Annotated in this window: 39 protein-coding genes and 2 pseudogenes (1 of these 41 running past the window's edge); 36 read left to right on the forward strand and 5 right to left on the reverse strand. The window is 48.1% G+C overall.

The window, feature by feature from the left end; translation table 11 throughout:
* Positions 1-110: 110 nt before the first annotated feature.
* The 7 genes and pseudogenes from L3C95_RS32885 to L3C95_RS32915 form a co-directional block, all read left to right on the forward strand.
* A pseudogene (locus L3C95_RS32885) lies at positions 111-1,034 on the forward strand (RHS repeat-associated core domain-containing protein); the annotation flags it as partial.
* 13 nt (positions 1,035-1,047) lie between these two features.
* Complete coding sequence (locus L3C95_RS32890; RefSeq protein ID WP_236394906.1) at positions 1,048-1,488, forward strand: hypothetical protein; 441 nt, start codon at positions 1,048-1,050, stop codon at positions 1,486-1,488.
* A gap of 506 nt (positions 1,489-1,994) precedes the next feature.
* The gene (locus tag L3C95_RS32895) at positions 1,995-2,243 is read left to right on the forward strand and encodes a hypothetical protein (RefSeq protein ID WP_236394908.1); all 249 of its coding nucleotides are present in this window, start codon (positions 1,995-1,997) and stop codon (positions 2,241-2,243) included.
* A gap of 33 nt (positions 2,244-2,276) precedes the next feature.
* Positions 2,277-2,690, forward strand: coding sequence for a hypothetical protein (locus L3C95_RS32900; RefSeq protein WP_236394909.1), 414 nt, complete (start codon positions 2,277-2,279; stop codon positions 2,688-2,690).
* A 718-nt stretch (positions 2,691-3,408) separates the two neighbouring features.
* A pseudogene (locus tag L3C95_RS32905) lies at positions 3,409-3,954 on the forward strand (RHS repeat-associated core domain-containing protein); the annotation flags it as partial.
* 6 nt (positions 3,955-3,960) lie between these two features.
* Positions 3,961-4,380, forward strand: a complete 420-nt coding sequence (locus tag L3C95_RS32910) for a hypothetical protein (protein ID WP_236394911.1) — start codon at positions 3,961-3,963, stop codon at positions 4,378-4,380.
* A 2-nt stretch (positions 4,381-4,382) separates the two neighbouring features.
* The gene (locus L3C95_RS32915; RefSeq protein ID WP_236394912.1) at positions 4,383-4,856 is read left to right on the forward strand and encodes a hypothetical protein; all 474 of its coding nucleotides are present in this window, start codon (positions 4,383-4,385) and stop codon (positions 4,854-4,856) included.
* Between the two features lie 610 nt (positions 4,857-5,466).
* Here L3C95_RS32915 and L3C95_RS32920 read toward each other — a convergent pair.
* Together L3C95_RS32920 and L3C95_RS32925 are read right to left on the reverse strand one after the other, a co-directional pair.
* Positions 5,467-6,006: a hypothetical protein gene (locus L3C95_RS32920; RefSeq protein ID WP_236394913.1), complete on the reverse strand. Its 540-nt coding sequence runs from the start codon at positions 6,004-6,006 to the stop codon at positions 5,467-5,469.
* A 321-nt stretch (positions 6,007-6,327) separates the two neighbouring features.
* Positions 6,328-7,251 (reverse strand): alpha/beta fold hydrolase, encoded by a 924-nt coding sequence (locus tag L3C95_RS32925; protein ID WP_236394914.1) that lies wholly within the window; start codon positions 7,249-7,251, stop codon positions 6,328-6,330.
* Positions 7,252-7,933: 682 nt separating this feature from the next.
* Between L3C95_RS32925 and L3C95_RS32930 the strand changes: the two genes are divergently transcribed.
* From L3C95_RS32930 to L3C95_RS33070, 29 genes are all read left to right on the forward strand, one after another.
* Positions 7,934-11,050 carry a SusC/RagA family TonB-linked outer membrane protein gene (locus L3C95_RS32930; RefSeq protein WP_236394915.1) on the forward strand — a complete coding sequence of 1,039 codons (3,117 nt, stop codon included), beginning with the start codon at positions 7,934-7,936 and terminating at the stop codon, positions 11,048-11,050.
* A 39-nt stretch (positions 11,051-11,089) separates the two neighbouring features.
* Positions 11,090-12,550, forward strand: coding sequence for a RagB/SusD family nutrient uptake outer membrane protein (locus tag L3C95_RS32935; RefSeq protein ID WP_236394916.1), 1,461 nt, complete (start codon positions 11,090-11,092; stop codon positions 12,548-12,550).
* 30 nt (positions 12,551-12,580) lie between these two features.
* Positions 12,581-14,419 (forward strand): sulfatase-like hydrolase/transferase, encoded by a 1,839-nt coding sequence (locus L3C95_RS32940; protein WP_236394917.1) that lies wholly within the window; start codon positions 12,581-12,583, stop codon positions 14,417-14,419.
* 135 nt (positions 14,420-14,554) lie between these two features.
* Entirely contained in the window at positions 14,555-14,725 is a 171-nt protein-coding gene (locus L3C95_RS32945; protein ID WP_236394918.1) for a hypothetical protein, read from the forward strand.
* Positions 14,726-14,754: 29 nt separating this feature from the next.
* Positions 14,755-15,654 (forward strand): sterol desaturase family protein, encoded by a 900-nt coding sequence (locus L3C95_RS32950; protein WP_236394919.1) that lies wholly within the window; start codon positions 14,755-14,757, stop codon positions 15,652-15,654.
* Between the two features lie 125 nt (positions 15,655-15,779).
* Positions 15,780-19,715, forward strand: a complete 3,936-nt coding sequence (locus tag L3C95_RS32955; RefSeq protein ID WP_236394920.1) for a two-component regulator propeller domain-containing protein — start codon at positions 15,780-15,782, stop codon at positions 19,713-19,715.
* Between the two features lie 133 nt (positions 19,716-19,848).
* Positions 19,849-22,953 (forward strand): SusC/RagA family TonB-linked outer membrane protein, encoded by a 3,105-nt coding sequence (locus L3C95_RS32960; RefSeq protein WP_236394921.1) that lies wholly within the window; start codon positions 19,849-19,851, stop codon positions 22,951-22,953.
* A gap of 17 nt (positions 22,954-22,970) precedes the next feature.
* Complete coding sequence (locus tag L3C95_RS32965) at positions 22,971-24,641, forward strand: RagB/SusD family nutrient uptake outer membrane protein (RefSeq protein ID WP_236394922.1); 1,671 nt, start codon at positions 22,971-22,973, stop codon at positions 24,639-24,641.
* 1 nt (position 24,642) lies between these two features.
* On the forward strand, positions 24,643-26,124 hold the full coding sequence (locus tag L3C95_RS32970) for a glycoside hydrolase family 30 protein (protein WP_236394923.1): 1,482 nt from the start codon (positions 24,643-24,645) through the stop codon (positions 26,122-26,124).
* 13 nt (positions 26,125-26,137) lie between these two features.
* Positions 26,138-27,964 (forward strand): glycoside hydrolase family 35 protein, encoded by a 1,827-nt coding sequence (locus L3C95_RS32975; RefSeq protein ID WP_236394924.1) that lies wholly within the window; start codon positions 26,138-26,140, stop codon positions 27,962-27,964.
* Positions 27,965-28,397: 433 nt separating this feature from the next.
* Entirely contained in the window at positions 28,398-30,707 is a 2,310-nt protein-coding gene (locus tag L3C95_RS32980) for a phage tail sheath subtilisin-like domain-containing protein (RefSeq protein WP_236394925.1), read from the forward strand.
* Positions 30,708-30,719: 12 nt separating this feature from the next.
* The gene (locus tag L3C95_RS32985) at positions 30,720-31,226 is read left to right on the forward strand and encodes a phage tail protein (RefSeq protein ID WP_236394926.1); all 507 of its coding nucleotides are present in this window, start codon (positions 30,720-30,722) and stop codon (positions 31,224-31,226) included.
* 23 nt (positions 31,227-31,249) lie between these two features.
* The gene (locus L3C95_RS32990; RefSeq protein ID WP_236394927.1) at positions 31,250-32,032 is read left to right on the forward strand and encodes a hypothetical protein; all 783 of its coding nucleotides are present in this window, start codon (positions 31,250-31,252) and stop codon (positions 32,030-32,032) included.
* Positions 32,029-32,847: a hypothetical protein gene (locus L3C95_RS32995; protein WP_236394928.1), complete on the forward strand. Its 819-nt coding sequence runs from the start codon at positions 32,029-32,031 to the stop codon at positions 32,845-32,847. Before L3C95_RS32990 ends, L3C95_RS32995 begins: the two co-directional genes overlap by 4 nt.
* A 2-nt stretch (positions 32,848-32,849) precedes the next feature.
* Positions 32,850-34,091 carry a DUF4255 domain-containing protein gene (locus tag L3C95_RS33000; protein WP_236394929.1) on the forward strand — a complete coding sequence of 414 codons (1,242 nt, stop codon included), beginning with the start codon at positions 32,850-32,852 and terminating at the stop codon, positions 34,089-34,091.
* 27 nt (positions 34,092-34,118) lie between these two features.
* The gene (locus L3C95_RS33005) at positions 34,119-36,218 is read left to right on the forward strand and encodes an ATP-binding protein (protein WP_236394930.1); all 2,100 of its coding nucleotides are present in this window, start codon (positions 34,119-34,121) and stop codon (positions 36,216-36,218) included.
* 4 nt (positions 36,219-36,222) lie between these two features.
* Positions 36,223-36,459 (forward strand): hypothetical protein, encoded by a 237-nt coding sequence (locus tag L3C95_RS33010; RefSeq protein ID WP_236394931.1) that lies wholly within the window; start codon positions 36,223-36,225, stop codon positions 36,457-36,459.
* Between the two features lie 17 nt (positions 36,460-36,476).
* Positions 36,477-40,283 carry a DUF4157 domain-containing protein gene (locus L3C95_RS33015; RefSeq protein ID WP_236394932.1) on the forward strand — a complete coding sequence of 1,269 codons (3,807 nt, stop codon included), beginning with the start codon at positions 36,477-36,479 and terminating at the stop codon, positions 40,281-40,283.
* A gap of 67 nt (positions 40,284-40,350) precedes the next feature.
* A complete protein-coding gene (locus L3C95_RS33020) occupies positions 40,351-41,112 on the forward strand; it encodes a hypothetical protein (protein ID WP_236394933.1) in 762 nt (253 codons plus the stop codon).
* A gap of 23 nt (positions 41,113-41,135) precedes the next feature.
* Entirely contained in the window at positions 41,136-41,411 is a 276-nt protein-coding gene (locus tag L3C95_RS33025) for a hypothetical protein (protein ID WP_236394934.1), read from the forward strand.
* Complete coding sequence (locus tag L3C95_RS33030; protein WP_236394935.1) at positions 41,412-42,503, forward strand: phage late control D family protein; 1,092 nt, start codon at positions 41,412-41,414, stop codon at positions 42,501-42,503. It abuts the gene before it with no gap.
* Positions 42,504-42,520: 17 nt separating this feature from the next.
* Positions 42,521-43,225, forward strand: coding sequence for a phage baseplate assembly protein V (locus L3C95_RS33035; protein ID WP_236394936.1), 705 nt, complete (start codon positions 42,521-42,523; stop codon positions 43,223-43,225).
* A gap of 12 nt (positions 43,226-43,237) precedes the next feature.
* Positions 43,238-43,510, forward strand: coding sequence for a hypothetical protein (locus L3C95_RS33040; protein ID WP_236394937.1), 273 nt, complete (start codon positions 43,238-43,240; stop codon positions 43,508-43,510).
* A 14-nt stretch (positions 43,511-43,524) separates the two neighbouring features.
* A complete protein-coding gene (locus L3C95_RS33045) occupies positions 43,525-43,902 on the forward strand; it encodes a GPW/gp25 family protein (RefSeq protein ID WP_236394938.1) in 378 nt (125 codons plus the stop codon).
* Positions 43,899-46,409 (forward strand): hypothetical protein, encoded by a 2,511-nt coding sequence (locus tag L3C95_RS33050; protein WP_236394939.1) that lies wholly within the window; start codon positions 43,899-43,901, stop codon positions 46,407-46,409. Before L3C95_RS33045 ends, L3C95_RS33050 begins: the two co-directional genes overlap by 4 nt.
* Positions 46,406-48,913 (forward strand): hypothetical protein, encoded by a 2,508-nt coding sequence (locus L3C95_RS33055; RefSeq protein WP_236394940.1) that lies wholly within the window; start codon positions 46,406-46,408, stop codon positions 48,911-48,913. Before L3C95_RS33050 ends, L3C95_RS33055 begins: the two co-directional genes overlap by 4 nt.
* On the forward strand, positions 48,910-51,174 hold the full coding sequence (locus L3C95_RS33060) for a hypothetical protein (protein ID WP_236394941.1): 2,265 nt from the start codon (positions 48,910-48,912) through the stop codon (positions 51,172-51,174). The genes L3C95_RS33055 and L3C95_RS33060 overlap by 4 nt, the downstream gene beginning before the upstream one ends.
* Positions 51,175-51,182: 8 nt before the next feature.
* Positions 51,183-54,638: a DUF6519 domain-containing protein gene (locus L3C95_RS33065; RefSeq protein ID WP_236394942.1), complete on the forward strand. Its 3,456-nt coding sequence runs from the start codon at positions 51,183-51,185 to the stop codon at positions 54,636-54,638.
* A 28-nt stretch (positions 54,639-54,666) separates the two neighbouring features.
* Complete coding sequence (locus L3C95_RS33070; protein ID WP_236394943.1) at positions 54,667-55,296, forward strand: carboxypeptidase-like regulatory domain-containing protein; 630 nt, start codon at positions 54,667-54,669, stop codon at positions 55,294-55,296.
* Between the two features lie 71 nt (positions 55,297-55,367).
* Here L3C95_RS33070 and L3C95_RS33075 read toward each other — a convergent pair whose 3' ends face one another.
* From L3C95_RS33075 to L3C95_RS33085, 3 genes are all read right to left on the reverse strand, one after another.
* A complete protein-coding gene (locus tag L3C95_RS33075; protein WP_236394944.1) occupies positions 55,368-55,934 on the reverse strand; it encodes a dihydrofolate reductase family protein in 567 nt (188 codons plus the stop codon).
* Positions 55,935-56,087: 153 nt separating this feature from the next.
* Complete coding sequence (locus L3C95_RS33080) at positions 56,088-56,828, reverse strand: alpha/beta fold hydrolase (RefSeq protein ID WP_236394945.1); 741 nt, start codon at positions 56,826-56,828, stop codon at positions 56,088-56,090.
* 635 nt (positions 56,829-57,463) lie between these two features.
* Positions 57,464-57,671: the 3' end of a 3-oxoacyl-ACP reductase family protein gene (locus L3C95_RS33085; RefSeq protein ID WP_236394946.1), read on the reverse strand. The gene runs 539 nt beyond the window's last position; 208 of the gene's 747 nt are visible here — the last part of the coding sequence; the start codon falls outside the window, past its right edge; its stop codon occupies positions 57,464-57,466.

A 57,671-nucleotide genomic window follows, 5' to 3' on the forward strand; every position in this document is an offset into this window, starting at 1 on the left:
ACAGATGAAAGAAAAAACTATATCTTAGGGCCAGTTCTTTGAGTAAAAAAGCGTGCAGGGCGGGTTGGCTGTCGGAGTGAAAGTGCGCAGGGGACTATCGTTATGGGTTTAATGGGAAGGAGAATGACAATGAAATCAAAGGAGAGGGTAATCAGCAGGATTATGGGATGCGGGTGTATGATCCGAGAGTTGGGAGGTTTTTGAGCGTGGATCCGATTTCTGCAAAATATCCGGATTTAAGCAGTTACACTTTTGCTGCTAATTCGGTTGTCTGGTTAATAGATAAAAATGGTCAAGAGCCCGATAGAAATCAGGCAGGTACGGTCGAAGAAGCTACTAAGCAATGGGCCGCACTTAAAAATCAGACCGTTGCAGGAATCCTGGATTATATTCAACACAAAGAAAATGCTGTCAGATACATATATACAAAAGATAAAGGCTGGATAGATTTGCAGCACTATTTTGCTACTTTAAAGTATGGTAAAGCTAGTATGGATGCATTGGAACCGGCAAGTGGGAGTAAGTTTTTGCAGGGTAATGTTTTCGGGGATGGAGCTGACGCAAGCTATTTCTCTTACGAAGACCTGCCCACTAATCAGTTTGCATCTGAAGCCGAAAATCTAACACTCTACCAAATCCACGGAGAGGGAATACCATATTCGCCTCCAAGATTTAAGTCAGGCTCTGATTTGATTGAATCCGTTGCGAAAAATTTAGAAAATGCTGAGGCTACGGCGCCTGAAGATGCTCCTAACTGGAAGCAAATTCCATTCAAAGATCATGCGGAAAGAAAAAGGATACCGGAGACAAAAGACGAATACATAAAAGTAATGGCGATAATGCCTCGTACGGGAATTGTCACATATTCTAAGATTCCCGTGCGGTATTCGGAAAAGGAGAAGGAAATATTGTTGAAAACGGGAAACTATATCCCGCAAAATCATACATCAAAGCCTTACAATTTAAATAATTTTCCTGCTGCGCCTTCAAGTTTAGAAAGAGGGGATACACGTAAAGGAGCAACAATGCATTAACCTTAATGAAGAAATGAAGAAAATATTTATTATTAGTTATTTTTCTCTGTTTTTTTTCTCTTGTAGATCAAAGCACGATTTTAGGTATACGGAAGATAAAAATGCCTATTCCCAGGTAAGAGATTGCTTATTGACTAATTATTCATTATTCTTTTCCTCTACAAATCGAGAGCAATATATAACTTTTGGTGCCGATGACTTGGAGCGAAAAGTACTTTGCAAAGGTGCTGCGAAATTGTTCAATGACCACTCTATCGAATATGTAGCTTTTGAAAGAGATAGCACTGTTATCTTTTTTTCTCAAGTAGAACAAGGGATAGCTTCGAAACAGTTTTTTTTAATGTTTGTAAGAGATGATAAATTGAGAAAGAAATTGACTTCGGATGTGGAAATAGTTGCAAAAAGGGATGTAGGATGTTATGAATTGGTGAGGATAATAAGTCTAGCAAATTGAGTATTTGTTTCGTGAGAAGTCGGAATACTTAAATGAGATGGTTCAGATTTAGTCTTTGTGCAAAACAGCTTAGGCTTAGACGTGACGTCTATTTAAATCAAATCGTTGAATTGAGAAGCCATTATCTATTGCTATTTGAATTGTCAATGATTGGCATACTAATTATACCTCATGAACGAGTCTATGCTATGATTTAGACCAATGCGAAAAGCTTTTGATGGTGATGTTAACCAGGGCTCATTCTAAGCATATTAATATCCCAAGTAGCTTAAAATGCGGGTGGTTATCGCTATGGGTTTAATGGACAAGAGAAGTCGACAGAAGTAGGCGAAAGCAATTACACGGCTCAGTTCTGGGAGTATGACTCTAGGATAGGTAGGAGATGGAATACAGATATGCGGCCCAAAGTTTGGGAAAGCAGGTATGCAACTTTCGCTAATATTCCGTTATCAGTTATTGATCCGCTGGGAGACACTACATATAGATTTGATCGTAATGGTTTATTTGTGCAAAAATTGGATTTGGATAGAAAAGGCTCAATTGGTGCTATCGGAGCATTTGAGAAAGATGCCAAGAGAAAAGACAATCGGTGGGTTACAGATCGTGAATTTTCTTTTAATGATTTATCAATAGATAAAGGACAGCTTGATAATCTTAAGCCAGGAGATGAAGGAATAACATTTGTTCATGATGAAAATTTGGCCTGGATAATGAGGCGATCCTCAGTTCATGAGATGTCTTGGTGGAGCAGATAGAATTTTGCTCGATCAGAATCAAATAGCGGTAGAATGGATTTTAATTGGAATTATACATTGCGGCTCAAAGGTTTAGGAGGGTTTGGAGATGGAGACGTAATTCAATTTGATCAACGTGGCGGTTTCTTTTTATTTGATGACGTTTCAATTGGTTATAATGTAAATGATGCGGGCCAATTTATCTGGGGATATGGAATGCGAACATTAGGGTTTTCACTAGAATCGTCTCTTAGTGCGGCCCATGCCCATTCGATAATATTCGGAGATGGATTAGATCCTAAAGCTGATCAACAAGCAATAATTAGAGGATTTCTTCATACTCCTACAACTGATTTTCGATTTGGGCAACCTTGGGGCAAAGGGTTGCCTGCTTTAAAAGTGACAAAGAATCTTGTGCCTGATCCTGGCGCTTTTGCTCCTCTGGGAGAGCGTTTCGGAAACAACTAATTTAATTTATTATACTGATGTTATATGGTTAAGAATTACTTGAATAAGGCAATGGTATTCACTTTTATAGTGATGTCTACAGGCATACTTGTGCTCGTGTTACTTGTAGTATTGATGCGGTATACCAAAAGATATGTCAATCTTTTCTTTCTTTTACCTAATATAATTGTACATATATGTGCAGTTAATGTTGGATATTATCTTCTTCTTGTTTTTTCTGAAAGAATTAAAAAGCAATTATCAATCAATTATGATTTGGAAAAGGTATATCTATTAATTTGCGTCGCAATCAATGTCTTGCTTGGCGTAGGGTTGATTTTTGAGCATTCCTTATTAGGAAAAAAAATTTGAATAAAGTGAGCGTGGTTAATATAATTGCTATGATTGACCATTTGGTGTTTCACTAGTTCGTTAGTTTAATTGCTGGGGATATTGTCGTCACTGGCTACGAAGTTCGTACAACCGTTTGCATAACCGTTAGAAAAAGACCGGACGGTGACTTGTGGAAGAGATGGCCTACTAATAATAGGTCTATCTTGAAAGAGTACTAGAAATTCAATAATCCAGGCTAATAGAGGTCTGGATTATTTTTTTTTCAGCTGAAAGAAGAACAGATAAAAAAATAGATTTTAGGACTAGTTCTATGAATAAAATAGTGTGCAGAGTAGTGTGCCTGTCGGAGTGAAAGTGCGCAGGAGGTTATCGACATGGGTTTAACGGGAAGGAGAATGACAATGAGGTAAAGGGTGAGGGGAATCAGCAAGATTATGGGATGAAAATCTATGATCCAAGAGTAGGGAAATTTTTGTCAGTAGATCCGTTGACGTCTAAGTACCCAGAGTTGACGCCGTACCAGTTCGCAAGTAATAGGCCAATTGATGGCATTGATCTGGATGGAGAAGAGTGGAAGACAAAACATAAGTGGGGAGATATGATTACTGATAAGCGACTGATTGATAAGTTAGGTGATGATTACACGAAAGGAATGACTTATAAGCAGGCTTGGACTATCATGGCTCCTAAAATCCTCGAATCACAAGAAGGGAATCCCTTTGATTGTGCCAATTTATCTATTTATACTTTGGTATCCTTTGCGTATGAGAATAGATTACCGGTTTATTTTCAGGACTATAAGAGGGAAGATACTGATCCTACCATCGGTAATTCTCCTAACAAAAACGGTCAATATGGTTATTATACCATAGGTAGTGATAACAAAAAGACATTTAATGCTCTTAAAGAGGGAGATTGGTATGGGCTATAAGATGCGTTGGCTAACCATAATCGATATGGGGCTGCGGATTTATTTAATAATAGAAACTTAACCGAACCAAAAGACTTCTTGAAATTGGAACCTGGAGATTTGGTTGGGATTAAATATACTGCTGGTGATCTCCTCGGGCATTACCATAGTCAGACTGTTTACGAAACTGGTGAGGATTGGGCATGGCTGGGAGGTGGTGATGGCAAACCAGATTATTACATCAGTATTCAAGGAAATCTATCCAATGGTAAACCTGTCCCGGCAGAGGAAACACGAAGATATTATTTAAAAGATCCGCAGTACACAGCAAAAAAACAGTCAATATATCGCGGGTTTACCTGGGATTTTAAAAACTTTGATAATCATAGTGGAATAAAAAAAACAAGTCCTACCGGAGGTAAAACTCCCACACAAAAAAAGAAATGAAAATGAAGCTTTACATCTCTATATCATTATTACTTGTTTTCTCATCTTGTGTTCAACACGTAAAGCCAGAATTGTCGGTAGGAGAAGATACTTCATACTATGCGTGGAAGCATCGTGATTCTGCCTATTTTCGAAGGTTGATATTGGGATTGCAGAATGACCAAAAGGACGATTTTAACTTTTTTGGAGATGCAGCTACAATTGGCTCTGAGGCGGGGTTTTATTATGGTTGTTTGGATCCTACAGATTCGTTTTGGACAAATAAGTCTGGCCATTATCGCGTTACGTATAGAAAAAACGTAAGTTCTGTATATGAGCTGTATTTAAACTCTTGTTTATTTATGCAGATGGGGCTGGAATTTGATTCAACTAAATTTCTTCAGGAAGAAGATACCTTAGATCTCGGGAGTAGATTGTTGACAAGCAAAGAGAAAGATGCAATAAAAAATAAAATAGAATCATTGTGTCGGAAATAATAAAGGTAATACTTAAATAAAAATGCCCGGTGAGCACCGGGCATTTTTATTTAAGTATTGCTTGTAGTTTAGACTTAGCGAGGAAAGCGTCCAGGAGTGAAGAAGTGGTGATTTAATCTGACAGTTGAGTTGATTTAAGTTATCAAACTTTAACATTAAACCCTTTAAACTTGTGTATCGAACCTACTCTTCCATACGGTAATCAACTGCTAGAAGGCAGCAGGCCAATATCTATCCTTTGTGGAGTCGGCTGGAATCGAACCCGCGTCCAAACAAGTGTTGGTTAGCCTGGACGCTGAATATAAGTAGTAGGTCTATACCTGTTTGCGCGCTGTCTACAATTTTTAACGAACACCTGGTGATAGTAAGCAGACCAACTACTATCAAATGCGAGAAGAACAGCTTAGGCATTTTATTGCCTTTATATCCTTACCATTTCCGGAAAAAGGGATCAAGTTGAACTCCTGGGACAAAGCTACGCCTACCCGCTTTTAACGAGAGGACAACACATGTCAAAATAATGCTCACTGGCTGGCAAATGGGAGAATATTCCAGATATGAAACTCCCCAATCAGCAGGAAGCCATTCGCAAACAGTGAAAGACCTTTTCTTATGTAAGCAGCAATTCCTTCACCGTATACCTCCCTGGCAAATTCTCCGCTTCCACAATGACTTTACCGCCTGCAGGCAGCGCTGTTGCTTTATAATGCCAATCAACGCCGTTCCAGCCTAAAACTGCCCGCCCGCTCTCAGTAACAACACCGTCAGCGTCTACTACCTTTACCTCTACTTCTGCTACGCGGAACTCATTTTTCGCAGTCACTACCACTTCCTCCTTTTCTAATCTGATACTTTGGATCTCAGGACTGCGGTAAGCATCCTTGACTGCCATATTATAGGCATTTTGTCCTGGCCCTGCCAGTGACGCATAGTAGGCTTTCACCTCCGGATCGGCCATCATTCGCTGCGCTCGTGCCGAAGCAATGGTCATCCTCTCCCTTGCTTCTAACTGCTTTTGGGTAGGCTTTTTCCTTGAAGGGCCGCGTTTCGTTGCCATAATGATCTGCCCATTCCGTTCATAGATCGTGAGTTGTTTGCCGAGGGTACCCCGTACAAATTGCAGGAGGATATTGTCTTTAACAATGGCCATAAAAAGGTTTTTTTGAGGTTATAAATTACAAGGTTACTGTTTCGCTTCTCTAAGGTACGGATAAACTATCATACTTGACTTTAAAATAATAACTAAAGGTCACTTCAATATCGAAAGGATATATAAATACCCTTTTGATGTCCTTTTATTACCCTTTTGGAGGCCTTTTAATAAGCCTATCGCCAGCCGATAGCGTACTTCCCGAACCGGAGAAGGGAGTAATTATAACTGGAAGAAACGCCGGCTGGCGTGGCAAGGCATAATATAAAAACAGCATAGACCCTCCGATCTATGCTGTTCCTGTCAAAAAAAACAACAACACTATTCACCCAGAAACTCACTCACCTCCTGCACAAACTGCTCAGGATATTGGAAGAACGCTGCATGACCAGCATCCGGATAAAGCACCAAACGATCGTTAGGAATGTGCTGGGACATATTAACTGCATTAACCGCAGGAACAGGCAGATCCTTCTGGCCCTGAATATGCAACACCGGCTGTGTGATAGCTTCCAGCTCTTTCAATGCATTTGGATAAGGTTGCGCCCAGGCCAGAACAGCTGTAAACTGGGCAGCATTGCTTGCAGCACTTAGTACTGAGTCGCGGTTAACGGTACGTTTCAGCCTTCTTTCGAAAGATAGTTTACCAGCGGCCCTACTTTCAGCAGATGCGGTAAATCCGAAGTAAAGGAACGCATCTAACGGACTCAGATTGGCAGTTGCTGCCACTATATTCGGCAGGTTGGAAAGGCCTTCGCTACCCTTAGGACCAGTCCCGGTGAGCACGATCTTGTTCAACAGCGCTGGCTCGGTGAGCGCGATCTGCTGCGTAACAAAGCCGCCCATGGAAAATCCCATAATGTTCACCTTCTCGTATCCCAGTGCTTTTATAAACGTCACGGCGCCCTTTGCCATGTCTGCAATAGTAGCAGGCGTTGTACCGGTAGAAGATCCCACACCCGCGTTATCAAATATGATCACCTTGTATTTTTGCGCAAGGCCGTTGGTAATCGCCGGGTCCCAGTCATCCATTGCGCCACCTAAAGGCGACAGCATCACCAGAGGAATGCCCTGTTTGTCTCCCAGCACGCGGTAAGCATATTTCGTATCGCCTGATGTGACGAACTGTGTGGTGGCTGTCTGATGATAATCAATAGTCGTTTCCTGGCCATTGTCTGGCGCATCATCTTTCTTACAGGATGCAATGCTCAGCGCCAGTGCGGCAAATAAAATAAGACGTTTCATAGCAATACTTGTTTTGTTAGTTTCCGGTTTAAGTTTTAACGTTTGTCATGATTGACGGGAGCAAAACTATACACACAGTGCCCGGATGACAATAAACAAGTACGTTAAGTGGACCATTTTAACCGCCAACAGGTCATATGTAGCCCCGAATATGTTAACATGAGGCATGGCGCAAAAGACGCTTACTTATATAAGCAGGAGGGAAGGAAAACATAAATTTATTAGTACATTAATTTGGTGGACTAATAATTACTTTCTATTTTTGAATCGACAAATAGCGTACTTCCCTGTAATATATTTCCAAATGACACAAAAGGGATCAACCAAATATCAAACAATACACATCTGCAACAGTAAGACTGATTGCTGCTGTTGTTGTTGCTGAAGTACAACAAAACGCTAATCCTGGCCATATTTTCGCCCGAATTTCCACCCAACTCACATCAGTGATCATATTCCCTGCGCAAGGGAAGCGATATTTTTATAACTAAAAATAGGTTGTCGAACAATGTTATGTATGGTAAATAATCGGGGTGCACCTTATTGTGTGCCTGTAATGGTATAAAAAGTTGACCGGCACTGCGGGAACAGTGCCGGTCTGACTAAACAAATCTCTGGACGTACTACTCTGCGAATGATCGCGGGGCGGTATCGTATTGTCTAATCACTAATCACAAATTTAATGAAAAAAGTTCTCTTGCTTATTTCCTGGTTATCAGGGATAGCACCTGTAACATTATATGCTCAATCTACCTCCGATCCTGTAATTAATTCTACACTCACCGGTACTGTACTAGATAGTAAAACATCTACCCCCGTCATTGGTGCGCTGGTCAGAATTAAAGGCACTACCAACCAGGTGTTGACTGATGCGAAGGGGAACTTCCAGTTCAAAACGGGGCAAAAGCTACCATACATTATTGAAGCCGTTTTTATAGGGTATAAAAAACAGGAGATTCACGCTGATGGTTCTCCACTAAAGATCCTGTTACAGGAGAATGAAAGTCAGTTGAATGAAGTCGTTGTGGTAGGTTATGGTACACAACGTAAAAGTGATATCACAGGTTCTGTGGCCAGTGTTTCCAAGGTCTTACTGGCGCAACCTGCTGCCGCATTTGATAACCTCCTGCAGGGAAGTGTACCGGGTGTTGCCGTCACACAGAGCTCCGGACAACCAGGAAGTACTGCTACCATCCGTGTGCGTGGCGGTAACTCCATCAGCTTCGGTAATGCTCCTTTATATGTAATAGATGGATTCATCGTCTACAATAACAACGATTACGCAAATACAGGTGCTTCTAACGGTACCGGCGTCAATGCACTATCAACTATCAACCCGAGCGATATCGCTTCTATAGAGGTGCTGAAAGATGCTTCTGCGACTGCCATCTATGGTTCCCGCGGAGCGAACGGTGTGATCATTATCACCACGAAAAGAGGTCGCCGGGGACATGACGAAGTGAGCTACAATACATACGTTGGTACCCAGCAGGTAAGGAAGAAACTGGACCTGCTGAATGCACGGCAGTGGGGGGAGCTGGTAAATGATATAAATGTGAGCACCGGCAGCGCTAAAACATACACTGAAGCCGATCTTGCCGCGCTTGGTGAAGGCTCCGACTGGCAGGACGCTGCCCTTCGTAAAAAGGCGTTACAGAATCACGAACTGTCCTTTTCGGGAGGGGACGAGAAGTCCAGATACCTTATTTCTGCCAACTACTTTGATCAGGGGGGAATTATCATTAATACCGGCTTTAAACGTTACTCAGGTCGGGTGAATTATGAACGTACGGTAACAGACAGACTGAAGATCGCTACCAACATCTTTGGTAGTCAGTCGATAGAAGATAAGTTATACGGTAACGCCTACAACAGTCTTAATTTCCAAAGCACTGCCTTTGCTAATTTACTGCAGGTATCACCGGTGGCAAAGATCTGGAATGAAGATGGCAGCTATAATACGAGCAGTCCCTACTCGGCGAATCCGACCAACCCGATCCAGGATTTTCAGTCTACGATCAATAAAACCTACCTGAGAAGGATACTCGCCAACACTTCGCTAGAATATAAACTGCTGAAAGAACTTACCCTGAAAGTAACCGGTGGGGCAGACCTGATCAATACAAAACAGAACTATTATTCGCCCAGTTATGCGGGTTCACCAGGAGGTACTGCTACCGGTTATGCTGCGGGAGGTTATGCTTCGGTGGGTGATCTGAGTGCTACTACATGGATCAATGAGAACACGCTGACCTACGACCATGCTTTTGGCGAAGAACATTTTCTGAACGTACTGGCAGGTTATACCATGCAGCATCAGAAGGATGAATCTGCCGTAGCCAGTGCGCAGAAGTTTCCTAATGACCTTACTTCATTCAATAACCTGAACTACGCCAGTACGCCTGTGTTGTCTGTTTCTGACGGACATGAATCTTCTCTGAACTCTTACCTGGCCAGGGTGAATTATTCTTATCAGCATAAGTACAATTTCACACTGTCGTTACGTGCGGATGGCTCTTCAAGATTAGGCGCAAATAACCGCTGGGGATATTTCCCTTCTGTCGGCTTTTCCTGGAACGCAGGCAAAGAAGTCTTTGCGGAGCGATGGTCAAATACCGTCAGTGATCTGAAGTTACGTTTGTCTGCCGGTAGAACGGGCAATTCGGAAGTGCCGCCATATAGTTCATTGGCCGCATTGGCGCCATCGAACTATTATTTCAATGGAGCATTGGTAACCGGTATTGCGCCTGTGCAGATCGCCAACCCGGACCTGAAGTGGGAAACGACTACGCAATATAATGTTGGTATCGACTTCGGGTTGATCAACAAACGTGTGAACGTATCATTTGATGCCTATTATAAGAAGACGACAGACCTGTTGCTGAATGTACCATTCCCATTGTATACTGGTTACTCCAGTGTGTTACAGAATGTTGGAAGTGTAGAAAACAAAGGACTGGAACTAAGCATCACGTCAGACAATATCAAAGGAAAAGACCTTAACTGGAAATCTACCCTGGTGCTTGCCGCCAACAGGAATAAGATCCTCAACCTGGGTGATGGTACAGACTATTATTTCCCGCTGGCGCCTACAGGATACGTTTCTCCCGTGATAGTAAATGTAGGATTACCGGTGGGCACATTCTGGGGCTATAATACCAATGGCCTGATCACAAAAGAAGACGTTCAGAAAGGTATTCCTGTACTGACCGGGGTTTCGCAACAGGTAGGGGATACGAAGTATGTGGACACTAATGGTGATGGCATGATTACAACGGCCGACAAACACAGCCTGGGCAGCGCCCAGCCTAAGCTGACCTTTGGTTTCACCAATACCCTGAATTATAAGGCCTTTGACCTGTCGTTCGTTTTCCAGGGTAGTTATGGCAACAAAATATTCAACTTCCTCCAGCAGAAACTCGAAATACCTACACTGTCGCTGAATGCTTCTGCTGTATTGCTGGACAGATATAGCGACACTAACCCGGATGGCAAGGTGGCCCGGGCAACCAATGCACCGGTTGCACAGGTAACAGACCGTTACGTTGAAAACGGGTCTTTTGTAAGGCTGAAGAATCTGTCCCTGGGCTATAGTCTTCCCGGAGGACTATTGGAAAAGATTCACGCGAAGCAATTGCGGCTCTACGTGACTGCACAAAATATCCTGACATGGACGAACTATTCAGGTCTGGACCCGGAAGTGAACTTTTACGATAATGATAACACGAAACAGGGAATTGACTATGGCGCTTATCCGGCCTCAAAAGGTTTTCTCGCGGGTTTAAGTGTGACATTCTGATAAATACATCTGGCCACACTCCTTTTAATATTTAATACAATGACAAGATTATATACGATACTATTGGTTGCCGGAGCGTTGGTGACGTCCTGCAATAAATTAGATGAATCTCCATCCTCTCTCATCACAGCGTCACAATTTTATAAAACACAGGCAGACGCTATTGCAGCAGTATCTGCCGTGTATAGTGCGCTGAATACAGATGCCGCGGGCGACTTTCCCATGTATGGCAGGAACCTGAACCTGCTAACAGGGAATGGCAGTGACGATCAGGTGTTTAGTCCGTCGAATACCAACACCGACGTGCGCGCATTAGGTACAGCTACTTATGTAGCCGCCAATGACAGGATCAGGAAGAACTGGCAGCAGCACTATTTTGCTATCAGCCGGGCAAACATTGCGATTGACAATATACCGTCCATCAATTTTGATACGACTGCGCGGGCTCGCCTGGTAAGGGAGGCTAAGTTCATACGGGGTTTGCTGTACTTCAATATCGTGCGTTTCTGGGGAGATGCACCGCTCATACTACATGATCCTTCTTCCATTGATGTGAAAGCACAAAAGGTAAAACGTGCGCCCAAAGATAGTGTGTATGCGCAGATCATTGCTGATCTGACCGAGGCCACACTATTGCCCAAAACGTATACAGGTGGAAATATCGGGCGTGCTACCAGTGGTGCTGCCCATGCATTGCTGGCAAAGGTATATGTAACCCGCAGGGAATGGAGTAAAGCCCTGGCCGAGATCAATGAAGTGATCAACGGGGGATATGGATATGCCTTGTTTGAGAACTACCTGGATGCTTTTCAGCAAAAAACGAAGAATGGGAAAGAACATATTTTCTCTGTGCAGTTCGGGACGAATCTTGGTGCTAAGAACAGCACCCAATCACTGAGCAGCGGCAATTTTTCCTCTTTTAACACAGCCGTTTATCCGGGGGATATTCCTGCCGATAGTACTCTGTTCCAACTATTTGCTGCCACAGATACCCGCAGGGAGGTTACCTTCCTGACCCGCATCTACAATGCGGCTACTGGAAACTATGTCACCTTCAGCCCTGCCCGTTTTGCAAAGTTCATAGACTATTCGCTCACGCCGCTGAACAACCAGGCACAGAGCGGTATTAATTTTCCTGTGATCAGGTATGCAGATATTTTGTTGCTGAAAGCAGAGGTGTTGAATGAATTGAATAACGGCCCTACTGCGGATGCCTATCACGCTATTAATGAGGTAAGAGCTCGCGCGAATGTAGCCGGACTTACTACCGGATTGGACCAGGCCGATTTCCGCGATTCCGTATTCCTGGAGAGAAGAAAGGAGTTCATACAGGAAGGTATGCGTTGGTTTGACCTCTCAAGAAGGGGGGGAAGTTATCTCTATGACGCGCTAAAGAAAATACCTGCAAAAACAGGTGCTGCACTGAAAGATACCCTGTTCCCCATTCCACAGGCGGAAATCGACATCAACGGGGAACTGACGAACAATCCGGGCTGGTAATCACATCATCATAAAAAATAATTAAGCAACATGAAATTTCTTGTTTTAAGTGCATTCACATTAATCACTGGCTTTGCGTTGCGTGCACAGCAACCTTACCAGGGCACAGTGGGCCGTACGCTGGCTGAATCAAAAGAGTGGTGGCCGGCACAGGTAAAGCCTCCGGCGGGTTCTCCCAATGTTATATGGATATTGCTGGACGATGTAGGCTTCGGCGCCACCAGTACTTTTGGAGGTGTGATCAGTACACCCACGTTTGACAGCCTGGCTAACAATGGCCTGCGTTACACTAATTTCCATACTGCTGCTATCTGTGCACCTACGCGTGCGGCCCTGATGACAGGAAGGAATCATCATGCAGTGCATATGGGTGGATTTGCGCATTACTTTTCTTCTGCCGGTTTTCCGGGATATGATGGGCGTATACCATCCAGCTCAGGAACGATCGCCGAGATCCTGAAAGAGAATGGATACAACACCTTTGCTGTAGGCAAATATGGGCTCACACCCGATGAAGATACTTCGGATGCAGGTCCGTTCGACCGCTGGCCTTCCGGTAAAGGGTTTGAACATTTCTTCGGTTTCCTCGGTTCTGCTACAGACCAGTATAAACCAGCATTAGTGGAAGATAATGCGAACATCAAACCTGATGGCCGGCATCTAAGTGAGCAGATCACAGATAAAGCGATCAGCTACATCGCCAGGCAGAAGGCCGCAGCGCCTGATAAGCCTTTCTTCCTGTACTATGCGCCGGCGGCCACGCATTCTCCTCACCAGGTGGCTACCGAATGGAGCGACCGCTATAAGGGACAGTTCGATGATGGCTGGGATGCATTCAGAGAGAAAGTGTTCGCCAATCAGAAGAAGCTGGGCATTATTCCTGCCTATGCAAAGTTGCCGGAAAGAGATCCATACATACAGGCCTGGAATGAGCTCAAACCTGACCAGAAAAAACTATATGCACGCTTTATGGAAGTATACGCTGGTTACCTGACTTATACCGATTACCAGGTTAGCCGCGTGGTCAATTACCTGAAATCCATTCAGCAACTGGATAATACATTGATCTTCGTTGTAATTGGCGATAACGGCGCAAGTAAGGAAGGGACACTGGAAGGTGTGGTGGCAAATGGTCATTCACCCAGAAGAAATAAAACCCTGTCCCGCGATTCAGCCAGGTTGTTCAATGAGGCACATATCGCCCAGATAGGCACACCGGAATCTGACGCCAACTATCCTTTAGGATGGGCACAGGCGGCCAATACACCGTTTAAATACTGGAAACAGGACGCCAATTCAGAAGGAGGGACCCGTAATCCGCTGATCGTATATTATCCAAAAGGAATCAAAGCCAAAGGCGAAATACGTACACAGTACGGATATGTAACAGATCTCCTGCCTACAACACTGGAATTCCTCCATATTCCCTTCCCCGAACACATCAGGGGCATTAAACAGGATAGCCTGCACGGTACTTCCCTTGTATATTCCTTTGCAGATGCCAATGCGCCTTCCCGCCACACAGAACAGTACTATTATATTTTCGGATCCAGGGCTATTTATAAAGACGGATGGAAGGCAGGTGCTGCACATCACCCCAACTATGAAGACCTGAATGGCTTTTCAGGCGGAGGCAAAGCAGTTAATAAAGACTTTGACAAAGATGTATGGGAACTGTACAACCTGAATGAAGACTTCAATGAGCGGGTGAACCTGGCGGATAAATATCCGGAGAAGCTGGCAGAACTGAAACGTCTTTTCGAACAGGATGCGAAGAAGTATAATATCTATCCGTACATCGACTGGGATGATGTGTTCAGGGCAAGGCTGATCAACTCGAAGAAATTACTCACCGCTGCTCCTAAATGATGACCGCTATGATAGTACAGGACATTTTACTACTGATCAGGAAGATCATTATAGGCATTATCATTTTTTTGATACCCTTAATTATCATCGCTGGCGCTCTGTGGCTGATCCAGCATTGGCTCTTAACATAAAAATATGATCATCATGAAAACAGATAAGATCACGCAGCAGAGAATTATCAGAGACGCGTTGATAAGCATCGTGCTGTACGCATTGCCTGTATTGTTGATGTTGTTGTCGTTCAGATTGAGTGGTGAAAGGCCGTGGAAGCAACATCCGCAGGCAGCTGTAAAAACATCGAGATAACATTGTATCGGTACTTAAAACTTTATCTAATGGTACATTATATAGAACTCATCTTTACCAACCTGAATGGTTGGGGACTGCCAGTCATCATGCTGATCATTGGCATTGTAGAATTTTCCTTTGGGTTGTATGAGAACCACTGGACCAACAACGAACGGATACTGGACATTGTGTGTTTCGTGGTGCCCAGGATCGTCGTGCGACCACTCATTGCTTACCTGGGTGTACTGTTACTCCCCACACTGTTGCCCGGTGCAAAAAATATATTTGCATGGGTGCCATTCTGGTGGGGTTTCGCCATTATTGCCGTAGGAGATGATCTGACGCAATACTGGTATCACCGGCTGCATCATCAATTGCCCTGGTTGTGGCGTTTCCATCGCACGCATCATTCCGCGCCCTATATGGGTATGGCAATGGCCAGCCGGCAGAATATCATTTATACCCTCTTTTTTTCACAGATCTACCTCACCACGACCCTGGTATATCTCGGGCTGGGTTACCCGGTATTATTTGTGACAGGCATCAAGGCATTGATCACTACAGGCGCACATTCCAGCATTAAATGGGATAAGCCTTTCTATACTATCCGCTGGCTGCAGCCTATTGGCTGGGTGATGGAACGACTGATCTCCACACCGGCCACGCATCATGCGCATCATGCAGATACCAGTGACGATGGCGTAGGATATTATAAAGGAAATTTTGGCAATATGTTCTTTATCTGGGATATCATATTCGGCACGGGGATCATTACCAGGCAGTATCCCAGCGGATATGGCATCAAACATTACAAACAGGAAGAGTGGTATGCGCAATTCCTCTGGCCCCTGTTTAAATCACGCAAGAAAGGTAGTGAGCTATCGGCAGGCGGGCCGATGGTGGGAGACAGTGTACCTGTTGTACCAACAGCTGTTGCGGAAGTATAAAACATAAGGCCGCATACATGTGTGCTCCCGGGGACTAATAACCCCCGGGAGCTTTTTTTAAAATAAAATCGCTATTTTGACCACAAATTAGCGCTTACAGAATGCGGTGGACAATGTTGATATGGATGACCATTTCCATAAATGGTCTCTTTGCTGCTGAGCAACCTTTACGGTATCTAAGTATAGAAAATGGGCTTTCCAATAATGCAGTTGTAAATGTTTACCAGGATTATAAGGGCTTCATGTGGTTCGGTACCTATGATGGACTGAACCGGTATGATGGTTACAAATTCAGGATCTACAGGAACAGGATAGGCGACAGTACTTCTCTTATAGATAATGGTATTTATACAATAGATGGCGATACCGACCATCGCCTATGGATCGGCGGACGAAAAGGAGTAAGCATTTTCGACCCGGTAAATGAACGTTTCTCTGTTGCCAGAAATGCAGCAACCGGCAAGCCGATAGAGGGAAATATTCACGTTATTAAAGCGGGGAATCAGGGCATGGTGCTCGTGGGATCAGAAAGCAGGGGCCTCTTGCTGTTCAACAGGCATGCCGCCGCCGGACGCCAGATCGCGGTAGATAATCACCTGAATTATGAAGTGACTGCTATTGACTTCAATGCAGATAAAACGGCCGCTTATATTTTCATCCAGGACATAGGATTGTGCAAATATGATTGCAGCAAAGCTGCTGTTACAGTGATCAACAGGGAGTTAAAGCAAGCCAACTGCCTGAAGGTGGACAAAAACGGAGACCTTTGGATTGGGACAGATAAAGGTCTCTTTAAATATAATGGTACCTACTCAGACAATTATCTGAAAGAAAGAAGCAAGATCGTTAATCTTTGTTCGGACAAACAGGGGATACTGTGGGCGGCCTCTGATGGTCATGGGATATTTGTGGTCAGAGATGGAGAAGCCCGGCACAGCGACTATGCATTGAGCAGTAATTCCGTTTATTCGATCTGCGAGGACAGGGAAGGCCGGAAGTGGATCGGTACCCTGCGTGGCGGCGTTAATATTATAGATAACCGCCGCAATTTATTTGAGCAACATTCCTTCAAGGGAAGTACGGTCGATAACTTCATTCTTTCCTTCTGTGAGGCAGACGGGAAGAATCTATGGATAGGTACGGATGGCGGCGGACTGAAATACTGGAACCGGGAAAACAAGACTGTCAAGGAATACCGCTACGACGCGGGAAACAAACAGGCGCTCAGTAGCAATTTTATTACCGGCATGCTGCATGACTCGCATGATAATCTGTGGATTGCCACCTGGTTCGGAGGCATTAACAGATATAATAAAGCCCGGGATGCATTTGATCACTATGCCTGCTTTAACCCATTTACGAAAGCCACGGAGAATAATGTATGGGTTATCTATGAAGATGCGCAGAAACGACTGTGGGCCAGTACTTCCAATAATGGTACCTTATACACTTTAAACCGTCAGGCCGACACTTTTGAGCTATTTGACAGGTCGCTGGTAAATATCCAGTGCCTGGCAGAAGACCGCAAAGGAAATATGTGGGGCGGAAACTATTCCTCACTGATAAAAATAGACCGCGATCATAAACAACACCGCATATTTCCGGTTGGTTATACCGTCCGGGCTATCCACGAAGACAGGCAGGGGAATATGTGGGTAGGCACAGAGGGAGGAGGGTTGCTACTCTTCAACACAACTACCGGTAAGTTCAGGCGTTTCTCCGAGGCGGAAGGATTACCCGGTAATACAGTGCTCCGATTGCTGGAAGATGACAAAGGCAATCTGTGGATAAGCACTTTCAACGGGTTAGCAAAGTTTGATCCTGTACAGTATACCTGCCGTAATTTCTCGCAGACAGATGGGCTGCAGAGTAACCAGTTTTCCTTTAATGCGGCTTTACGAATGAGATCGGGCGAGTTCCTTTTCGGGGGCATTAAAGGACTCAATATTTTCCATCCCGACAGTATCTATGAGCGGAGCAATTTTTCGCCGGTTTTCCTGACAGCGATTCGCCTGAATAATGTTCCTGCAGCGCAGAACGATGATTACATTTCGAAAAGATCCCTGGAGAATATAGAAGAGATCACCATCCCTTACGACAAGGCAGCCGTTTCGCTGGACTTTGTGGCCCTGGAATATACTTCCCCGGATAAGATCGGGTATAGTTACCAGATGGAAGGCTGGGATAAAGGCTGGAACGATGCCAGGGAATCCCGTACGGCCAATTATACCCACCTCCCCGAAGGGAATTACACCTTCCTGATGAAAGTGACGAACGCCGACGGAAAATGGGGGGAGGAGAAACGTTTACTTACGATCATCGTGCTGCCTCCCTGGTACCGTACGCCCTGGGCCTATGGTGTTTATATAGCGATAATCCTGGGTATCATCTACCTTTATATACAGTACAAGTCCCGGCAGGAAAGGCTGAAATACGAGATCCGCCTGGCGCACCTGGAAAGTGAAAAGGAAAAAGAGATCAACGAGAAGAAACTGTCCTTCTTCACGAATATTTCCCATGAATTCCGTACCCCGCTTACACTGATTATCAATCCGCTGAAAGAGCTGAAAGACAATGAGAAACTGGGGGTCGTATACAGAAACGCCAGGCGTTTACTAAGCCTGGTGGATCAGCTATTGTTATTCCGGAAAGCTGATAATGAAGAACTTAAGGTGGCTAAATTTAATATCACTTTATTATGCGAAGAGGTATTCCTCTGTTTTACCCAACAGGCCGAATCGCGAAATATCAGGTACCAGTTCCTGGCAGACAATAATGGTGCCCTGGAGATATACGCCAATTATGAACAGATAGAGATAGCGCTCTTCAATTTACTGTCGAACGCATTTAAGTTTACTCCGGATGGGGGAGAGATCTGTTTCCGTATCCAGCAGACAGTGGGAGGAGTTGATATCTTTCTGCAGGATTCCGGCGCCGGTATCCCTGAGAATATGGGCGACAGGATATTTGACAAATTCCAGCATGGGGCCAGTCATAGCTCCGGATTCGGCATCGGGCTTTACCTGGTGAAGAAATTCATTGAAAATCATAAGGGTAAGGTCTCCTATACGAGCAAGGTGAATGAGGGAACCACCTTTTGTGTCCATCTGAAAACGGGGGCGGAGCATTTTGACGCGCTTGCCCTGAAAGCGGAACCAGTGAAGAAATCAGCGCTCCTGGATGAACTGATCGATGAGGTGTACCGGAAGCCGGAGCCGGAAAAACCGGTATCCCCGGAAGAAATGGTTACGGAAAAGAGGACGGTCCTGCTGATTGACGACAATGCAGAGATCAGGGAATATCTGCACCGGCTTTTCGCCGATAAATACATTGTCTACGAAGCGGAAAATGGCATAGAAGGATTTGCCGCCGTGGAAAAGTATATGCCGGACCTGGTGATCAGTGACATCCATATGGAGGGAATGAATGGTATTGAGTTGTGCCGCAAGATCAAGGAAACGGATATTATGAGCCATATCCCGGTTATTCTGCTGACGTCCTCCTCGTCATCCGAGGCAAAAATTGAGGGAATAGAAGGCGGTGCGGATGATTACATCACCAAACCGTTTGACAGTGCCCTGCTGCTGGTAAAAGTGCAGACCATCATCAGGAACCGTAACCTGTTACAGCAATATTTCCAGGAAAATATCACCTTAAGGACCAGCTACGTAAAAGTGCCTGCCGAATACCAGGACTTTTTAAAAAGATGTATAGAAATAGTAGAAGCCAACCTGGGGAATGAAGATTTTACTATTAAAACCTTCACACAGGCGATCGGCATGAGCCATTCCAGTCTTTATAAAAAAGTAAAATCCATCTCAGGACAAACGATCAATGCCTTTATCCGATCCATCCGGCTGAGGAAGGCGGCCGTTCTGATGTTAAAGGAGAATTACACCGTCAACCAGGCTGCCTTTCAGGTGGGAATCGCTGATATTAAATATTTCAGGGAGCAGTTTCACAAACTGTTTGGAATGAATCCTTCGGCTTACGTAAAAAAGTACAGGCATTCTTTCAACCAGGATCTGAACGTGGTAAAATCAGACAATTCTGCAGTCTGAAATATGAAAATACCCCCTTTTTTAAGCGATTTACCCCCTCTGCGGGTCCTTTTTATCCACCTAATTTAGTCACGTAATTACCACGTAATCATAGTGCAACCAGCTATCAATCAATTTTAAAGGAAAGTACGTTATGAAAAAATGTTTATCGACGGTAGTGAAATTAGTGTCACTACGACAGTTGCTGATGGTCCTTCTCCTCTCCCTGTCCCTGATACCAGAATTAAGGGCGCAAAAGCTAAATATTACGGGGAAGGTGTCCGAATCGGGGGGACCGGTTCCCGGTGTGAGTGTCCGTATAAAAGGAACCAACCAGGGAACGCTGACAAATGACGAGGGTAAGTTTACCCTGTCGGCCAATGTAGGCGATTCCTTAATCTTCAATCACGTTTCATACGTAAGCCAGGCAGTAGCGGTTAAAAGTTCCGCGCCGGTAAATGTAACGCTCACCTCTGTGAGTCAGAATGTAAATGAAGTGGTGGTAGTAGGTTATGGTACCCAGAAAAAAGCAACCCTTACCGGTTCTATTTCTGTGGTTAAAGGGGCAGATATCGTAAAAAGCCCTCAGCCAAACGTGTCTAACGCACTGGCTGGCCGCTTCTCTGGTGTAATTGCAAACAACAGGTCCGGTGAGCCAGGTTACGATGGTTCCAATGTCAGCATCCGCGGACAGGCAACCACCGGTAATAATGACGTACTGATAGTGGTAGATGGGGTGCCCGGACAGATCGGCGGTCTGGAAAGGCTGGATCCCAATGACATAGAAAGCATCAGTGTACTGAAAGATGCATCTGCAGCGGTATATGGTAGCCGTGCGGCAAACGGGGTGATCCTGGTGACTACCAAAAGAGGTAAAACAGGTAAGCCTGTGATCTCGTACAGCTTCAACCAGGGATTTTCTTCTCCAACCCGTCTGCCTGAAATGGCTGATGCGGCAACATATGCCACCATCAGGAACGAGATCCAGTATTATGCACAGCCTGCATCTGGTATGAACCAGGTATACTCCGCCGAACAGATACAGAAGTTCAGAGATGGTTCTGATCCCCTGAATTATCCGAATACAGACTGGCAGAAAGAATCGCTGAAGAAATCAGCGCTGCAGAGCCAGCATAGTTTGTCGGTAAACGGCGGAAGTGAAAATGTAAGATATTACGTGTCCCTGGGTATGATCAAACAGGACGGTATCTATAAAAATGGCGCAACAGATTACAACCAATATAATTTCAGATCAAATATTGATGCGGACGTTACGAAAAGATTGAAAGTAAGTCTCTATCTGTCAGGCCGTGAAGAAGACCGTATGTACCCGGTAACCGGAGCTGGAGATATCTTCCGTTCCATCTACCGTGCTTATCCTACAGTAGCGGCACGTTATCCCAATGGCCTGCCAACTTCAGGTATTGAGAACAATAACCCGATACTGCAGGCGACCGATATAGGTGGTACCAACAGAAACCCTACGCAGGTGTTCAATGGTATCCTGAAAGGTAGTTATGCCATTCCGGGCGTAGATGGTCTTTCCCTGGACGGATTCGTCTCTCTCGATAAATCATGGAGCTTCTCCAAAGCATTTGCTAAACCCTACGCAGTGTATGACTTTGTAGCAGCAACCAACACCTACAAGAAAACTGTAATAGGTGGTTCCAACCAGATGGCTACGCTGTCCGAAGGACAGCTGAACAAGGCACTGATTACCTCCAATATCAAACTGAACTATGCACGCAGGTTTGGTAAACACGATGTAAGTGCGTTTATCGCGTATGAACAAAGTAAAACATCCCTGGATAGTCTGGGCGCCTACAGGATGAACTTCCCGACTACGCTGACACCTGAATTGTCTCAGGGCGGAGCTGCTGCTACAGATAAGGACAACTCCGGTAAAAGCTACATTTTTACCAGGAAGAGTTATTTCGGCAGACTGGCCTATAACTACGCCGAAAAATACCTCCTGGAGGCACAGGCACGTATCGATGGTTCTTCTACTTTCCCGCAAGGCGAACGATATGGTTTCTTCCCTTCAGTATCTGCCGGATGGCGCGTATCACAGGAAGAATGGTTTAAGTCTTCAGTAGGCTTTATCAACGACCTGAAACTGCGTGCTTCTTATGGTACATTAGGTAATGATAATGTTGGACTGTTCCAGTATTTCGACAACTACTCGCTGAATAACCAATACGTGATTGGTTCGGCTATTCACTCCGGTATCGATCTGACCAAGCTCGGTAACGCAAACATTACCTGGGAAGTAGCGAAGAAACTGGATGTGGGTTTCAATGCACAGGTGCTGAAACACCTGTCAATGGAATTCATTTATTTCCAGCAGAAACGTAGTGACATTCTCACGCCAAGAAATGCGTCTATCCCACAGCTGTCAGGTATCGTAAACCCATACAATGCTGACCCGCTGGTGCCTTCTGAGAATATCGGAAAGGTGAACAGCAATGGTATAGAAGCTACGTTGGGATATGACAACCGCACTGCCAGCGGCATTGGTTATCATATCAGCACAAACTTCACCTATGCGAAAAACAAAGTGATTTTCATGGACGAAGCTGCCGGAACATTGGATTATCAGCGCAAAACCGGCAGACCGCTATATACAGAGCTGCTGTATAATGCGATAGGTATTTTCAGATCACAGGCTGACCTGGATAAGTATCCGCACGTGAAAGGCGCGCAGCTTGGTGACCTGATCTATGAAGATTACAACAAGGATGGCCAGATCACTGCAGATGACCAGACAAGAATGCCATATAGCAATATTCCTCAGATCACTTACGGTGCTGTATTGGGCGCTGATTACAAAGGTTTCGATGTGTCAGTGGTATTTGCAGGGCAGGCACGTGTAAGCCAGTATGTATTACCGGAGTCAGGTACTATCGGTAACTACTATAGCAGCTGGGCAGATAACCGCTGGAGCCCGTCAAACCCTAACGGAACCTATCCTAAAGTAGATGAGAGGGCTTCTTCTTCTAATAATGGAGGTCTGTACAAGAACTCCTTCTGGCTGAATAATGCGTCTTTCCTCCGTCTTAAGAACGTGGAACTTGGCTATAATGTGAATGCAGGTATTTTATCCCGTATGAATATCTCCGGCCTGAGAATATACGCCAGCGCCTTCAACCTGTTCACTTTCACAAAAGTGAAAGACTATGATCCGGAAGGCTTTAGCAGCAGCGGACAGTTCTATCCGCAGCAACGTATCGTGAATGTGGGAGCGAATGTTAAGTTTTAATCGTAAAAATTCCATCAATGAAAACTAGTAAGAATATATTATACGCGATGCTTTTTGCCGGAGGAATATTCACCTCCTGTAAAAAGGATTACCTGGATATCGTACCTTCTGATAAGATCGCAGATGTGGCAGTATTGGCTGATTCCTCTTTGTTTGAGAACTATGTCATTAACCGTTATATGGGCGTAAAACTGCAGGACAAGGAAGCAGAGGGCACGCCTCCGGGCTTCGGCAGGGGCTTTGAATATGCCATGTGGAGTGCGCTGACAGACGAGGCTATTTACAATAACGATGATAATACCTGGTTGATACAGAGAGGTTTGCTCGCGCCGGAAAATACGGGTATTGCCGGTACCATCTGGGGCAGGAGCTACCGCAGCATCCGCGAATGTAACTATGGCCTGAACAATATTATGCAGGTGGGAATGAGCGACCAGCTAAGAGCTAAACTGAGAGGTGAACTGCATTTTATCAGGGCTTTCCGTTACCAGGATCTGATCAGGAACTATGGCGGTGTTATTTTAATGGGTGACAAAGTGTATAATCTTGGCGACGATATGACCGACGCCTCCCTCTATACCAAGTCCTCTTTGAAACAATGTATAGACTATGCAGTGGCTGAGCTGGATTCTGCAGCACAGTACCTGCCTGCAGTGAACGACAATAGCTGGCAGACGGGCCGCGCTACCAAAGGTGCTGCCCTCGCATTAAAAGCACGTCTGTTATTGTATGCGGCTAGTCCTCTGTACAATGCAGGTAGCTGGGCAGATGCTGCAGCTGCCGCAAAAGCGGTGATGGATATGAACCAGTACTCAATTGCGCCGGATTATACGAAATTGTTCCTGACCGCCGGCAGCAATGAGATTATTTTCGCCAGACAATATGCGATCGGTGCACGCCACGTATGCCTGGAAATAGCAAACGGACCAAATGGCTATAATGGCTGGGGCGGAAACATACCCTTGCAGAACCTGGTGGATGCTTACGAAATGAAGAGTGGTAAACCGATCACGGATGCCACTTCCGGATATGATGCCACCAATCCTTATGCAAACCGCGATGCCCGTTTTTATGCTACCGTGCTTTATAATGGAGCTATTTACAGAGGAGATACTGTTAAGACGTATACTCCCGGCGGAAAAGACAGTAAAGACGGACCTTCCAACTGGAATACTTCTAAAACCGGTTATTACCTGCGTAAATTCATGGATGATAACAATCCTATAGATAACCCATGGAACGTAGCCGGCTTACAGCCATGGATCTATCTCCGCTATGCGGAAATCCTGCTGAGCTATGCAGAAGCGCAGAACGAAGCAGTAGGTCCTGACGCCTCCGTATATGCTGCGGTGAACCAGGTAAGACAACGTGAAAGCGTTCAGCAACCTGCACTGGTGGCTGGACTGTCCAAAGACCAGATGAGAGAAGCGATCAGAAGGGAGAGGCAGGTGGAACTGGCTTTCGAAGAGCACCGCTTTTATGATGTACGTCGCTGGAAGATCGCAATGGAAACAGAAAACGTTCCTGCTTATGGTATAACAGTGGAGATGAACAACGGTAAGCCTGTATATACGAGGAAAGTGGCATTAAGCAACCGCGCATTCGCTGAAAAGAACTACTGGCTGCCTATTCCGAGAGCAGAGATCCAGGCTTCAAATAATAAGCTGGAACAAACAACAGGATATTAGTATGAAATTGATCATTGTATCGGCATTACTGCTTTATACATGTATGCATACCGCGGCGGGACAGACCGCCGCGGTGCATATAAGCATCGATCCGGAAGTGACGTATCAGACGATTGACAATTTTGGCGCTTCAGATGCCTGGTCGGCACAATTCGTGGGTAACTGGCCGGCAGAAAAGAAGAACAGAATGGCTGACTGGCTGTTTAGCACAGACACGACTTCCTCCGGGCAGCCTAAGGGCATCGGATTGTCCCTGTGGCGCTATAATATAGGTGCAGGCAGTGCCGAACAGGGAGACAGCAGTGGTATTACAGACGAATGGCACAGGGCTTCCAGGTGGGATGCCCAATCAGGACAGCTTTGGTTCCTGCAGGCGGCGAAAGAAAGAAAGGTGAAACAGTTCCTGGCTTTCCTGAACAGTCCTCCTGTTAATCTGACCCTTACCGGCAGAGCCTTTGCCTACAAGGGAAATACTAACATCAGTCCTGATAAATACGATGCTTTTGCCACTTATATCGCAGATGCAATTGAAGGCATCCATAAAACCACCGGTACCCGTTTTGACTTCATCAGTCCTGTGAATGAACCACAATGGGACTGGAGTGACAACAAACAGGAGGGATGCCCTTACAACAATGATCAGATCAGTGCGCTGACGAGAACCCTGAGTAAAACGCTCACGGCACGTAAGCTGTCTGCGAAAATAGTGATCAGCGAAGCGGGTCAGCTGAACTACCTGTTTGACGGAAGAGATAAACCCGCGAAAGGAAAACAGGTCACCGCTTTCTTTGACAGCAGTTCTCCTGATTATGTGGGCAACCTGCCAAATGTGTATCACAGTATTTTAGGCCATAGCTATTTTACTACTTCACCCCGTCATATAGCGGTGCAGGTAAGAGAGGAAGTGGCGAAGCAGGTGAAGAAAGTAAATGGACTGGGATTCTGGCAGTCAGAATATTGTATACTCGGCGATAACGCAGGTGAGATCAATGGGCAAAAAAGAGATTATGGTATGGAGTCTGCGTTGTACCTGGCCCGTGTCATCCATAACGATCTGACTATTGCTAATGCAGCGGCATGGCAATACTGGCTGGCAATATCTCCATACGATTATAAAGATGGATTGATCTATATAGACAAGAATAAAGCGGATGGACAGTTCCGCGACAGTAAAATGTTGTGGGCACTGGGCAACTACAGCCGTTTTGTAAGACCCGGAGCAAAAAGGATCAGTGCTGATATAGCAGGAGACAGTACATTGCTGGTCTCTGCGTATAAAAATACAGATCGTACCATCAGTATAGTGATTATCAATAGTGCGAACGAGAACAAAACTATTACGCTGAACCGTAAGAAGGGACAGTTCCGGAGGCTTCGCTCATATGTGACCTCTGATGCGGATAACCTACACCCTCTTGCGGTAAATAGTAGCCTCACAATACCCGGCCGGGCTGTTGTCACGGTGACGGAAAGTATTAATTAATAAAAGACCAAGGATGAAAAGGATTGGCTTAATTGCTTTGCTGATGGCACTGCTCAGCATGACTGCAGGTGCACAGCAAACAGGGAAACATACGTTCGAACTGGGAGATACGGCATTCCTGCTGGATGGTAAACCCTTCCTGATGATCTCAGGCGAAATGCATTATCCCCGCGTGCCACGTGAATGCTGGCGGGAGAGAATGAAGATGGCAAAGGCCATGGGCTTAAATACCATCGGGACATATGTATTCTGGAATGTACATGAACCGGAGAAAGGGCAGTATGATTTTTCAGGTAATAATGATATCGCTGCTTTCGTGAAAACAGCCCAGGAGGAAGGACTATGGGTGGTGCTGAGACCCAGTCCCTATGTATGTGCAGAGTGGGAATTTGGCGGTTATCCGTACTGGCTGCAACAGATCAAAGGACTGACCGTACGTAGCAAAGAACCGCAATACCTGGAGGCTTACAGGAACTATATCAAGGCGGTCGGTAAACAGTTGTCGCCATTACTGGTGAACCATGGTGGTAACATACTGATGGTGCAGATAGAGAATGAGTATGGTTCTTATTCAAATGATAAAGACTATCTCGACATTAACCGCAAGATGTTCATAGAAGCCGGTTTTGACGGTCTGCTATACACCTGTGACCCTGAACCGGCTATTAAAGACGGCCATCTGCCAGGCCTTTTACCGGCTATCAATGGTGTAGACGATCCGGCGAAAGTGAAAAGACTGATAAATGAAAATCATAATGGCAAGGGGCCTTATTATATAGCAGAATGGTATCCCGCCTGGTTCGACTGGTGGGGAACAAAACATCATACGGTTCCTTATCAGAAGTATCTCGGAAAACTGGATAGTGTATTGGCTGCAGGCATATCCATCAATATGTATATGTTCCATGGAGGTACTACGAGAGACTTCATGAATGGTGCGAACGCTAATGATCATGCGCCATATGAACCACAGATCAGCAGCTATGATTATGACGCGCCGCTGGATGAAGCAGGGAATGCTACAGAGAAGTTCAGGCAGTTCCGCGCCGTGATCGCCAAACATTTACCTGCTGGTACAGTATTGCCGGAAATACCCGCTGCAAGACCGGTGATTGAAATACCGGATATTCAGTTAACACGCTCAACACCATTGTTCAACTTTTTACCCGCCCCTGTCAGCAATGTAAAGCCGCTTACTTTCGAAGATCTGGGACAGGCATACGGATGGGTGTTGTATAGCACAACGCTGGAGGGCAATAAGAAAGCCATGTTAAAGCTGAAAGAACTGAGGGATTATTGTATCGTAATGGTGAATGGGAAGAGAGTGGGAGTGCTGGACAGAAGATCCGGACTGGATAGCATACAGTTGCAGTTGCCTGCAGGTAAAGTGAAACTTGATCTGCTGCTGGAAAACCTGGGACGTATCAACTTCGGTCCTTATCTGCTGACTAATAAAAAGGGAATAACAGAACAAGTGCTGTGGGCAGGCAAAGAAGTCAGGAACTGGAAGATGTATAAACTGCCATTTGACAAGCTGCCTGCTGTGAAAGTACAGAAGAACATTACAGGTTCAAATGTACCAACATTAAAAGAAGGTGCATTCGTGTTGGATCAGCCGGGAGATACTTACCTGGATATGAGCAACTGGGGTAAGGGCGCTGTATGGATCAACGGGCATCACCTCGGCAGATACTGGGAGGTAGGTCCTCAGCAGACCATATATGTTCCGGCAGAATGGCTCCGTAAAGGTACCAACAACATTGTCGTAATGGAATTGACCAAACCGGAAATGAACAAACTATCGGGGATATCACATCCTATATTGGATGTATTGAAATAATTGATGGGGGACAAAAGGACGATATTAAGTGATCAGAAGAAATTATGGATATAAAGTATAGAACAGTGAACCCATCACAATTATTAGTTGATGAATCGGGACCGTTTACAACGGTTCCGATTTTTTTTTTATTTTAACTTTTTAAATTTATATATTTGATCGTCCTAGAAACTGATTACAATTCCCCGACAGGAACTACTGATAGAGAGAGCTAAGAAAAACTAAACAAGGCCATTACCCCCCAAAAGCAAAGCCATGACATTTCATTTGTTTTCTGACAAACATATCTACGACCCATAACAGCCGGATCCATAGATAGGGCTATCCATTTCTAATCTTTGCTAGTAATTCTCGCAGAAAAAAATCTAATATCCTGAAGTGACCCTTTCAGGTATAGGGAAAACTATTCTCTCTTCATAAACCTTTAAACATTATGCCAGTACAAACCAGTTATCCGGGCGTTTATGTACAGGAAGTACCCAGTGGCGTGCGTACTATCGTAGGCGTCAGTACGGCCGTTGCCGTATTTATAGGCCGTACAAAGCAAGGCCCTTTGAATACGCCTGTGTTATGTTTAAGTTTCAGTGACTTTGAACGGACGTTTTCATCCAGTTATGCAGGCAGCGAACTAGCGCGTGCAGTACGTCTGTTCTTCCTGAACGGCGGCAGCCAGTGTTATATCATGCGCATAGCAGATGGTGCAGCCCCTTCAGATGCTGATCTTAATAACTCAGGCGGCATTCCGGTACTCCGGCTGACAGCAAAATCAGCGGGCCTGATAGGTGATACGATCCGTGCGGAAGTATCCTACAATACCCCTTTCCCGGAATCTACGTTCAACCTCACCGTCTTCCGCTGGGTGACTAACAGTGGTGGTCAAACGGTAAAAGCAGACCAGGAATTGCTGCAGAACCTGAGCATGAACCCCAGCGATCCGCGTTATGTACAAACTTATGTAAGCCAGAATTCTGCCCTCGTAAATGCTACCGTGATAGGCGGAGTGGCAACGGCAGGATATTCGCAATCCGGCAGACCAATAAGGGCGGCTGATGCCGATTACCGGACAGCGATGATCGGCATACTCGGTGCCGGTAAAGCCTTCCGTATAAATGTCAACAATACCGGTTTTGTCAATGTGGACCTGTCTGCTGTAGATCTGGGTGCCGGGGTGACTGCCGCAAATATTATCGGAGACATCGAACAGATCATCAACGACGCCCTGCCATTAGGAGCGACTGTTACAGTAAGCAATCAGGATGGTCCCGGCACAGGCCCTAACAACACTTTCCTGATCCGCATCACCGGAGCAGGTAATACAGATGTACGTATAGAACCTGCCGCCAGCAATGATGTGGCCCGCGCTCTGATGTTGGGTACAGCGCAAGGCGGATTGGAAGTATCTGCTTATGCAAGTGCCCGTCCGGCCCCCAACGGACTCGTATTTGATCTTGCAGACCTGGTCACTTTTTCTGAGCAGGAGCAGACTGCCTTTAATACTATTACTGTCAACGGTACGGCCATCAATCTGGGTACTACCCTGAGAACGGTACCCGTTGCAGGATCACTGATATACCAAGATAACTTCCCGGCCAGTGTTACAGGTCATAATGATGGCGTACGCGAAAAATGGGCCATCATCGCTAATGCAATAAATGATCACCAGATCACTAACCCTGCATTCCGCTGGACAGCCCAGGTATGGGGAAGCCGCCTGGCCCTGATAGCAGGAGATGGCAGCGATGCCAGTACCGGTACCGTAGCATCTTCCGGTGCTGACGGTTATAATATCAGCGCTTTGTTCCAGACGCCTAACGTTCGCTATTATGCGCTCGGTGGTGGCCTGGAAGGTAATGCGCCTACCTTGTTGGAGTACAATGACGCCTTCCTGAAACTGGATAAAGAAGTAGATCTTTTCAACCTCATGATCCTGCCCCGTGACGCTGATCACAGTGTCAGCATGGTGGAAAGTCTCTGGGGGCCCGCCAGCGTATTCTGCCAGCAGCGCCGCGCTTTCCTGATCATGGATGCGCCGGAACAATGGAACACCGTACAACAGGCTACTGATCCCGCCAACGGAGTAAATAAGTTGCGTATCGGACTGGTAAAAGATCATAGTGCGATCTTCTATCCCCGCTTAACCATCCGTGAGAACGGCCTCAATGTACAGACAGGACCTGGCGGCGCTATTGCTGGTCTGATGGCTCGTACAGACGGCAGCCGTGGTGTATGGAAAGCGCCTGCAGGAACAGAAGCAGACATCCGTGGCATTACAGGGCTTGAACATCGTTTCAGCGATAATGAAAATGGCGTGCTCAATAAACGTGCTATCAACACGATCCGCATCTTCCCCAATGGCATTGTCAACTGGGGCGCCCGCACCATGGATGGTGATGACGATTTCGGCAGCGAATGGAAATACATCCCTGTACGCCGCACTGCATTATTCATTGAAGAAAGCCTCTACCGCGGCCTGAAATGGGTGGTGTTTGAGCCCAACGATGAACCCCTCTGGGGCCAGATCCGCCTGAACGTGGGCGCCTTTATGCATAGCCTGTTCCGCCAGGGTGCGTTCCAGGGGCAGAAGCGCGATGACGCCTACTTTGTGAAGTGCGACCGTGAAACAACTACACAGAATGATATCAATCTGGGTATTGTCAATATATGGGTAGGATTCGCGCCATTAAAACCCGCGGAGTTTGTAGTCCTTTATCTCCAGCAGATGGCTGGTCAAATTCAAGTTTAAAAACTATTTATCATGGCAGGTAATCAATTTGTGGTAAACGCTTATCGCTTTGACCCATATAAGAATTTCAAATTCCGCGTGCGCTGGGATGGTAAGGTGGTGGCCGGGATCAGCAAAGTAAGCGCGTTAAAGCAATCTACAGAACCCGTATCTCACCGCGAAGGGGGAGATCCCAGTACGCCCAGGGTAACTCCTGCTGTCTGGAAGTTTGAGCCGATCACACTCGAACGGGGCGTTACACACGATCCTGAGTTTGAGAACTGGGCGAAACTGGTATGGAATGTAGAGGGAGATGTGGCTATTTCGCTAAAGAACTTCCGTAAAGATATTGTGATAGAATTACTGAACGAGCAAGGGCAGGTAGCCAGGGCGTATAAGGTATACCGTTGCTGGGTATCTTCTTACCAGGCGCTTCCCGAGCTGGATGCCAACGCAAATGCAGTGGCTATTGAAAGCATGGTGCTGCAGAATGAAGGTTGGGAACGTGACATGGAAGTACCGGAACCTGCACAAACCTGATGTATTCGCTTAAAGTATAACGGATGTTGATGTACCCTTTTGAATTGCAGTTTACGCCGGGACACCGGCAGGTCTTACTGCGTGAGCTTTGCGGCCAGGACGAGCTGAAAGTAGCTGGTTACGGCACTGCTGATGCAATACACCTGATCAAAGGAATGATTGGCCAGGGGCAATCGCTCCAGGCAGGTGCAATTGCCACGGCAGACAGGGACCGTTTGCTGGCCGCTGTTTACCGGCACACCTATGGCGCCAGGATCGAAAGCACAATACATTGCCGTTACTGTAATGCACTTTTTGATGTTGTTTTTTCGCTGGATGATCTGTTGCTGCATACACAACCCGAAAGGGATAAGAGCACCCTGATACAGACAACGGAAGGATGGTATCAGACGGCAGAAGGACATAGTTTCCGTCTGCCGACAGGCGATGACGAACTGGCGGTATCAGGGCTTCCGGTTGACGAAGCCGTGCAGATGTTGTTAGCCCGCTGTACAGCAACAGGTACCATCTCCGGTAATACAACAGGGGTACAGGAGGCGATGGAACAGGTAGCGCCGCTGCTCCAGAAAGAAATGCTGGCGCACTGCCCGGAATGCAGCAAAGAGCAACAGGTCTCTTTTGATATGCAATCCTTCCTGCTGGTCAGATTGAAGAATGATCAGCGGATGGCGACGCTCGAAATACATCAGCTGGCGATGGCATACCATTGGTCGCACCAGGAGATACTGCAGCTGCCCCGGAGTTTGCGTCGCACCTATGCTGCTTTTATTGAGGCAGCAACAGATACTCAACCCGCATTCAGATGAATAATTATTTATCACAGATTGCCGTAAGAGCCGGTGGAGCCATAACGCCCCATTCACTTACACCTGTACAACAGCAACCAGGAGTGTTTGGCCCCCGGCTGACGGATACAGGGAATGACACAGCGGGTGCTTTACCAGCACTGCCTGCACCTCATCTAACACAGGATCATGTGGAGCAGCTGCTGCCCGAACAACCGCTGCCCGTGCAAAAGCAGGTGGAAAGAGAGGTCCCGGAGCAACAGGAGAAGGTCCGTCACCGGATACTTTATCTTGAACGGTTCCCCGAAAGGTCAACGGCAAATGTGCAGACAAATAAAACCTACACTGTTACTACTAATGCATCACCGGCTGTTCATTCACCGGCAACGAACACTTTGCCGGTATTCATTACCGGCAAAGTGAACGATATAGTTCGACCTGTAGCAAAGCAGCAACGGCAGTCCGGCTCCGATGAACCTTCGCAGGTCTTTGCCCCCCGGCAGGATACTCCGGAGAAAGAGGTGAAGCAGCGTATACAACCGCCAACACAACAAACACATACGGTTGTCGCTCCACAGCCACGAACTCCCGTGATGCCGCCGCAGGCTATTACGACACTGACGCCACGCGCTGATGCAGGTATGCCGGTGCCCCAGGTAAAGAAGACGGCACCGCCGAAGTTGACGATCGGCCGTATTACAGTCGAAGTGTTGCCACCTCCGGCGGTACCGGTGCAAACGGTACCACGTAACAGACAACGCAGCACAGGCAGCCCCATACCGGCGCCCGGCAGCAATGAAATACATAAACTCAGTTTTGGATTTGGTCAATTATAATTATGGCTGTATTCGATTTAGGATATGTAACACAGCAGGTGATAAAAGTGATCAGGGACGCGTTCGTTCCTCCTGTGTGGACATTGGGATTACCGCCTGAGGTGCGGCCAGACCCTCCTGCTAAGGTCACCAATGATGGCGTGAGCTTTTATCTGTATCATATACAGGAGAACAGCCATTACAAGAACCTGCCGGCACCGGGGAAAGACCAGCCTGCAGTAAAGTACGTGCCCATGGCATTGAGCCTCTTTTATCAGCTCAGTGCCAACAGTACACTCGAAGACGGTACCGCCGCATACAATGAACAACTGATGATGAGCATCGCTATAAAAGCTTTGCACGATCATCCTGAAATAAACGATGGGAACGGGAATCGCTTCCGCATAGCATTGCAGCCCGTTAAAGAAACAGAAGCAGTGCAATACTGGACGGCCGGCTCGGCTCCTTTGAAACTGGCAGCTTATTATGAGGTGTCTGTCGTCTTGCTGGAGCCGGAAGAGGCAACCTCTTATACCGGCAGGGTACTGACCTACGGAACGTATCTTTTTACAGAACGTACACCGCGTATTACCGCCTGTCAGAACACGATCACGTTCACTATCCCCGGAGAGGCAGTACCCCGCCAGGTGGTAGTGCAACCTGCACAGGCAGCAGCAGGTACGCAGATAGAAATAACAGGTACCGGCTTTAGCGGAGGCGATATAGAGCTGGTACTGGTGAATACCCGCTGGAAACAACGCGTCATAGCGGATGCTCCCTGGAATGTGCAACTGGAAGCCGGCGGCAGCCGTATTACGGCAACGGTTCAGGAGACAGCCGTCTTACAGGAATCCGGCGTACCAGTGCCGGTGCTTCCAGGTATGTATGCCGTGGCTGTAACAGTGATACGCAAACGCCAGGCGCCGGAAGGAGGCCTGCGTGAATTCAGGGATAGCTCCAACCAGTTCCCGTTTACAGTATCCCCACGTATCGGTATCGTGACAGGACCTGTAGGGAATATAGTAACGGTAAATGGTTATCTCTTTGAACATGCGGACCTGCCAGAGGAAGATGTGGCTGTTTACATCGGAGAACAGCGCCTGAACAGAGATGCAGGCGGCGCATTTGCAGCGGGCGAATTCCGTGTTATTGCTCCCGGTACGATGGAGCTGAATCTGCCCGCCGGTCTTGCCGCAGGTACGTACCCGCTGAGAATACTGGTAGCTGGCGCAGAATCGCCGCCACGATGGATCGTCGTTCCTTAATTATCAACTGAATAATCAGCATACAAAGTGGAAGATCTGACAGAATACATCACCAGCCGGGAACAGCTGCCGGAAAGTGGAATAACAGCACGGGACTCCATGCCCGAACTGGTATTGCAACGGGTAAGGCTGTATGCCAGAAAACGCATCGGCTGGCTGCGTAAGATCTGGCAGGAAGCCGGTAATAATAACGGCAACAGTGCTGAGTTTACTTACCACACCGAAGTGGACGGATACCTGAGCAATGCGGATACACCTGCGGCAGAAGCAGCATGGCAGGCCGCAGAACCGATGGTGCAGGAGTGGGAACAGGCATTGACAGATGTGGAGGTGGCCCTGGCTACACATCCTTCCTCCCGCCTGCTTATGCTGGGCGATATATGCTGTCTCACCACCGCAGAAATGGACATATTGCAGGCCTGCCTGGCCATTGCTATTGAGCCGAACCTGGGCAGGGTATATGCTTACCTGCAGGACCATAGTGCAAGAGGATATGTAACGATGGAGCTGGTGGCCCGCCTGTTTGGTCATGGTCGTTGTTTGCCGCTCAGCGCTGCGTCTCCGTTAAAGGTCTGGCAACTGATCAGTGAACGCGAAACAGGCAGGGGTGAACCGCCCTTGCTGGAATGTGATCCCTTTATTAAAAATTGGTTGCTGGGACTGAACGCGTTGGATGAAACACTATCAGGCATCGCACGTGTGCAGCCTTATCAGCCGCCTTTATCAGGTTGGCCGGTGACGGAAACACTTCAGTTTATCGACAATACAATAGGTAACGTAGAAGCGATACGTATCATCATTGCAGGTGCAGAAGGCAGTGGGCGGCGAAGTTTTGCTGCCTGTGTATGCCAGCAGCTAGGCATACAGCTTTTAACAATAGATGCCGGCAGGATTCCCGAAAGCAACTGGCAACAGGTGTTTATGTATGCGCAAAGGCAGGCTTTTCTGGATGGATACGCGTTGGCCTGGTATGGGAGCGTAATGCAGGAACGTTACTGGCCGCCACATATTCCCGTGTGCAGCATACAGTTTGTGATTGCCGAGGTAGATGAATTTCTTCAGCCGGAAGAAGGCATAATAGATCACAGGATCGAACTGCCGCCCATATCACCGGATGAATGCAAACAGTTATGGCTACGCCTCATTCCAGCTGCGGCAACATGGCCACAACAGGAACTGACAGATATGATACGTCGCAGGCGGAGCACTATTGGACAAATAGTAAGAGTCGCTGCTAAGCATGTAAATAGTGTTGCAGCTGCCTCGGAAGAACTGAATGCCAGTTTCCGCGGCCGCCTTGGTAACCTGGCGGAGCATATGAGTGGTTCCTTTGACTGGGATGACCTGGTCGTTCCCCCCTGGCTGCAACGGAACCTGGAAGACTTCACCTTTGAAGCGGGCGAACGGGTGTTGTTGTGGGAGAAGCCTGAAGTACAACGGCTTTTTCCCAGAGGAAGAGGATTGATAGCCTTGTTCACCGGCTCACCAGGCACGGGTAAGACCATGGCAGCACAGGTAGTGGCCGCTGCCCTACAGCTGGACCTCTTCCGCATAGATCTTTCTTCCATTGTCAGCAAATACATTGGCGAAACATCGAAGAACATTGAACGTATCCTGAATCGTGCGGAGCGTATGGATGTAGTGCTCTTATTTGACGAAGCGGATGCCCTGTTTGGCAAACGCACAGAAATAAAAGATGCGCATGACCGCTTTGCCAATACAGATACTAATTATCTGCTGCAGGCCATAGAGCAGTATCCCGGGATTGCGATACTGGCTACTAACAAAAAGGCAAATATCGATACCGGTTTTACACGCCGCCTGCGCTATGTACTGGAATTCCCGAAACCGGATGTCCAGATGCGTTTGCAGCTATGGCGTAAGCTTATTGCCGCTTTGGTGGGTAAGGCGCATGCCGCGCTGTTAGACGGAGACCTGGAACGCCTGGCAGAAGCGCTGGAGATCACCGGCGCACAGATCAAGTCTGCTATTCTTTCTGCCATGTTCATTGCACGCAGGGATAATATACCCATCACAATGCAGCATTTACTGCGTGGCATTGAACGGGAACTGATAAAAGAAGGAAGAGGATTGGGAAAGCAGGTAAATGACTTCCTTAAACGTTAAAACAATGATAGAGATTGATGAACTGCTCATACGTATGCCTGGCCTGAGTGAAGAAGAAGGCAGGCGCCTGGCTGAAATGGTAGCCGGATACCTCGGCGCCCATTTGCCGGAGGGCATCAGTGAGCAGCACATCAGTACACTTACTGTGCAGATGCAGCTGCACAGCAAAATGGACCATGATGCAATGTCAGTCGCCATTGCCGAACGGATATTGCAACAATTGAAAGCAACTTTACGCTAAGATATCAAAGAAGAATCATGACAACAGCCACCTTTAAAGCAGGATATAAGGCAAAACCGGTCACTCGCGGACCTGTCATTCAGCCTAAGCTATCTGTTAACCGTCCGGGAGACGCGTACGAACAGGAAGCAGATGCCATGGCCAACAGGGTGATGCAGTTATCTGGCAAACCTGCTGCTGGAGTGACCTCTAATGCATTGATCGGCCCTTCCATTCAAAGGAAATGCGAGCATTGCGAAGAAGAGGAGAAGAAGAAATCACTGATGCGCAAAACAGAAAGTACCAGCGGTGGTTTTGCTGCATCGCCGGAACTGGCGTCCAGGCTGGGAAGCTCCAAAGGAGGCGGAATGCCTTTATCCGCCAATACCAGGAGCTTTATGGAAAATGCCTTTAGCCGCGATTTTTCACAGGTAAGGGTACATGCCGACAGTGAGGCGCATAACATGAGCGATAGTATCCAGGCAAGGGCATTTACACATGGTAATGATGTTTATTTCAAGAGCGGACAATATCAACCGGGTACAGCCGAAGGACAACGTCTGCTGGCCCATGAGCTAACGCATGTCGCGCAGCAGGAGGGGGGCCGCACTTCGCAGCTGCAACGTTCTATAGAGCTAAGAGCGCCGGGAAGAGGCGAGGCTAGTGCTTTTGACCGCGCTGGAGAACTGGTGGACAGGCTGAATCAGCAACATCCTGAAGCCATTACCTATTCGCTGGACGGTAACATATTGCGTTGCGAAGTGTTGGACGAAGGAGCACTGACACATTTCGACTCGGAAATGCGGCGATTTATTGAAAACGAAGAAAGAGTAATCCCATTAAGGCTCATCACTCGTCATGGTCTTGCGAGAGGGGGTGAGGGCGGGCCCTTTGAACCCGTAGTGTTGGATCATTATGATTCCGGATATGTAGATCTGGACGATCTACTGGCCTCGGAAGGTTTTGCCTTTCAGTCAAATCTCATACATTTTCTGACGGAACGTTTCGTTACCAGCAATTATGCGCGCAGGCTGGGCACCCGTTTCTCTGATGCAGAATTTGACAGGGCGCACGCTGCCGGTCAGCAGGCAGAAGCGGCGGTGTTCAGAAGTATCTTTGATGACCCCAGTATACGTTTTGCCTCTCAGGATAATCTCCCTAACGGCGGTGCACAGGTTGTCTTCTTCAGCCGTGCAGAACGTTACACAATATTCATGTTTTTAAGGTCTCCGGGCGACAGGACGCTAACCCGCTCTACGGTAAGAGTACGTACTGCCGACAGGAGAAGGACCCTTACCGTAGATGAATTCCTGGAAGAGCGTAGAAGGGCAAGGGCTGCAGCCGCTCCCGCTCCGGTGGTACAGCCTAAGCTGGAAGTCAATACTCCCGGAGATCGTTACGAACGGGAGGCTGATGCAATGGCTGAGCGAGTCATGAGGATGTCAGCAAGTCGGACGCCTATACTGCACACACAGGCGCTGATGGGGCCTTCCGTTCAGCGGAAATGTGCGCAATGTGAAGAAGAGCAAAAGAAAGTAGGCGTCATGCGGAAAGCTGAGGGCGGAGGTGGCCTGCAGGCCACTCCTGCACTTGGGGCAAAACTTGCAGCTAATAAAGGCGGTGGTTCACCGCTGCCCGATGGAACAAGGCGTTTCATGGAAAATGCTTTCAGTGCCGATTTTTCACGTGTATCTATACACAACAACAGTGAAGCGGCGGCCATGAGTCAGAGCATCCAGGCGCATGCCTTCACGCATGGTAATGATATTTACTTCAACAGCGGACGTTATAGTCCACATACACAACAGGGGCAGCACCTGCTGGCGCATGAACTGACACATACGCTGCAGCAGACAGGTGGTATCCACAGGTCAACCGGGACTGACGCAAGCTCCGGTGGAAGTAATCCGGCATCAGGTGCCACCGGCACAAGCGGAGCGACAACAACAGGTGCTGGCGCCGCGGGAGCGACAGGAGGAATATCTGTGGATGTATTGGCTGCTGTGGATCCCGATGGTTTCTTTGTAAAAGCTGCCGCCCAGGAACTGGGTACCGACATCAGGGTGAGTTCTCTGGAAAATATGATCGATAAGCTGGAAGCAATAGTGCCTGAGAAAGGTTGCCTTGCCAATCTGAATATCTATAATCATGGTAGTCCCCGTATACAGATGGTGGCGGGTAATAACAAAGTGAAGAATCCTGATGGTACTACCGGCAGAACTTCTACGGAGGGATTTACGCTGCAGTGGTTGCAACTGGGCGCCAATCAGACAGCATTAAACAGGCTGCGACATCTTTTTTGCTGCAATGGCACTATGAACTGGCGGGGTTGTAGTACAGTTGGTGTAAAAGCTTCGGGCGGCAAGTCGAGGACTCCCCAGGAAGTGGCTGCATCTCCCCTGCGTTACGGCGACTATCCAGACATCTACCAGTCGATACCTGAGGCACTTATGAGAGGCGCCTTTAAGAAGTTAGAGGACATAGGGGCAGTAAATGCCCAAAGCTGGGCAGATGCTACCTGTACGAATATAAAAGGCTCTAATGACTTCACCTATTGGGCTATGAGGGATGGCAAGATGGCAGGCATAACTGGTCACGGTGGCAAGACCATCGAGTATAGACCGAGAGCAGCAGCTGCCTGCACCTGCGATGAAACTTCAAAAAGAGTGTCTGGTCCAGCGCCTACAGCAGCAGAAATAACCCGGAGCGCTGCGGAAATCAGGGACACAGAGTTAAGTTCTTCTTATGAAAAGTACAGGAGTGTAATTGGAAACGAGCCACTACCTCCGGTACAAACCCCCGAACAGGTGAAGGAAAAAGAGAAACAGGCAGAAGAAAGCCGGAAATTGGGAGAACAGATCCGTAAGGCAATATTAGACAGGATGACAGGTGGAAAAGCGCCAGCCAACGCTGCAGAGGCCTTACAGATAGCTGGGACGTGGGGAGTAACAATGCAGAAGATCCTTAAAAAACTGGGTGGAATTAGTACTGCAACGGGAAGCGCTGTAACAAATGCCAGCGCTGAAGTTGAAGGACCGGCCGCCCAACAACGCAGATTGGAAGCTGCACTGACCCCCGCGGGTCGCGAAACATTCATGAAAATGCTGGTTAAAGTGCAACAAGAGCCTTTCTGGGCCAAACACTTTGCTAATACTACTATATATGTTTTTCCTGACCTGGCCGCGGATTCACCTTACAGGGGATTTACGCAGCATGGCACCCGTACTATGACTGATGACAGTGGTGTTGACAGAAGTGCACCGTTACACATCATACACATGAAAAAAGATATGTTCGATAAGGGCGAATTTGAATGGGCAGCTGCATCGTTGGTCCATGAATTAAGTCATACAATTTTCGAAAATATAACAGGACGAGCTATGGAAGGTTTCCATAAAGAACTGGCCCAACTGATAGCGGATGACCCGCAGATTGTTGCGCTCAGGGGAAGCAGCGCGACAGCTGCCGATCGTGAAAAGCAGGTTAAAGATATCAGTCAACTTCTATACAATGCTTCCGCTTATGCAGAAGAGGAAGTTTTTGTACATCTTCAGCAACTGACGCACCAACCAGATGTAGGTGCGGTACCTGGTCCGGATTATATCAAAGAACGGGTGACCATCTATTTGAAAAATCTATTCCGAATGAAGTTGCCAACTCCGGTGTTGCGCGAAGTGATAAAAAACCTGGCCAGCCAGACGCGCATTCTTTATCAGGCGCGGATAGCGGCCTTGCCAGCACGTTCAAGGGAAAGACTGGATATGGAATACAACCTCGAGATGGCCAAGCTTACACTTCGGCTGGCCTACGACGAAGTAACAAATCCAACACCAGCAACGCCTTAGCAACACGTTCCCTTATTCCACAAAGTCAATAATGCATACAACACCCCGAATAAAACAATAATCATACATGTCCACCGGTTACTCCCGCAGCCCCAAACTCCTTAAAGGCGCTCTCATCGAATTCTCAGAGCGCTTCATAGGCCCCGTTCCCAACATCATCATCTTCCAGTACAACCCGGAAACGATGACGCGTAGCCTGGAGGTATGGAATCCCGCTCCCCGCAATCAGTCGGGAGACGGAACCGGACAACCTCCCACGGCAGAGGAAACCGCAGCTACTGCACAACCGCACGACCCACCAGAAACATTTACACTGGGTCTTGAACTGGATGCAGCTGATGCCCTGGAAAAACCAGAGAGCCATCCGGTAGCATTTGTCTCTGGTGTGGCCGACCGTATTGCCGCTATGGAAATGTTGCTGTACCCACAGGGAGAAAGCCTGTTAGGCGGATTGATGGGAGGGATCAGTGCGTCACTGTCTGGTGGTGGCGTCAGCGTTGGCGGAAGCGCAGCTGCTGCTACACCCGTTCCCCGTGGTACCGTGCCGGTATTATTGTTTGCCTGGGGCCCGGGGCGTATCGTACCAGTGCGGCTTACCAGTTTTTCAGTGGAAGAACAGGCCTATTCTCCCTTGTTGTATCCCATTCGTGCCAAAGTGAATATCGGGCTGAAGATACTGACCCCGGAAAAGGACTTCCCACAGCCCCGCACCTTTACGCAGGACCTGGCAGTGGCAGCTTTTAACTTCACCCGTAAACAGAAGGAAGTGCTGGCGGCTGCCAATCTTGCCAATAGTGTAGAATCTATCCTGGGCATGTTGCCTTTCTAAAATACCGCTTAAACCGATACGATATGTTTGACGAAAAAAGTCGCTATTACAAAACGGCACAATACCAGGTCACAGACAGGCGTGGACGCAGTGTGCCTGTAGTCGTCATCCCGCCTGCGCCGCTGCAGACCTTGCAGGGGTATCATTTGCTGAAACAGGGACAAAGGCTTGACCATCTTGCAGCGCAATACATAAAAGATCCTGCCGGTTTCTGGCGCATCAGTGAAGCGAATGACGTTATGCTGCCCGAGGCATTAAGTGAGCAGATGGAAATTGCTATTCCTCAAAAAAGTCGTTAAATGGGCTTAGGCATAATCATAACAGTTAATGGAGTGCCCGATGCCGAACTGGCACAGGCCTCACGGGTAGAGGTGTACGAAAGGCTGGGAGAGACCACGCATTTCAATATCTATTACCCCGAAGATATCAGTGATGGTGATCTGAACCGCTTGAAAGATAACCGCCTCGGGCCGGGCGCTGTTATTTCCATTCTTGCAGACGTCAACGATACCCAGGAATGCCTGGTAAAAGGACATGTATACAGTCAGCAGATACACCTGGAACACGGCGGCGAAGGTTCTTCCGTGCTTGTGAAAGGGGCAGATACTTCCATCACCATGGACCGGGTGTTCCAGTCTGTAGTATGGGCTGATGTAACCGATAGTGATGCCGTTACCAGTATATTCGGCAATTATGGCCTTGTGGCAGATGTATTCACCACCAACGCAAGACATCTCGAAGATAAACACAGCCTGGTGCAGCGGGAAACAGACCTCCGCTTCATCCGGCGACTGGCAAGGCGCAACGGTTGCTACTGTTGGATCACCAGCGACGCGGCAGGTGTGGAAACTGCCCACTTCAAACAACCACAACTGGAAGGAGAACCTGTTGCGGAACTGTCAATTAATTTTCAAAGTCCCAATATCCAGTCATTTGATATCAGCTGGAATACTGAACGTCCTACCAGCGTCGAAGGGCTACAACTGGACCTGAATACCAAGAATAACCTGGACGGGCAGCTGGCGCAAACGCCGCAGTCCTTACTTGGTTCTTTGTCCCTGCAAGCCATTACTGGTGACGTGCGTACCATGCAGGTATCCGCCCCGGCCGATGATGCCGGCAATCTGCAGGCGCGCAGCCAGGGAGCATTGATAGAAGCTGACTGGTTCGTACAGGCATCCTGCCGTACCAGTCTTCACCAGTTTGGTAAACTGCTGCATGCACATACCATTGTAAATGTAAAGGGCGCCGGCAGCCGCCATAGTGGCAAGTACCTGGTAGCAGCAGTGAGACATATCATCGACCCCTCGGCACACGTAATGGAAGTGAAACTGGTGCGTAACGGATGGGAGGAAGCTGCGACAGGCGGTATTGGAGGCGGAATATTTTAACGTATAAAAACAACAGCATGGAATCCCAGCTACTTGAACAATTATTGGAATGGTCACGCAGCAGGCACTTCGGGAAATACCGTGGTATTGTGGTCGACAATACTGACCCCACCAACAGAGGAAGACTAAAAGTACAGGTGCCTTCTGTGTTAAAAGATCTCTCTGTCTGGGCTATGCCTTGCCTGCCATATGCCGGTAAGAACGTAGGCGTATTTATGGTGCCCGAACCCGGTGCAGGGGTGTGGGTGGAGTTTGAAGCAGGAGATCTTTCCTATCCCATCTGGACAGGTGGTTTTTGGGCAGATGATGAAGTGCCCAAAAATGAAAAAGGTGCGGAGGCCACGCCCTCACTACGCATTATACGCAGCGAAAAAGGACTGCTGATAAGCTTTAATGACGATGCCCAGGTGTTAACGCTCAGCGATGAGGATGGCAGTAATATCATGACCATCGAAGTGCAGGAGGGAAAGATAAAGATCAAAGGCAATCTGAAAGTAGTGGTGGAAGCGCCCCAGATAGAACTGGTGGAAAATGCTACTCATCCTGTGGTTTTCGGCGATGAACTGATGACCTACCTGAACCAGATCGTACAAATATATCAATCACATACACATCCGGGCGAACTGGCGCTGGGTGTGCTGCCGGTAACACCGGCGCCGCCCCTACCGCCATTGCCGCCCCCAACACCCAGCCTGCTCTCTTTAAAAGTTAAAGCAGGATAAAAACTACATCATATGGCACTTAAAGCAGGCGTACAGGCAGATTATGCAAACAGCATGGCAGCAGCCATGGAAAAGGCTTTTATGGAAGAATGGCCCAAGGCGATGAATGATCAGCCACTACCGCAATCCAACGACCAGATGCGGCTACTGTTCATTGCTATCGCGCAAGGCGTGGTAAGACATCTGGTAGATCATCCGGAAGCAATTGCAGTAACAATATCCCACAACAACCTGCATACACACAATGCCAGTGTTGACGTGATCAGTACAGGAACGCTTTATTGATAAAACGCGATGTTATGAAAGAGCACATTTGCAGTATACGCTATCCGTTTGCGATAGACCAGGGACTGGGTACACTGATGGAAGAACACAATTATGATCAGCACGTAAAACAGCTGATGCTGCAGGTGTTATTTACCAATCCTGGTGAGCGGATCAACCGCCCCGATTTCGGATGCGGTATCCGCCGTATGGTATTCGCCCCCAATAGCGAAGTAAGCGCCAATCTTACAAAGGTGGCCGTAACACAGGCGTTGGAAAAATGGATGGCAGACCTGGTAAGTGTCGTGGACGTGAAAGTAACCTCCGTCAATGAGAAACTGGAAGTGGGCATTGTATACATACTCAAAGCCAGGCAGGAACGCCATTATCTAAATCTTGAAGTAACGTTATGATAACCGCTCCCGATCGTATAGAGGCTTTACTGGCACAGTCCCGTGTAACAGGGATAGACTTCGTCTACATACATACCAGTCAGCTGATACTGGACGTATATTTCCTGCGTTCTCCATCTACCCTGGATGTACCTGTTACTGGTACCTTAACGCCTGATCAGATACGTATCTATAACCCTGCCGGAACAGTACCGGATATGCCGGTAAGCGCCCTTAGCTGGATCACAGTGGATGCACAGGATGTGCTTCGCCTCACCGTACCGCATCCGGGCGATTTCACGCTATATCGCCTGTATATTGACGATCCAAGGGTAGACCTCTTTTACAACGATATTACTTTCAGCTTTAAGGCTAACTGTCCTTCGGATCTTGATTGCAAGCCTGCGGAACATGAATGTCCGCCGGAGGAGCCGGTCGACTTTCCTGTCAACTACCTGGCCCGCGATTTCTGGAGTTTCAGGCAGTCCTTGCTTGACTTTGCTTCACAGCGGTATCCGGATTGGCCGGACCGTCTTGAAGCAGACGCAGGTGTCATGCTCACAGAAGCGATGAGCGCCCTGGGAGATGAAATGGCTTATTACCAGGATAAAGTTGGCCGCGAGGCCTATCTTGAAACGGCTACACAACGAAGGTCACTGCGCAGGCACGCCCTGCTGGTGGATTATAACATCCATGATGGCCTGGGAGCTACTTCCTGGCTGGATGTAACCGTAGCAGAAACCGGGAGTGGTGTGATCCCTGCCGGTACTGATGTGTGGGCCTCCGGAGAAAATGGTAGCCGCATAGACTTTGAAGTAGGACGCGGACTACAGGAAGTATTCGCCGGTAAAACATATGCCGTGGATGCTGATCGCAATGACCTGTTGCCGCATTTGATCGATGAAGACAAGGTTTGTTTGCCAGTCGGTGCTACAGATATGTACATACAGGGACATCATGAAGCCCATCTTACCCCCTTTGATGATCTGCCCGAGGATCAGGCGCCTGGCAAATGGGTACTGCTGCAGACCATTCCCACCAATCCCGCACAGCGCGCACGCGTACACCTGGTGCGGCTGATAGCTGTTACCGATACGACAGACCCTGTGCTGGATGAAGACATTACCCATCTCGTATGGGAGTCTGCACAGGCGCTGCCTTTTGAAATGGACTTAACGGTGCTGCACGTACGTGGTAATATACTGCCTGTCACCGCCGGTAAAACCCACACCTTGTATTTTCTCACCGGTGCTGAAGCAACAGCGCTTTCACAGACAGAACAGGATGCCCTGAAAGAGGCTGCTCAACAGGCCGTGGTACCAACGGCAGACAGCGCAGTGGAACGTAACGGGCGGGAGGGCGAGGTAACCTATCTCTGCTCATTGCCATTATCGGCTGATGAACCATTGGTATGGCTGGGAGACGATCCGCATGACGCACGCCCTGAAATAAGACTGACATCCGTTGTATTTAATGGCACTTGCTGGGTACCCGATGAAGAATGGACCTGGCGGAGATCCCTGTTAGGGGAACATTCTTCCCAGAGCCAGGACAGGGACTATACACTGGATGACGGCACCTGGAAACGGGTGGTAGGTTATCAGCGGATAGGTGAGGAAGTGATACACCGTGACTATGCTTCAGGCGGTGGTGTCACCATCCGATTTGGTGATGGTGAATTTGGGCTGATACCCGCCCGCGGAACGGTGTTCCGTGTCGATTACAGGCTGGGTGGAGGTCGTAGGGGAAATGTGCCGGAGGCGTCGCTGAAATATATTAAAGACGATCGGCAGCCCGGCGATTGTGATCCGCCATTAGCTGATCTCAGTTTTATAAAGAGCGTTACCAACCCTTTACAAGGCCTGAACGGCATAGATCCTGAAAAGCCGGATGAAGTGCGGCAGTCGGCCCCTGAAGCTTTCCGCGCGCTTACCTATCGCGCCGTACGTCCGGAAGATTATGCAGAAGCAGCGGAACGTTTGCCCTGGGTACAAAGAGCAGGATCAGTTTTTCGCTGGACGGGCAGCTGGCTCTCTGCTTTTGTAACGCCCGATCCATTGGGCACTGTGGGGCTGGAGCCTGCGCATCGCAATAACCTGCAGCAGCAACTGGACCGTTTCAGACAGGCAGGCCGGGAAGCCCTGATACAGGATCCTGTCTATGCTGATATGGATATAGAGATTGAGATCTGTGCTGCGCCGCATGCCTATGCTGGCGAGGTAAAAGCACTTGTCCTGGAAGCTCTGCTGGGAAAAGGCGGCATCAATCCCGTGCCCGGTTATTTTTCTCCTGATCATTTCACATTTGGTACACCACTGGAACGCTCTTCCCTCGAAGCGCATATACAGCAGGTGCCTGGTGTACAGGCCATTGAATATATCCGTTTCCGGCGACGGGGATGGTTTGGCTGGAAGATGTTCACTGACTTGTCTTATGATCCCGGTCAGCAAACCATCATCCGCGTGGAGAATGATCCCTTATTTCCTGAAAGAGGTTCTCTTAAAATCTATATACACGGTGGAGCATGAGTTGTAATTGTAATAATACCAACACGGCAGACAGCGTATTTGCCTGTCCCTGCGACCGGGTAGAACATCCACAGGCCCTGCGTATCAATGCAGGCTTAATTGAACTGCCCCGGCAACTGGCCGCTTTCCCGGAGTACCGGCAGGCCATGCTTTTTGCGATCCGCAGTAAGCCGCCACTGGCTTCCTGGCAGGCCAGGAAACAGGATGATACCGGTGTGATGCTGCTTGAAATGTGGGCTTACGTGTGTGATGTACTGAGCTTCTATGATAAAGTGATTGCCCAGGAAACCTACCTGCGCACTGCCAGTCAGAGAGCTGCTTTACGCAGGTTGGTGGCATTGCTCGGTTATCTGCCCCGTCCTGCAGTAGGTGCTACCGTTCAGCTGGCAGCCCTTGCAGAGGGCCGGCAACCGGTAGTGCTGCCGGCAGGTACTGCCTTCAGGTCTGCCGCCTTTAACGGACAGCCGCCGCAGGTGTTTGAACTGGACCAGGACACACTGATCCATCCGCTCACTAACCGCTGGAATATCCGTGCACCCCGCCCCGGCAAAATACTGAGCGCTAACCCGCTTTTTCTGCTCATAACGCCACGTACAGCGATCAGGGAAGGAGACGTATTGTTACTGACAGATAGTGGTAATTCCGCCCAGAATCAGGCCCTGCACGTAACCGCAGTATCGCCTTACACAGCTACTGACGGTGCTGTTTATACGAAGCTGACATTCAGCCAACCACTTAAACTCGCAGCAAACACACCGTTGTCGCGGCTGAACTTATACGCTCCCTTACATGAAGCTTCGCTCTGGACCAACCCAGGTGAGGACGCTTCATTGAATATTATTTCAAGCGCTGTTTTCCTATCCGCCTCCGCTAATGTTTCCAATCTGGCAGCATCCATCTTTGATGATGAAAATGCATCTGTCACCTCGGATAGTGTGGTACTGGACGGCTTATATCGCCAGATAAAAGCAGGCAGTTATATCCTGCTGCAGAAAGGACAGGAAGCACGCTGGTTCAAGGTGAACAGTACCAGTGAAGTGATCCGGCAACCTACGCCTGCCGGAAAGATCAAGATCAACGGCAGCAGCTTTGATATGCCCGGTATATCTGTTCCCGTTACCCGCCTCAAGCTGGATGCAGGCATCAATGCCGCCGGCCGTAAGGCGCCTGGTGCTGCCAACTGGGGGAATGCGAGCAGGGCTTCACTGGTCGTGCATTATGGTATGCAGTTCGCCGGAGGCATTGCAGACGAACCTGCTAGTCTCTTACTACCTGATGATCCGCTTGCTTTTACAGGCCAGATAGAAACGCCGGTGGAAGAACGGAACCCTGATGCATTTTTATTAAGTGATAAGAACAACCGGGGTGTTGCCATCAGTGGCAGGATAGATTTTCCCAATGCCGCACTGATACCCGATCAGGGAGAGGCTTGGCAGCCGGGCCTCGTACTGCCGGTTACTGCGTACGGTAACGTAATCAGTGCCAGCAGAGGTGAACAGGTCAACGCCGAGGTATTGGGCAGTGGCAATGCATCACAGATAAACCAGGCGTTTAAACTCAAAAAGAAACCACTCACATATCTCTCTTCTCCGACAGCAGAGAATGACCAGGGCGTGAAAAGTACCCTGACCATTTATGTAGACGGTGTGCGCTGGACAGAAGTAGCTGGGTTCTATGGACGTCGTCCGGACGACCAGGTCTTCATTGTACGGCAGAATGATGAAGGCGACTCGATCATCACTTTCGGCGATGGTGTACGCGGCCAGCGCCTTCCCACAGGCGCGAATAATGTGGTGGCCTGGTATCGTCATGGCGCCGGACAGGCAGCGCCTCCCGCAGGATCGGTGAACCAGATCGCCAGGCCGTTTAAGGGGCTGCAGAGTGTGAATAATCCCTTATCAGCTGCCGGAGGTGCCGACGCCGAACCTGCAGAGGGGATGCGTACATATGCGCCTAAATCAGCGCTGATACTGGGCAGAGCGGTATCTATACAGGACATGGAAGCCGTAGTGCTCTCTATGCCCGGTGTAAGAGGCGTACAGGCAGCCTGGCGCTGGCATGGTGTGCGTCAGTGTGCATTAGTGCATATCTGGTACCTGGGAGAAGCCGGACTGGAAACCGCGCTCTCACAACGATTACGCAACGTATCCGATCCTGCGGTCATCATTCAGGTGGAGCAGGCTACTGCCGCAAAGGCAAAACTGTCCATCGCTGTGAAGACCGACCCGCGTTATCTGGAAGCAGATGTATTGGCAGGAGTACGTGAAAACCTCACCAATATCAAAAGCGGCATACTGGCCCCTGAAAACATCGGCATTGGCCGTTCGTTGTTCCGTAGCCGCATATTTGCCGCCGTACTATCGGTGCCGGGAGCCATGGCGGTCAGCGGTATTTACTGGAATGGCAAGCCCTTTAACGACTTTGCCAAAACACCGGGCGCTGGTAAGTATTTCAATTTCGAACAAGAGAACGCATTACAGCTAAACAATAATTCCCTGGTATGAAAACATTGGCAGACGATCGCTTTGAACGCTACTATGCGGAGAAACTCTGGGAGATGATCCCGGCTATTTACCGTCATGAAGACGGCATAGCCGAACGTCCCGGCGTACTGCGTGCGCTCGTGGAAGTAATAGCAGAACAGGCGGCAATTGTACGGCGCAGCGAAGACCGCCTCTGGGAAGACCAGTTCATTGAGTGGTGCAGCGATTGGGCCGTACCCTATATAGCAGACCTGCTGGGCACTCGTCTTATCAGCGCTTTAAACAAACGCGGACGCCGGGTGGATGTAGCCAAAACAATCTACTACCGCCGCCGCAAAGGTACGCCCCGCATACTGGAAGAGTTGATCAGCGATATCACCGGCTGGGATGGCCGCCTGGTAGAAAGCTTTCAACGCCTGGCAAGAGCCAGGCATGGACTGGACACCGTTCCCGGTTTGCTTTCAGGGCCTTTCACCGGCACGGCTCCGGGTGGCTGGGCTGACCTGCGCAGGGAACGCGGTAGTGAGCTGAATGGAGGTCCTTTTGACGAATATTTCCATACAGCCGACTTCCGCAGGCAACAGGGTAAAGATGGCCGTTATGGCATCCCCCGGCTCAATTTCCATATTTACCGGCTGGTCGCTTATAAGGTAGCCAATGTCACGCCCTTTCCCTTAGGAGATGATCTGGGTTTCTGCTTTGACCCCTCCGGTCGCGATATTCAACTGTTCAACCGGCGCAGACGGCCGGCAGACTGGGAGGAATGGCATGCCGCCCTGGAATGGGAACTGCCTGCGCCCATGCGTTGCCGTTTGCTGGCGCATGCCGAATACCTGATCAGTGAAGCAGTGGTACAACGACTGGTGAACGATCATGGACTGCTGCCGGGAGCTGCAGCAGATTTACGCAGTCTGTGGGGCTGGCAGTTCAGAGAAGAAGGACGGCTGATAGCAACTTTAGCTACCTTACCTACCCAGGCGGAATTGCTGGCACCAGGTATTTATATCCCGCTCCTGCGTTATGCAATCATTGCTGCCTGCGGTAAACAGGCGCTCTTACCTAATGCCCTGGCTGTTGAAGGTGGTGGCATCACACCAGATACCGGTTCCCTCGCTGTTACACTCGGTGCGCCGCCTGCTGGCATTATTACTGCGGAATTCATTACCGCAGCTAATCTAAACAACTGGGCTATCGGGCCAACTAATAAACGACTGGCCATTGATCCGGAGAGAGGCCGCCTTCTCTGGCTGGATGCGGCGGTAGACCCCGATGAACTGACGGTCAGCTACCATTACGGTTTTGCTGCTCCCCTGGGTGCGGGTACTTATGAACGTTCAACAGCAGAAGAACAGGCACCTGACCTGGTGAAACAGGGCGGGGGAGTATTAGCCGCAGCAGATATACTGAACAATGGCATCACACAGATAAACGACAGCAAGACCTACGGACCGGTATCCGACAAGCTTAGTGTACAACAACTCGGATTCCGTGCAGCAAACCTCCAGCGCCCCTTCCTGCGACTGGAAGCTAACTGGATATTGAACACGGGCGCCAATGAAGAATCTACACTCATCATAGACGGCTGGTGGATAGGCGCTACTGCTGATAGTACACTGGAAGTGATACTCCGCGGCGATTATGAAAAGGTCCATATTCGTCATTGCACTTTTGATCCCGGAGGAGATACGACCGTTCTTGGAGGCACACTGCACCCCCTAACGCTGGTCATCGAAGGATTTGTAGAGCAATTATGTATTGAAGACAGTATCATGGGCCCCGTTATTGCCCGTAACGGCGGTACGGTGGAAACCATTACCATCTGCGATTCCATCGTACAATCCGTGAGTGCAGCCAGTCCCGCTATTGCCGTGAATACAGGCACCGTAACACTGCAACGTAGCACCGTCTTCGGTAATGTGAACGTACACCGCCTGCAGGCAACAGAGACCATCATCACCGGGCCCTCTACGGTAACAGATACACAGAATGGCTGCTTCCGCTTCAGTGCAGCGCCAGCCTTTAGCCGCCTGCCACGTCCTTATGAATCTTATCTTTTCAGCGTTGACACCAATCACTGGTTCAGTTCCCGGCGCTTCGGGCATTACAGTTATGCCCAGCTGAGTGAAACAGCGCCGGAACCTTTGCGCACAGGTGCGGAGAATGGCGGTGAAATGGGCGCCTTTAACAGTTTGCTCAACCCCGTAAAGCTGGACGGCTTACGGGCCAAAATAGACGAATACATGCCCTTCGGGCTAATCCCAGCTTTTATTCATGAAACATAACTAAAGCCATGGCTACATTTGATATCTCCAGGGTGGCATTTGATCCACGCAAACACTACGCCAGCGTTCGTATGCAGCAGGGACGCGTACTTACGGACGATGACTGGAATGAGAACGAGCGTATAGAGAACGAAGAAAAGCGCCGTTCGCGCGTGGATATTATCGGCCCCTTCGGCAGCCCGGATAAAGGTTTCCGGGTAGAAAACCTGCGTATTACCGACGGACAGACAGATTTTGATATCAGGGAAGGCACCTTGCACCTCGGTGGCCTCCGGCTGGAGATGGATGCTCCCGAAACCTATCGCCTGCAGAAGGACTGGCTGCAGCAACCTGCCGATATCAATCCGGCGCCACTGCCGGCAGAACTGCCTGCCGAGGGACAGGAACGCTTTGACCTCATCTACCTCGAAGCCTGGCAACAACCGGTGAGCGCAGTGGAAGACGACGCCTTATTCGAAGCAGCACTGGCAGGTCCCGATACCACTACCCGCGTAAGGAACACCCGCCGGGTACAGATACAGGAGAATCTTACCGCCAGCGAATGTGCAGATGCCTGGACACTCCTCAAACAGAAATGGACTGCCGACCACCTGGGTACGGTAAACTCAAAATACGAACGTATACCAGCTGTTACCCTTACTGCTGATTTTACAGAGAGCGGTCCTGCCGATGACCTCTGTACACCTGCTATGGCTGGTGGTTACCTGGGCGCGGAGAATCAGGCCATCAGGGTGGAACTGATAGATGCAGATCACCTCACATGGGGCTTTGATAACGCAGCTCCGCTGTACCGTGTGACAGTTGCCGCTAATGGCCGGGTGAAGATGCTGACTGCCCCGAAAGATCAGTATCACTGGCCCTTGTCAGGCCAGGTAGTGGAAATACTGCCATGGTCGGCCGTGCTCTCCAATGGAGAAAAAATGGCAGGGCTCCAGGGACATATTACGAAAGTAGCCGCTTCTTATAATCCCGACGACACTGAATTTACACTGGTAGACGCATTACCCGCCAATTTCGGCAGCGCCTGGAAAGAAAGAGAAGATGCGGAAGACCTGGCGGGAGATGAGCAATATTTCTTCCTGAGAGTGTGGAACCGCGGAACAGATATAGAGTCGCTGGCAGCCATTCCGTTTACACCCGGCATTGCCGTTCCTTTGGGAAAGACGGGGCTGCAAGTGATCATTGATGGTACCGACAGGGTAGCAACAGACTACTGGGTCATTGCTGTGAGGCCGGAAACGCCCGAAATTATCGTTCCCTGGGAATTGAAGGCAGGTATGCCACCCTTTGGCATTCGCCGCTTTTTTGCCCCGCTGGGCATCATTCGTTGGGTGAATACCGGCGGACAGGTATCCGGAGAGATCATCACCGATTGCCGTAAAACTTTCCGTCCGCTTACTGACCAGGAATGCTGTTGCACTTTTACCGTGGGAGATGGCATCCGCAGTCACGGCGATTTTGACTCTATCGAAGAAGCCCTGCAAAACCTCCCTGCTGCCGGCGGAAAGATATGTGTACTGCCCGGTATTCATAACGCCAATGTTGAGATCATTGGCCGTAGTCAGGTGAGGATCAGCGGTTGCGGTGAACAAAGTATCGTACGCCCGCACCAGAATAGTGATTACCGCGGATTCCCCATCTTCCGGATCTCTTCTTCCGACAGGATCCAGATCGATCACCTGACGATGGTAGCACTGGAAGGCATCGCTGTATTGGTGGAAGACAATGTGCGGGAAGAAGACTTTACCCGGCGCATCACCATCAACCACAACTCCATCGTAGCACTGGTGCATGCCATCAGAGTACATCTGCCAGAGGGTAAACAGGGTGATAACGGCATACACATCTGCCACAACAATATCGGCATGCTTGACGATGTACGGGGACTGGCAGGGATCTTTGCACTTGCGGATGAAGTATTGATAGAACGTAACCGCCTGGTAGTAGTGCCTGCGCCCAACCGCGATCCCAATGATCCGCGGCCCGAAGACCCTGGTGGTGGCATATTTGATCCATGCCGTAACGTGGGGAAATTCTACAATAACAATGCGTTTTTTAAAGCGCAGCTCAAAAAGATATTCCAGTATGTATTTGCTTATGTGCCTGCCGGTTCATTGTTGAATTACGAAGCATTGGGCGGTATACAGATAGGCACTACCTCCGAGAAGGTATTTGTACTGGAGAACGAAATCACTGGCGGCCGGGGTAACGGTATTACGTTGGGACATGAACAGCAGGGAGCCGGCGCCTTATATGAAATCGTGATAGAAGAGAACCGTATCCGGCAAATGGGTACTTCCGGCATCGGTGTGCTCAACAGCATTGATGCTGCGGGCGCTCTGATGCGGATACGGACGGAAGACATCATGATATACCGTAATAGCATCCGTTACTGCGCATTGCAGACGCCGGAGGAGGCGCCGGCAAATGTTGCTTTCGGCGGTATTGTACTGGCATATTGCGAACTGGGTATCATCCAGGAGAACCGTATTGAAGACAACGGCATCAGCCATGAACGTCCCATTTGTGGTATCTTTATACTGTACGGGGAACAGATCGATATCTTCAAAAACCGCATTACGAACAACGGACCACGTACCAAAGAAGATAACAGCGATGCGCTCAGGGGAATACGTGGCGGCATCATCATCAGAATGGCATTCAAAGCGGAAAACTCCACCGCCATGTTAAAAACAAATGTGCCTTCTTTCGACAGCACACCAGCTATCAGGGTACATGAAAACATTGTCACACAACCGCTGGGACATTCACTTTTTATCACGGCTTTCGGACCAGTATCAGTATCAGGCAATCAGCTGACGTCTGAAGGAATAGACCGGAGAAATGTGTATTCTTTACTGGCAGGTAATGTGTTCATTTTCAATCTGGGACTTTCAAAAGATCTGCTGGTAATTGCATTGGGTGCGGCGCTGAAGAATATGGCGAATGTAGATCCGACCACAGGACAAAGCAACGTCAACAATGCCGCATTACGTGCTGCACTGAAAGCTTATGAATATCTGCCGAACGGAAAGGTGATGTTTTCTGACAACCAGACCACCCTCGATCTGCGCAGTACTGCGAATGAACTGGCTGCCAGTGCAAACATGATCGTTTCCCTGGATGATATCGGCTTTACCAGCAATCAGTCAGAATGCGCCGCCTTTCTGATGACAGAACCGGCATCGTTTGACATTGTATTACTGAATACTTACCTGATCGGATTTACCATACGCTCGAATGATAACAGGTTTGCCGACGGCTTTACCTTTACGGCATATTCCTTATTGTCATACGGCAATATGAACACCTGCAGCGGCAACCAGGCCACGCACTGTCTGCACGTACTGGGCAACAAACGGATCTTCCAAGGCAATATTATCCTGGTGAACACCAATTGCCCGGATACAACCAAAGCAATAGGAAATAGCCTGGCTGTTCCGGTTGCCAGTTATGATGCATGATCAACCCCTTTATTAAAACGTGAATAACATGACAAGCAGAAAACTCAGAGACCAGGATAACCTGAAAAAGATCAATGAAACTTTTGATGAACTGGAAGGCAGACGTGCCGAAGAACTGGATCAGGCCGCACAACTGCAGGACGCTAATAGCCAGATCCTTGCGGAAGAACGCGACCGCTTGGCTAAAAAATATGGGCCAGATCATCCGAGGGTACAGAAACTGGAAGCCAGGTTAGCATACAATGGGATCATGATGGAAGGCCTGAAGGCAGAAGCCACTCGGGCAAAGGTCAAAACGGAACCATTTGCATCCACATGGTGGCGGGTGAACGGAAGAGTGTTTGACAGTAGTGGCAAACCGTTGGCAAAGCTGACCGTATCGCTTTCAGATGCCAGCGGCAACGGGCTAGAACCTTTGGGCTACAGTTGTACTGATGAAAGAGGCTATTACATCATCACAGTAAAGGATGACCTGGTGGAGAAATTCCAGCGACAACTGCCGTATCTCACAGTCACTGATCCCAATAAGAAAAGATTGCATGTTGAAAAAGAGCCGGTTGTGGTAACCGCGGGGAAGATAGATTATCGGGACATTTTTATCGGTGCAGACAAGAGCGCTATCTGTACACCGCCCTTCGAAGAAACTGTAATAAGGTAATCTGTTACCTTATTACAGTTTTATTGTTGGCAAATTATTCGTCGCTAATGCATTAAGATTATAAAAGTATCTTAAGCCTTCTTGTAATGCATACATACAACCCCATTGGAGAAGGTCTTTGAGCTTACCAATGTGAGTGGGGTTGTTTCAGATACATTTTTGAAAAGAGGCATGCCCTTGCCCAGGAGAACAGGGTTGACAAACAGCCAGAATTCATCTATCAGATCGTATTGCAATAATGAGTGTGTTGCCGAAGGGCTGCCAAATATAAGGATCTCCTTACCGGCCTGCTGCTTTACTGCTTTTATATGATGTTCTACATCATCACTGATGAACGTAGTATCGGGTAACTGTTCGTCCTGCATACTCTTGGACAGCACAATTTTTTTTGCGTTCTTATACCAGGCGGCATGCTCAATATCGTGCCTGGTGGCATTGGGTTGGTCGGCAGCAGTAGGCCAGTAGCCTTCCATCATTTGCCATGTAACGCGGCCATATAATGCGGTGTCACTGTCGTTGACACGCTCACCTACATGTTCAAATATCTCATCATCAACTTTTATCCAATCCATTTCGCCGTTAAGACCGGCCACATATCCATCCAAAGAAACATGAAAAAACGAAACAAGTTTACGCATACGCTCCTGGTTATAGATTAATTGTAATTATTTAAACGCAAACTTACGACTCGCATATGACTTGAGTAATGGCCAATTGGGACAATTATCGGGGCTGTTCCTGTCATAATTAAACAAATCCGGCTACCTTACCTGACGGGAACGAAGGCTATGTTATTCAGAGAGATAATTCATGATAATTTTACTAATAGTGTCCGCTTTATTAAAAACCATGAGATGCCCTCCGCCTTTAATACGATAATCAGGATGCACAAGCCTGCTGGTTATTACTCTATCGGCCGTGCCGTGTATTTGAATAGTTCTCTCAGGTGGCACTTTATTATCCCAATAAGCAATACTTCTCAGTGCCCAACGAAAAAAGGATGCATCTGTATGTTCCAATAAATGAGTTAATGCCTTTTTATCTTTTTGGGACCGGGCGCCAAAGTACTGATAGGTGAGAAAATTGGTGCGTCGTATTAATGGACCGGGAATGATCCGATAAAAACCCAATTTCATGAAAAAAAACTGAACCTTATTCAATTCACTTTTTGTTCTGACTGAAGAAATGAGCACCATTTTATCTACCTTTATCTGCCTGGCTACTTCCACAGCAACTATTCCTCCGAAAGACAGTCCGATAATATCTGGATTTTCAACCGTGATCTGGCTCTTGATCCTACCTGCATATTGTGTTATTGATTCTTTTGGCAACGCAGGAATCCAGCTTATGTAAACTTTGTGATACCCCGGAAGTTTCAGGTTCATAAATATCGTTGAGTCTGCCCCGAGACCACTAAAAAGATAAATTGTCTTTTGTTCTTTTTTTGCCGTATTCTGCGGAGTTTGAGCGCCAGCCATGAGGCCATTGAACATAAATAAACCCCAAAAAATCACTTTCACACTTTGCGTCATAGATTCCTCGCTTCTTGCCTGACAGGCATTTTTAATATAGTTGTTTACGATATTACCCCCGTTCAGAGCATAGCATTTTGTAATACGATTGCCCTCTGGTACAAGTTCCTTTCTGCAGGTTATCCCTACTTCTTATTGAAAAAGTTTAGGAGAGCCCGCCAGAAGATATTACCTATGGCAAGTATGATACCATTTTTCAAATAGGGTCATCTTGGAAACAGTGGAAGATGGCGGCCCTGGCAAAGAAGTATCCAGGAGAAGGACTAACTAACCTGCACGAATTATTGATTTTGGCTTATTGCATAATTGCCTCGAATCGCTGAATAAGAAGGGGCAAGCGGAGCGTTCCGGAAAGACGAACTTGAAATGATATACGCATTGGGGAAGAACACTTTAAGCGCCAGTTTAAGGTGGTGTCTTATGGGTTTGGAACAGGATAGAGTAAGAGAGGTGTCGCTAGTGGTGTAAACAGGAAAGCCGGGGATATTATCTCCGGCTTCCGCCAAGTGCCCAGTGGCAAAACTTCCAATCTAATATTTTGCAAATAGATCAGTATATTTTCAGACAGGTAATCGCCGCCTTAAAAACGGGTTGATACGTCTATCATGACTGATATGTTTTTCTCAATTACCTGATCATGCCAGTATACCACCGTCTATAGCAATGTTGCTTCCGGTGATATAACCAGACTCAGGTCCCGCGAGAAAATTAACCAAAGCGGCTATTTCCTCAGTCTTACCGAGACGCTTTAGCGGTATTGCGTTGATGAAAGCTTCACGTACAGCAGGGTCAGCCGGCATCATGTCTGTGTCGATTGCACCCGGTTCTATGGTATTTACTGTG

The organism is Chitinophaga filiformis (assembly GCF_021646545.1).
In the GTDB taxonomy this organism is placed as follows: Bacteria; Bacteroidota; Bacteroidia; order Chitinophagales; family Chitinophagaceae; genus Chitinophaga; species Chitinophaga filiformis_A.

What these genes read in the sequence shown, in the direction of transcription:
- L3C95_RS32890 (WP_236394906.1), top strand. Translation starts at nt 1,048, where the DNA reads ATGAAGAAAATATTTATTATTAGTTATTTTTCTCTGTTTTTTTTCTCT.
- L3C95_RS32900 (WP_236394909.1), top strand. Translation starts at nt 2,277, where the DNA reads ATGGATTTTAATTGGAATTATACATTGCGGCTCAAAGGTTTAGGAGGG.
- L3C95_RS32915 (WP_236394912.1), top strand. Translation starts at nt 4,383, where the DNA reads ATGAAGCTTTACATCTCTATATCATTATTACTTGTTTTCTCATCTTGT.
- L3C95_RS32920 (WP_236394913.1), bottom strand. Translation starts at nt 6,006, where the DNA reads ATGGCCATTGTTAAAGACAATATCCTCCTGCAATTTGTACGGGGTACC.
- L3C95_RS32925 (WP_236394914.1), bottom strand. Translation starts at nt 7,251, where the DNA reads ATGAAACGTCTTATTTTATTTGCCGCACTGGCGCTGAGCATTGCATCC.
- L3C95_RS32930 (WP_236394915.1), top strand. Translation starts at nt 7,934, where the DNA reads ATGAAAAAAGTTCTCTTGCTTATTTCCTGGTTATCAGGGATAGCACCT.
- L3C95_RS32935 (WP_236394916.1), top strand. Translation starts at nt 11,090, where the DNA reads ATGACAAGATTATATACGATACTATTGGTTGCCGGAGCGTTGGTGACG.
- L3C95_RS32940 (WP_236394917.1), top strand. Translation starts at nt 12,581, where the DNA reads ATGAAATTTCTTGTTTTAAGTGCATTCACATTAATCACTGGCTTTGCG.
- L3C95_RS32945 (WP_236394918.1), top strand. Translation starts at nt 14,555, where the DNA reads ATGATCATCATGAAAACAGATAAGATCACGCAGCAGAGAATTATCAGA.
- L3C95_RS32950 (WP_236394919.1), top strand. Translation starts at nt 14,755, where the DNA reads ATGGTACATTATATAGAACTCATCTTTACCAACCTGAATGGTTGGGGA.
- L3C95_RS32955 (WP_236394920.1), top strand. Translation starts at nt 15,780, where the DNA reads ATGACCATTTCCATAAATGGTCTCTTTGCTGCTGAGCAACCTTTACGG.
- L3C95_RS32960 (WP_236394921.1), top strand. Translation starts at nt 19,849, where the DNA reads ATGAAAAAATGTTTATCGACGGTAGTGAAATTAGTGTCACTACGACAG.
- L3C95_RS32965 (WP_236394922.1), top strand. Translation starts at nt 22,971, where the DNA reads ATGAAAACTAGTAAGAATATATTATACGCGATGCTTTTTGCCGGAGGA.
- L3C95_RS32970 (WP_236394923.1), top strand. Translation starts at nt 24,643, where the DNA reads ATGAAATTGATCATTGTATCGGCATTACTGCTTTATACATGTATGCAT.
- L3C95_RS32975 (WP_236394924.1), top strand. Translation starts at nt 26,138, where the DNA reads ATGAAAAGGATTGGCTTAATTGCTTTGCTGATGGCACTGCTCAGCATG.
- L3C95_RS32980 (WP_236394925.1), top strand. Translation starts at nt 28,398, where the DNA reads ATGCCAGTACAAACCAGTTATCCGGGCGTTTATGTACAGGAAGTACCC.
- L3C95_RS32985 (WP_236394926.1), top strand. Translation starts at nt 30,720, where the DNA reads ATGGCAGGTAATCAATTTGTGGTAAACGCTTATCGCTTTGACCCATAT.
- L3C95_RS32990 (WP_236394927.1), top strand. Translation starts at nt 31,250, where the DNA reads ATGTTGATGTACCCTTTTGAATTGCAGTTTACGCCGGGACACCGGCAG.
- L3C95_RS32995 (WP_236394928.1), top strand. Translation starts at nt 32,029, where the DNA reads ATGAATAATTATTTATCACAGATTGCCGTAAGAGCCGGTGGAGCCATA.
- L3C95_RS33000 (WP_236394929.1), top strand. Translation starts at nt 32,850, where the DNA reads ATGGCTGTATTCGATTTAGGATATGTAACACAGCAGGTGATAAAAGTG.
- L3C95_RS33010 (WP_236394931.1), top strand. Translation starts at nt 36,223, where the DNA reads ATGATAGAGATTGATGAACTGCTCATACGTATGCCTGGCCTGAGTGAA.
- L3C95_RS33015 (WP_236394932.1), top strand. Translation starts at nt 36,477, where the DNA reads ATGACAACAGCCACCTTTAAAGCAGGATATAAGGCAAAACCGGTCACT.
- L3C95_RS33020 (WP_236394933.1), top strand. Translation starts at nt 40,351, where the DNA reads ATGTCCACCGGTTACTCCCGCAGCCCCAAACTCCTTAAAGGCGCTCTC.
- L3C95_RS33025 (WP_236394934.1), top strand. Translation starts at nt 41,136, where the DNA reads ATGTTTGACGAAAAAAGTCGCTATTACAAAACGGCACAATACCAGGTC.
- L3C95_RS33030 (WP_236394935.1), top strand. Translation starts at nt 41,412, where the DNA reads ATGGGCTTAGGCATAATCATAACAGTTAATGGAGTGCCCGATGCCGAA.
- L3C95_RS33035 (WP_236394936.1), top strand. Translation starts at nt 42,521, where the DNA reads ATGGAATCCCAGCTACTTGAACAATTATTGGAATGGTCACGCAGCAGG.
- L3C95_RS33040 (WP_236394937.1), top strand. Translation starts at nt 43,238, where the DNA reads ATGGCACTTAAAGCAGGCGTACAGGCAGATTATGCAAACAGCATGGCA.
- L3C95_RS33045 (WP_236394938.1), top strand. Translation starts at nt 43,525, where the DNA reads ATGAAAGAGCACATTTGCAGTATACGCTATCCGTTTGCGATAGACCAG.
- L3C95_RS33050 (WP_236394939.1), top strand. Translation starts at nt 43,899, where the DNA reads ATGATAACCGCTCCCGATCGTATAGAGGCTTTACTGGCACAGTCCCGT.
- L3C95_RS33055 (WP_236394940.1), top strand. Translation starts at nt 46,406, where the DNA reads ATGAGTTGTAATTGTAATAATACCAACACGGCAGACAGCGTATTTGCC.
- L3C95_RS33060 (WP_236394941.1), top strand. Translation starts at nt 48,910, where the DNA reads ATGAAAACATTGGCAGACGATCGCTTTGAACGCTACTATGCGGAGAAA.
- L3C95_RS33065 (WP_236394942.1), top strand. Translation starts at nt 51,183, where the DNA reads ATGGCTACATTTGATATCTCCAGGGTGGCATTTGATCCACGCAAACAC.
- L3C95_RS33070 (WP_236394943.1), top strand. Translation starts at nt 54,667, where the DNA reads ATGACAAGCAGAAAACTCAGAGACCAGGATAACCTGAAAAAGATCAAT.
- L3C95_RS33075 (WP_236394944.1), bottom strand. Translation starts at nt 55,934, where the DNA reads ATGCGTAAACTTGTTTCGTTTTTTCATGTTTCTTTGGATGGATATGTG.
- L3C95_RS33080 (WP_236394945.1), bottom strand. Translation starts at nt 56,828, where the DNA reads ATGACGCAAAGTGTGAAAGTGATTTTTTGGGGTTTATTTATGTTCAAT.